This is a genomic window from Streptomyces sp. SID5643, from assembly GCF_009872555.1.
In the GTDB taxonomy this organism is placed as follows: domain Bacteria; phylum Actinomycetota; class Actinomycetes; order Streptomycetales; family Streptomycetaceae; genus Streptomyces; species Streptomyces iakyrus.
The window spans coordinates 1-57,112 of sequence record NZ_WWIC01000139.1 but is presented as its reverse complement, the minus strand read 5'-3'; the positions used below and the strand labels follow the sequence as shown (position 1 = coordinate 57,112).

Here is a 57,112-nt window from a genome sequence, read left to right as displayed (position 1 = left end):
CGCCACGTCGAGCCGGTCCCGGCGGCCGAGCGGACGCCAGCCGGTGCGCAGGGCCGCGCGGCCGTGCAGGGGGTTGAAGAAGCAGAGGGGAAGGCCGGGCGAGCCGGCCAGGGCGTCGCGGCCCTCCTGCGCCAGGGCCAGGGCGCCCGCCAGGTCCGGCAGGCCCCGGGCCTCGTCGAGGACCGTGCCGGCGGCGGCGTAGGCGTCGAGGGCCTGCTGGAGACCGGGGGTGGCTGCCACGTCGGCGGCCCGGGTCGCCTCGCCCAGCGCCAGCACCTCCGCCTCCGCACGGCGCCGCACCCGCGCCTCGTCGGCCGCGCGGGCCGTGGCGAACACGACGTGGGGGACGGCCGGGGAGGGCCTACGGGAGCGGAGCAGGGCCGCGCGGGTCGCGAGCGCGGTCAGGGCCAGGGCCGGTACGGCGATGAACAGCCACCAGCCGGTCATGCCGGAGCCGGAGCCGGAGCCGGCCGACCCGGAGCCGGACTGCGTGGGGCGGGCCGACCCGCCCAGGTCGCGCATCGCCTCGTCGTAGCGCTGTTCACCCTTGCCCTCCGCCACCAGGTCCACGGCCTTCGCCGTCAGGTCCGCCAGCCCCGCGTCCCGCATCTCGTCCAGGAACCCGGCGGCCGCCACCGCCCTGCGCGCCTGGTGGGTGTCGCCGGGCCACTCGTAGCCCTGGAGGGAGTCGGGGAAGTCGCCGTCCGACGTGATGAGGACGAGGTCGCGCCGTTCCGGGAGCCGGTCGCGGACCGTCCCGGCCAGGAGGTCGGAGTCGCCGTCGAAGGCGTCGCCCTTGGTGAGCGGAGTGAGTACGACCTTGATGGGCAGGCCCGTGCGGTGGATGCGGTCCGCCAGTTGCCGTTGCCGGGACGGCGGTACGGCATCGGCGTAGGCCTCGTCGACGTAGACGGGCGAGGTGCGCAGGGCGTTCGCGATGCGCTGCCCGGCGCTCGGGGTGCCGCCGTCCGCCGCGGCTGCGGTGCCCGTCGTGGTGAGCGCCGTCAGCAGCAGCGCCGCGAGGGCGGTGATCACGCGCTTCGCGGCGCCCTGGTCGACTTCAGTGGACACCTGCGGTCTCCCTCACCTTGTCGATGAGCCGGGCGATTCCTTGCGGTATGGCGGTCAGGGGGCCGTCGGTCACGTCGTAGTAGGGGAGGCGGGTGTTGCCGAGGGAGGGGTCGGGCAGCTTCAGCAACCGGCCCGGGATACCGCCCGGTTCGACGACGGCCGTGTCGCCGCAGAGCCCGCAGACGGGAAGCAGGCGGCGGCTGTTGCCCTCGGCCGAGACGCGGACGTGGTGACGGCGGGTGGCGGGGCCGTGCAGCGGGTTGACGCCGCAGCACAGGTCGGCCGGGTCCCCGGCGAGTGCGGCACGGCCGGCTCGGGCCAGCACGATGACGGCCACGAGGGTCTCGGCTCCCGTCCCCGATTGCCGGACGCGCCCGGGGTCGCCGTCGACCAGGAGCAGCGCGGCGTCGAGGTGGTCCCAGGCGCGGTCTCGGTCGTCCGGATCGCTGAACTCTTCTGCGAGAGCGGTGAGTTCGGCAAAGGCGGTGCGCCGGAGGTAGGAGACCGAGGGTTCGGTCGGGGCGGTGAGCGGCAGGCTGCCGGACGGCTCGGGCACGGGGGAGCGCCGCCGCCGCAGGCGCCGGACGAGCCAGGTCGCCCCGGCCACGAGGCTCGACAGCAGCAAGGCCGCGAACGCGCCCACGAACAGGCCCGGCCAGAAGTCCGTGGAGAACAGGGCGGGGAGGGCGGTCTCGCGGGTGGGGTTCGGGGCCGCGGGAGGCGCGGGCTCGGACCAGGGCCGGTCGGTGCGCGGGGTGTTGTCGAGGAACGTCATCAGCGCGTCGAGGCGCTCACCGAGGAGGTGGTCGCCGGCCTCGTCCGCCTTGCTGTCGCCCAGCGTGACGGAGTCCGGTACGTCGACGGTGAGGCGGTTGCCGTCCAGGCGCAGGCCGTGGTTGTAGACGCCGATCGTGCCGTCGGCCGGGTCGGCGACCACGTACACCCCGGGCCCGCCCACCTTGGCGTGCACCGCCGCGGCGAACAGCCCCGCGTCGCCGGCCGACTCGCTCTCCGGCGTCTGCGGCACGAGGGAGACGTACACCGGGCCGCCGCGGTCGGAACGCCGGAAGTCCCGGATCCGCTCGTGCAGCCGGTCCAGCTGCCGGGCGTCGAGGACGCGCGGGCTCTCCGGGTCGGCGTACACCGGGTCCTGCTTCAGCCCCGCCGCGACCCGCTCCACGCGGGCGGACAGGTCGGCGGGGGTGGGAGGCTCCGCCGCGCTCGACCGGGTCTCGTCGAAGACGACGGTGGCGGTGAGGGCGACAGCGGCGGCGGAGAGGACGGCCCCGCCCCAGACCAACCGGCGCAGGACGGGCTTCCTCGGGCGCCCCCGCCTCGCGTAGGCCGCCGACAGCAGGATCGACAGGGGGACGCCGGCGAGCAGGATGCCCGTGATGAACGACTGGTTCCGGCGGTCGGACGGGCCGATGTACATCTCGCCGGGTTCGTCGTCCGAGTACCTGTCGCGGGCGGACTCGGCGCGGGCGGCGGCCTTCTCACCGCCCTGCGCGATGACATCGGCGAACCGCTCGAAGGCGACCAACGGACCGGCGTCGTAGGGGAGTTCGTACTGCGTGACGGTGACGGCGGCGTCAGCGGGAGCGTCCACGCCGAAGGCCCTGGCCTCGGCGATGTCCGGCCCCTCGAACAGGACGTACAGCCCGTCGCGCCCGAGGCGGTCGTGCACCGCGCCGAGCAGTTGCCGGCCGTCCGCGCCGGTCTGAAGCGGCAGGACCAGGACGTAGGTCGGGACGCCGGTCTTCTTCGCGATCCGGGCGAAGGCGGGGGCGCTGGAGCGTGGGACCTCCCGGGGGAGCTGGTCGGAGACGTGGACCGGGTTCTCGCGGAGGCGGTCGGCGAGGTAGGCGGCCCGGGTGGGGGTGTCCACGGCGACGGCGGGTGTGGCGGTTGCGAAGAGTGCCGTCAGCGCGCACAAGGTCAAGAGCAGCCCGATGGCGCGGTTGCGGCTGTGGCCCGTTGCCCGTATCCCCGCTGTGCAGGCGTACTTGGCCGTGACTGCTCTCACCGGTGAATCCCCCGCGGTCCGTTCGATGCCCGCGCGGCACTCTACTCGTCCGTTCGCGACTGCTACAGGTCGCTCGATGACGAGCTCGCGGCTCTCACCCTCACGGGGCATGACCAGGCGACGCCCTCACCTCGACTTCGTGAGTGAATCGTGCAGGCCTGATGGCCGACAGGTGACGAACCAGACCGCCGACCAGGCCTTTTGGGGTCCATGGCGATTCGCTCGCGCACAGGTGCTGACGTCATGTGGGGCTGGTCCCGGCCGGGTTGGACGGGTGCGACGTTGCAGATGGATAACAGGCCGCACCCTGCGGCCCATGGGACCGGACGCGCCTTGAGGGGCTTATGTGCGGCTGATACGGTGCGATGGCTTGACACTCACCCCCAGTGCTGGCTATTCGCCCAGGTCGGGCGGGTGCGTCCGGCCCGTCCCGCGCTTCTCCGTGCGGGTCGACGCGGGTGAAGTGTCCGAATTTGAAGGCACATGACAGACATCTTCTTGGGTGTACGGGGAGCGGTTGCGTGAAGATCCAAGAGCGTACGGGGGCGGGCACAGGTCGTGCTGGCGCTCCGGCTCAGCCGTCGGTCGGCGACCGGCTTCCCACCCCGCCTCGCGAGCGCAAACCGGCACTGGCCGCGCTCGCGGTGCTGCTGATCCTGGTGGGTGCGCTGGGGGCGACCATGCTCGTGCTCCAGGCCGGTGACCGGATCGAGGTCGTCAAGGTGACGGCGCCGATCCCGGCGGGCGGCTCGGTCAACAAGTCGAACTCGACCCCTGTCATGGTCGCCAAGGACGACAGCATTCACTACGTCAAGTGGACCCAACTGCCCGAGCTGCAGAAGCAGAAGCTGAAGGCCGTCAACGCCATCCCCGCCGGAGTCGTCGCCGTCGGCGAGATGTTCGGCAGTGAAGCGGGTGTCGCCGCCGGCAAGGCGACCGTGGGCCTGTCCCTCAAGGCCGGCCAGTACCCGACCGGCATCAAGCAGGGCGACACCGTCGCGGCCTACCGCGTCAGCTCCGCCACCGGCTCGTCCAACGGCAACGGCAACGGCAACTCCTCGTCGTCGGCGTCCAGCAACTCCGTCATCGCCGACAACGCCCGCGTCGCTTACGTCCCGGACCCGAAGGACAGCGGCGACGAAATCGTCGGCAGCACCAACCTGGCGGTCACCCTGACCGTCGACAGCGACAAGGCCGCCGATCTGGCCCAGGCCGCCTCCAACGGCGAGGTCGCTCTCGTCAAGGTCCCCGGCAACTCCGGCAACTAGAAGGCGGCACTCGACCCATGGCGCTCATCGCTCTCGCCGCCGACAAGGGTTCCCCCGGCGTCACCACCGCGGCCGTCGCCCTCGCGGCGGTCTGGCCGCGGCGTGTCCTGCTCGCCGAGGCGGACCCGGCGGGCGGTGACCTCGTCTACCGCAGTGCCGCCGCGCACGGCGGGCCGCTCAACCCCAACACCGGCATGCTCTCCATCGCCGCCACCGCGCGCCGCGGCCTCGTGCCCGACCAGCTCTGGGACCACGTCCAGCCGCTGAGCGGCGGTCTCGAGGTCCTCGTCGGGCTCGGGATCGCCGAACAGGCCGCCGGGCTCGCGGGGTTGTGGCCGACCCTCGGGCACGCCTTCAACTCCCTGGCCGACTCCCCGCACGCCGCGGCCGACGTCATCGCCGACTGCGGACGCATCAGCGGCGACACCCCGGCCGTCGACCTGTTCCCGCACGCCGCGCTCGTGCTGCTCATCTCGCGCACCGAGCCGGAGGCCCTTGCTCGCGTCCGTGACCGGGCCGCCGCCCTCGCCGGCAAGCTGCACGGCGGGTCGCGTGGCGCCGCGAGCCTCGGCACCCCGATGATCGGCGTCGTCCTGATCGCCGACACCGGCACGGCCGGCAAGCTCGCCTCGCAGGTCAACGACATGCTCGTGCACGCCCAGACCGGCGCCCGTGTGGTCGGCACCATCGCCGACGACCCGGCCGGCGCCGACCAGCTGGCCGGCCGCAAGCGCGGCCGTCTCGACAAGTCGCTGCTGATCCGCTCGGCCCGCAAGGTCGCCGCCGACCTCTACCAGCAGTACGGCGCCGCCTGGGCCGCCTCCGCCCAGGCCAACCAGGCACCGCAGGCCCACCACGCCCCGCACGCTCCGGGCCGGATGCAGGGCCACGCGGGGGCCGGCGCATGACCGCTGTCGACCACCAGTTGGTCAAGCGGTTCCGCCAGGACGCCGGCGACCGCATCGCCGAGCAGCGCCGGCAGGACCAGGCCGCGGGCGTCACTCCGATGTCCACGGAGGACGAACGGCAGTACGCCCGGGCCGTCATAGCCCAGATCCTGGAGGAGTACGCCCGCGCCGAGATCAACGCGGGCCGTACGCCGCTGGACGCCGAGACCGAGGAGCAGTACGCGGCCGCCGTGCACGCCGCGCTGTTCGGCGTCGGCCGGCTCCAGCCGCTGCTGGACAACCCGGACGTCGAGAACATCGACATCAACGGCTGCGACCAGGTGTTCATCGGCTACGCCGACGGCCGTGAGGTGCAGGGCGACCCCGTCGCCGAGACCGACGAGGAGCTCATCGAGCTCATCCAGGTGCTCGGCGCGTACTCCGGTCTGTCCTCGCGTCCCTTCGACTCCGCCAACCCGCAGCTCGACCTGCGCCTGCCCGACGGTTCGCGACTGTCGGCCGTCATGGACGTCACCCGGCGGCCCGCCCTGTCCATCCGCCGCGCGCGCATGGGCAAGGTGTTCATCTCCGACCTCGTCGGCAACGGCACCCTGTCGCCCGAGGTCGCCCACTTCCTGGCCTGCGCGGTCCGCGCCCGCAAGAACATCATGATCGCGGGCGCCACCAACGCCGGCAAGACCACGCTCCTGCGGGCCCTCGCCAACGAGATTCCGCCGGGCGAGCGCCTCATCACCGTCGAACGGGCCCTGGAGCTCGGCCTCGACACCTTCCCCGACCTGCACCCCAACGTCGTCGCCTTCGAGGAGCGCCTGCCCAACTCCGAGGGCCAGGGCACCATTTCGATGGCGGAACTGGTGCGACGCTCGCTGCGTATGAACCCCTCCCGCGTCATCGTCGGTGAGGTCCTCGGCGACGAGATCGTCACCATGCTCAACGCGATGTCGCAGGGCAACGACGGCTCGCTGTCCACGATCCACGCCAACAGCTCGCACGAGGTCTTCAACCGCATCTCCACCTACGCGCTCCAGGCGACGGAGCGGCTGCCCATCGAGGCCAGCCAGATGCTGATCGCGGGCGCGGTCAACTTCGTCGTCTTCATCCAGCGGCGCAACAACTTCGGCAACGGCGGCCGCCTCCAGCGCATGGTGACCTCCGTCCGCGAGGTCAACGGCGTCGACGGACGGGTGCTGTCCAGCGAGGTGTTCGCGGAGGCCCCCGACGGCCGGATCGTGCCGCACGCCCCCATAGCCTGCCTGGAGGAACTGATGGCACACGGCTACCAGCCGTCCGGGACCTGGGGGTGAGCCGGGGATGACCACGAACCTCGCGGCAATCGGCTCGCTCGGCTCCATGGGCGGCCTGTTCTCCACCACCGTCCTGTACTCGATAGGGAGCGGCGTCGCCGTCGGCGGCGGCCTCGCCCTCCTCCTCATCGCCGTCCGCGGGCTGCCCGCCAAGCCCGACCACGAGAAGCAGAAGGCCGCCGAGCGGGCGAGTGAACTGCTCCGCTTCGCCGGACAGCGCGGCTCGCTCGCCGCCATCGTCGGCCTGGTCGTCCTCGTCCTCACCCGCTGGGCCGTCGCGGGCATCGCGGCCGGCGTCCTCGTCTTCTTCTGGGACCGGCTGTTCGGCGGCGCCAGTGAGGAGCGGGCGGCCATGCGCCGCGTGGAGGCGCTCGCCTCCTGGACGGAGTCCCTGCGCGACACCATCGCCGGCGCCGTGGGCCTGGAGCAGGCCATCCCGGCCTCCGCCCGCGCCGCGGCCCCTGTCCTGCGCCCCCACCTCGACGCCCTCGTCGACCGGCTGCGCGCCCGCACCCCGCTGCCCGAGGCGCTCCAGCAGCTCGCCGACGAGATCGACGACGCCTCCGCCGACATCATCGTCGCGGCCCTCATCCTCAACGCCCGGCTGCGCGGCCCGGGTCTGCGCCAAGTCCTCGGCGCCCTGGCCAAGTCGGCCCGTGAGGAGGTCGACATGCGTCAGCGGGTCATGGCCCAGCGCGCCTCGACCCGCAGGTCGGTGCAGATCGTCGTCGCGGTCTCCATCGCCTTCGTCCTCGGCCTGTCGATCTTCAACCGCGACTTCGTGGAGCCGTACGGAACGGCCGTCGGCCAGCTCGTCCTGGCCTGTGTCTGCGGCCTGTTCGCGCTCGGCTTCTGGTGGCTGCGCAAGCTGTCCACCATCGAGACGCCCGAGCGCTTCCTGGTCCGTGACGAGGCCTCCGTCCAGTTCGTCCGCCCGAGGACGCCGTCCGGAGCGCAGTCCCAGCAGCGGCTGCCGCAGGAAGAAGGGGCACGCTGATGGACCTCACGATGCCGCTCGTCGTCGGCGCCGTCATCGGCCTGGGCATCTATGCCCTCGTGCGCGCCCTCATGCCCAGCAAGCGCAGCGCGATCTCCCAGGTGGCGCGGATCGACGCGATGCGCGCCCGGGGCTCGGCCTACGAGTCGGCCCGCGTCGAGCGGGAGAAGGGCCGTCTGGGCGCGCTGCGGGCCGAAGTGGGCCTGCGCGTCTCGGAGTTCTACCTCCAGCAGGGCTGGGAGCAGCGCTCGCTGCGTGCGGACCTGGCGGTGCTGGACCGCAGCTGGGAGAAGTTCCTGGCGACGAAGGTGCTGCTGGGCGTGGCCGGCCTGTTCTTCGGCCCGTTCCTGTTCGCCATCGTCTACACGCTGGGCGTCGGCCGGAGCCCGATCATCCCGGTCTGGCTGGCCCTGCTCTTCGCGGTCGTCTTCTTCTTCCTGCCCGACCTGGAGGTACGGCGGGACGCCGCCGAGAAGCGGCGCGACCTGCGGCGCGTGATCGGCGCGTACCTCGACCTGGTGTCGATGAGCCTCGCCGGCGGACGCGGCCTGCCCGAGGCCCTGATGGCGGCTGCCGAGGTCTCCGACGGCTGGGCCAACCAGCGCATCCGCAACGCCCTGTCCGACGCCCGCATCACCGGCGTCAGCCAGTGGCAGGCGCTCGGCGCGCTCGGCGAGGAGATCGGCGTGGAGGAGCTCAAGGATCTCTCCGCCTCCCTGGCCCTGGTGGCGGACGACGGCGCCAAGGTCCGCGAGTCCCTCGCCTCCCGCGCCGAGACCATGCGGCACCGCGAACTCGCCGAGATCGAGGGCAGCGCGGGCGAGAAGTCCCAGTCGATGCTCGTGGCGCAGCTGCTGCTGTGCGCCGGGTTCCTGGTGTTCCTGATCTTTCCGGCGGCGATGCGGGTGTTCCAGGTGCAGTGAGCCGTGCATGAGCCTTGCGGTGAGCTCGCAGTGAGCGACCTTCACAACTCCAGAACTCCGTGACCTGATTTCGAAAGGACAAGACGTCATGAACGGACGCACCTTCCACACCGGCATCCCCGCGGTGGACTTCCTCGTCACCTTCCTCCAGGCCCGCACCGAGCGGGCCCGCTCCGGCGAACTGGACCGCGGTGCCTCCGCGGTCGAGTGGGTCATCATCTCCGCGGTCGTCGTGGCGATCGTCGGTGTCGTGGCCGCCATCATCAACGCCGCGCTGAGTGAGGGCGCCAACAAGGTCGGCGACTGCATCAAGGGCGCGGACGCGGGCAAGACCTGCTGATCGCCCTCGGGAGCGTCAAAAGCATCAGGAGCAACGGGGTTCACGGGATGCCGGCAGAGGTGGGCAGACGGGCACGCCGCTGGGTGCGGGTTGCACGGGAACGTGCGGCCGCCCGCGGCGACTCAGGCATGACCGCGATCGAGTTCGTGCTGCTCACCCCGGTCCTGTTCTTCATGATCTTCGCGACGGTGCAGTTCGCCCTGTACTTCTTCGCGGACCACGTCGCCCAGGCGGCGGCCCAGGCCGGAGCCCGCAAGGCCCGCGCCACGGCCGACGAACAGCCGGGTGCGTGGCGGGGCGAGGCACGGGACGTGGTGGACAGCTACATCCGCCAGCTCGGCCCCCAGCTCGTCCTGTCCCCGGACGTGACGATGGTGCAGCCGGAGCAGAACACGGTGGGCGTGGAGATCGCGGCGAGGGTCCCGACGGTGTTTCCCGGACTGGACCTGACGGTGCACGCGCAGTCGGTGGGGCCGGTCGAGCGGTTCGTACAGGAAGAGGGCAACTGAATGTCCTTCCCTTCCCTCCTCACGGGCCGCCGGCCCGCGGACGACCGTGGCCTGTCCACCGTCGAGGTCGTGATCCTCGCGCCGGTGATGATCCTGTTCATCCTGGTCCTGGTGGCCTTCGGCCAGCTGGTGGACGGCCGCGGGGCGCTCGACGGCGCGGCCCGGGACGCGGCCCGCGCGGGCTCGATCCAGAAGGACCACGCGACGGCCATGGCCGAGGCGAAGAAGGCGGCGGAGGCGAACCTCGCGGACGTCTGCTCGGGCCCGGTGTCCGTCACGCAGACCAGCCAGGGCTTCGAACCGGACACCATCTTCACCGTCGAGGTGAGCTGCCAGGTGCGGGGCCTCGCCATGCTCGGCCTCGACGTCCCGACGACGCTGTCGTCGAGCTTCAGCTCCCCCCTCGACCCGTTCCGGAGGTCGGCGTGAGACACCTCCGGCCCTCCTGGCCGTCCTGGTGGACGGCCCGTGGCGCACATCTGGACGACCGTGGCTCCGGCGCGGGAGCGGTCATCATCTTCACCCTCGTCTTCCTCTCCCTCTCCGCGTTCGTCATCGACGGCGGTCTGTCCATCTCCAAGCGGGAGCGCGCCGCCGACATCGCCGAACAGGCGGCCCGTTACGCCGCCCAGGACATCGACCGCGACGCCCTCTACGAGAACGAGGGCGGCCCCGCGCCGATCAACTTCGAGAACTGCAACGCCCGTGTGAAGGCCTTCGCCCGCGAGATGGACATGACGGGCGCGGACATCGGCGCGACCCACTGCGTGGCGGCGAACGCCGAGCAGGTCGAGGTCGAGGTGCAGCTCACGTACTCCCCGGTCTTCACGGGGATGTTCTACGGCGGTGACGTGGTGGTCCACGGGCAGGCGGTCGCGCAGAACGAGGTCGGCTGAGCCGATCCGGAACATTCGGCGAATCTGCACACCGTTCACCGTGAGGTCGTGGCGGAGTGGGACAGAAACCGAGGCCGGCTCGTTTCCCGCCCCGCGGAACGCATTTCCGTACCGCGACGTGGCAGGAATGTGAAGACGGCGAGGTCCCGGGTGACCAGATGGTCACACCCGTGAATGCGCGCCCGGAAAACCACTCCCGTCCATATCCACGGACTGGGCATTGACTGGCCGCCCCTTCTTCCGGCGTGCTTTGATCAGTCGCGCCCGAGCACTTCGCATTATTGAACGAAGGGAACCGCCTTCCATGGCCTTCACCCCGCAGATCCAGACCGCCCCCATGTCCGACGCCGAGCTGGACACCATCGCCGGCGGCCAGGCGGGCGGTGCTGCCGCGGGTGCCGGCGCCGCAGCCGGTCTCTACGTCGAGACCACGGCCGCCGGCCTCACCGCCGGCGTCGGCGGCGGCGTGGGCCTTGCCGTCTCGCCGCAGGGCATCGCGGCGGACCTGCACCTCAACGCGGCCGTTGCTCACTGACGATCGCATGAAGAGGGCCCCGGGGCTTGCACCCCGGGGCCTTTTTTCGCGTCCGTCTCTCGGAGAGGGGGGCTACTTTCCGCCGCCGTCTCCCTTACTGCCCTTACCGCCCCGCTTGTCCTCGGTCTTCATGGCGTCGTTGACCTTCTTGGCGAGTTCGTCGTCCAGCTTCTTGAACTCGCGCACGACGGCATCGGACATACTCGCCAACGCATCCAGTTGCTGCGTGATGTCCTCGCGCCCGTCCTCCCAGTTGGACTCGAAATCGTCGAGCGCGTCGTTGACGCTGCCGTCGCCGATGTCGTCCTTGTACGACTCGAAGAGCTTCTTGGTGTGATTCAGACGCGTCTTGATGGACCGCAGCCGGCGCCCGTAGCTCTCCAGCTCGGTCAGCGGGAGCGCGAGGTCGCTCTTGCCCTTGGCCATGTTGATTCCCCCAGCAGGTCGGACGGTCAGACGAAGCGGAAGGTACTCGTCACAGCGTCGAAGATGTCATGGAAGGCGTCGGCCAGGTCCAGGACGGGACTGGCCCCTGAGATGAGAACGACCTGGTCGGTGGCTCCCGGCAGGGGGACGTACGTCTGCGTCAGCACCATCCGCAGGGTTCGGGCGTCGCCCTCGGCGACGGGCAGGTCCTCCACGCCGTACGTGCGCGCGGCCGGCCCCACTTCCGGAATCTCGGCAGTCGTCACCTTGCGCCAGGCGTCGCCCTCGCGGCGGGGCGTGATGGAGCGCAGGGTGTCGGCGATGGCGCGGGGGTCTGTGGACAGTGCGACACCCTGCTTGTTCCTCGCTCCGAGGACGGAGACGGTCATGGTCGCGGAGAGGGGGATGCCGTCGAAGTTCTCGGCCATGCAACCCATGTACAGCGCACCGGACTCGTGCGCGTCCTTGGCCATCTTGCGGAGCATGGTGGTCACGTCGGCGCGATAGGGCGCCAGCTCGGGCGTCTCCCGCACCCGCTCGTCGACGAGAGCGCGGATGGTGGCCTCCCGGCCTTCCGGGCGGATGTCGAACTCCCACCAGGATTCCGGAACCGCCAATGAGAAACTGGGCATCAATTCAACCGATCTTTTCTGTTCTGAGTATCTGTCACATGTCGATCCCGAGGTCCTGGGTAGCGATATCGACCAGCCTGGATTCTGGTACCGACGGCGCTTTGTACTCCAAGGCCCTGATGTGTTGGATGAATTCGCCAGGAAGCGCCACGTGATACTTCGCGACGTAGTGGGGGAGATCCTCGCGCCAAATCCAAGTGCCGTCAGTGAAGAGCGATCCGATGCCTGTCAGGGCGGGCGCTTCAGGGTCCAGGATGTCTGGTCCCGCACTCATTTCACTCCAGATTCCCGTGCCGCTTCTGAGGTACTCGAGAATGCTGGTCTCGTCCGGCTCGCCTGAGGGCCTGACGGCATCTTTGATCGAGCCGGTCTCGGCCAGTCCCCAGCCGGGAGACAGTTCGGAGAAGAATCCTACGGGGCGGATCATCGAAACTCCTTGTCGTGCCGCCGACTTCAGGCCATGGGAAGGAAGGTGAGCCACACTCCGCCGTCCCTGATGTGTGGTGTGAAGGGGCCCTCGCCGAAGCTGGGCACACCGACTGCGTTGGTAGGAGCCTTGACGGGGACCCCCAGGGAGTTTGCCATCTCCTGGATTACTTGCGGCTGAGCAGCTCCGGAATGGCAGGTGAGCATCCTGATGGATTCGCCGTTGTAGCCTGGTATTCGGTTGATTGTATCAAGGACATGGTTCGGGTTAACGGTGTGACCACCTGCCCGCAGCCCCGCCCTGTTCGCCTCGCCGGCGAGCATGCGTCCGTCTCTCGTTCCGTGAATAATCACGTCCTGGTAGCCGGGAAGCCGTTCCGCGACATCGAAGTTCCTGAGGGTGGCCGGGTCGTACCCAATGGCAGTCGCACCTTCCCTGTGGTAGATGGGGATGTCCGAGGGCAGGGCATCGTCCGCTGCCCTGGTAGGGGGACTCACATGAGGCGATTCTGCTTTCCACCATCGGCTCTTTCCCATCATGCTGAACGTCAGGAAACGCACGTCCCGCAGCGCACGAACGCTGTTCCCGATATTCTTCAAGCCGCCGCCAATACCGCCAAGGAAACCGGCACCCAGGGCCTTGAGGCCTCCCGCCTTCCAGAGCTTTCCGAGCTTGGCGAGGCTGGTGAAGCCCTTTGCAGCGGGTATGCAGTCCAGGGCCGCCCATAGGAGATCACCCCAGCCCGCTTGGCCTTTGGCGACCTTTCTCATCGTGTCGGCGAGTACGACGAGGGCCGCGGCGAAGACGAGCCAGCCGAGCGGGCCGCCAATGATCATCACGATGATGCCGACGACGGTCACGACCCACTTGCAGACCGTGACGATCTCGTCCCAGTTGTCGGTGACCCAGTCGCCGATCTCCTCCCACCAGTGGCGGTTGGGAATGCCGGCGTCGGAAGCCTCCTGCAGTTTTGTGACGGTCCGGCGGGCCGCCTCCTCGCGCAGCCGCCGTGCCTGGCCGGCGAGCTTCTTGGCCGCGTCGAGGGCGCTCTGGGCGGCCTGCACGTCCTGCTCGGCCGCGTCCTGCCGGGCCTTGGCGTGCTGCGCGTTACGGGTGGCGCGGCGGACCTCGGACTCGTCCGGCTTCGGGACGTCCTTGCCGCCGTTCTTCGACGGGTCGTACGAGTCGGTCTTCTCGGTCGCCGTCCGGACCCAGTCGTTGGCACCGGACAGGGCGGTCTGCGCGGTGGTGAGTTCGGCGCGTGCCTTCCGGCCGTCCCGCAGGGCCTTGTCGGCCTTGTCCTGTGCGGTCTCCAGGTCCGGCCAGAAGGAGGCGAGGGCATCGCCGGCCAGGTCGTACGACTTCTTCAGCTTCCGCAGCTTCTTGGGTGCGTCCGCGAACTCCTCCGCGAACACATCCGCCGTCCTGCCCGCCCAGGAGAGGATCTCGTCCTCCTTGGCGATGCCCTTCAGGTCGCGCAGGGCATCGGCGACATCATCGGCGAAGTCGTGCAGGGTACCCGCGAGTTTGCGGATTCGCTGCGGGTCGCCCGGGGTCGGGTCGCCGTCCAGGTCGAGTATGTGCCAGTCCGTCGCCCTGTTCGACACGTGTTTCCCCCGTAACAGCTGCAACCTCTGCTTGACAGCGCGTGTCGAAGTTATCGCACATCACGAGGCCGGCGTGAGAAGGAGTCGGAGGAGAGCAACTGGAGAGGAACTCATCCTGGACGACTCCGACCTGCTCGACCCAGCAGAGCGACCATCCCCCGGGCACCGTGCGGCGAGCTCGTCAGCCTTACCCACGAGCCGTCCCGGAACGAGACCTTGAAGTCGGACTCGTCCATGCTGAACCGCTTGATCTCCGCGCCGGTGATCTCGCTTCGCGGCACCGACCACAGGATGGCCTCAGATGACGGGGCCTTCTCGCCACCACCCCAGGAAAGGTGCCGGCTGCCCCGCGCCGTGTCCTCGTACGACCAGATGCGCACCAGCCCGTCCGGCTCCGCCACTTCGATCTCGGTCATCGTGCGCCAGGACCGCCGGGAGGGGTCGAGCTGCCACGGCAGCGTACGGGCCGTCTCGCCTTCGCCCGCCCACATGACGGGGAAGTCGTCGACCTCGTTCGCACGATCCTCCAGCTTCCCCCGCTTCTCAGGCGAGACGGGGCTGCCGAGGGCGTCGGCGAGGATGTAGAGGGGCAGCAGCAGGAGGCGGGTGACGACGGTCAGCGTGTAACGGCCGAGCCTGCCGAGGAACCCTCGGACTTTGAAGGGCGGTCGGGCCGGCCAGCCGGGCAGGTCCCGCTCGATGTCGTTGCGTTCGAGGTCGCGGAAGGAGCGCCGCTTCTCCACGGAGGCGGCGGTGCCGCTCGCGAACTCGACCCGGTGACGCCGGGGTTCCTCGATCATGCCCTTCCTTCGCCGTCACGCGCCGCTGAGTTCGCTCAGCGGTTGATCGACTGGATCTCCTGGACGTTCATGTCCTGGGTGGTCTCGAAGGTGCCGTCGGGCAGGTCGCCGCGTGTGCCGTCGGAGCCTTCCCAGGTGATCTTCCAGGTGACGCCGGCCGAGAGCTGGTACGGGGTGCCGTCGGTGGCGCGGAGGTAGCGGATGCCGCACGGCGGGGCCTTGTCGGCGGCGCCCTTGGTGTAGGGGGTGCCGATGGAGCCGTCGTCGTTGATCGCGCAGTCGCCGGAGGCGGGGAAGACCTCGGCGTCCTCGGTGCCCGGGTCGAGGTGGAGGGCGACCGGCTTGGCGGTGGTCTCCGCCCACAGGCCCGTGTTCGGCAGTGCGGCGCGGACCGTGACGTCCTTGAAGGTGCCCTTGTCGAGCCAGACCCAGGTGGGCAGGTTGACCGTCGACTTGGCCTCCGGTTTCAGCTCGACCTCGGTCTCCGGGACCTTGACCTTGTTGTAGGCGTACTCGGCGAGGGTCTTCGGGGTGGGCGCGTTCGGATCGTCCGGGACCTCTCCGGCGTCGACCCAGAACATGATGCGGCCGCAGTCCCACGACTCCGAGGCGTCGGGGTCAGGGGCGACGCCGCGCCAGAAGTAGCCGTCCTTGCCGAGGTTGTAGTCCTTGTAGCCCTCGGCGGAGCTGTTCGTCGCGGCCTTCAGATCGAAGTTGTCGGCCGGTTTGCCGTCCCGGTAGTGGTCGGTCCACAGGCCTTTGCCGAACCACGACTCGTGGATTCCGACATCGCCGCCGCCGTCCGAGTCCACGAACTTCTTCAACTGCGCCGGGCTGAAGGCCGGCTCGTACCAGCAGGCCGGCGGCTTCCAGTTGGGATCTACCGTGCCGAGGTTGCCTTCCTTGCCGCCGCCGTCTCCACCACTCGGGTACGTGACTTGGATGTTGGAGACCGAGGCAGACAGACCTCCCTTGCCGTCGCTTCCGCCTTGCGGAGGCGGTGCCGCTTCGCCGCCGACCGGTTTGTCGGCGTGAGCCGTACCGGCGGTCCACAGGACGCAACCAGCCGCCAGCCCCACGACCAGCTTCGTCCGCCGGGACGCGGTCACCCACGGCATTCCGCTGCCTTCCCCTCGACGGTGACGCGCTGGGCTCGCCACACCGGGTTGTCCTTCACAGACGTCATGAGGAGGGTGAACTTCTGGTAGCTGGCCAGGCTTTCCTTCGTGCGGTGGACCTTCTCGCTCTTGACTTCCTTGCCGAAGACCTTGGACTGGTCCTCACAGAAGGTGACGCTGACGGTCTTGACCTTCTCGGACTCGTCGCCAGGGTTGATTGCGGCGTCGTAGTACCGGTCCCTGCCCGTCAGCGTCCAGCCGCCGTCCACGTACTCCTTGATCTGCGAGTGGGCGTACTGGGCCGCCTGGCCTGACGAATAGAACTGGAAGGCGGGATCGTTCGGGTCCTGTTTCGTGATGCCGTGGTTCAGCGCGCGGATGTAATTCGTGGCGTCCTCAAGGGCTGCCGCGCTGTTCTGGTCCGATGGCTTCTCGAAGTCGAAGACCAGATCCAGGTCCTTCGGAACACTCACGTCAGGCCGCTCAACATCGGTCGACGCCGGGCCGGAGGCCGAAGCGGAAGGACTGCCGGCCCCCTTGTCCGCTCCCTCGATGTCGTCCGACGCGTCGTTGCCGCCCCCGCCGCAGGCGGTGAGCAGCAGGGCCGCTGCCGCAGTGAGCGCGGCGGCTGTCGTCTTCAGAGCGCGGCGAGCCACTGGCGGATCTCCCCCGTTGTTTCGATCGTCGTTCCGCGTGTGCGGTAGAGAACGAAGCTATCAGGGGAGGGTGAAGGGGCCTTGATAAGCAGTGGTTGATTGCGTGGGGATAGTGAAAGCCCTGCGTGGCACATGCGAAGATGACGTGCCCGGTTGCCCGGTCCCGGAGTGAACTCCCGTGACGTCAGGGGCAAATCGGACTTCGGTGGGGATCCTGCGATCCGCCCTTCGACGCCCTCCGTAGGAGTCCATAAGATCTCTGTAGGCTCAGCACACCCCTCACCCACAGCTCGGCCTCACCCCACTCCACACACGACCCCAGGACACCCGCCATGCCGCGACGCCGCACCTCAAGCTCGTCAAGCTCGACGGGAAGTACGTCGGGAAGTACGGGGAACACGGCCGCCCCGCGGAACCGGACCCCGCAGCCCGTGCGGATCCGGCGGCGGTCGTTCGGGGACTTCGTCAAGGCGTTCTTGGCCTTCGTCGCCCTGGCCGTACTGCTCGTCGGCGTGCCGGGCGCGCTGGCCACGCAGATCGGGTGGCCGCTGCCGGACGGCGTGCCGAGTCTCGACTGGCTCCAGCAAGAGATCACCGTTCACACCTTCCTGAACATCCTCACCGTCATCGTGTGGCTGGCGTGGGCGCAGTTCACGGCGTGCGTGCTCGTGGAGATGAAGGCCGCGCTGTCGGGTGTCGGCGTGCCGGGGCGGGTGCCCGGCGCCGGGCCGAGCCAGTTGCTCGCGCGGCAGCTCGTCGCCGCGCTGCTCCTCGTCGGCGCCACCGCCGCCAGCTTCACGCCCGGGCTGTCGCAGCTCGGGAACAGCTACGACGCCAACCAGAAGCCGACCGTCGCGGCCGCCCAGGCCACCCCGGGCCTCTTCGCCCAGCAGCAGGAGCAGGCCTCCGGCGCCGCGGCCGCGCTCGCCGAACAGGCCTCGCACGCCGCCGCCCACGCCGACGCCGGCGGCAGCACCGCCCAGCAGGGCGACACGAAGTTCTACCGGATCCAGCCGCCCGAGGGGCGTCACCACGACTCCCTGTGGGAGATAGCCCAACGGCACCTCGGTGACGGGCGTCGTTACAAGGAGATCTTCGAGCTCAACAAGGACCGCGTGCAGCCGGACGGGTCCAAGCTCTCCGAGGCCAGTCTCATCCGGCCCGGCTGGATCATGGAGATGCCGGGCGACGCCCGCGGCGGCGACCTCGTCGAGCTGCCCGACGAGGCGCCCAACGTGTCGCCCGACGTACAGCAGCAGATCAGCGACTACGCCCGGACCGGCGACCACGCGCAGGGCGCAGGCGCCCAGGGAGGCAGCGGCCACGCCCGAGGCGGCGGCGCCACCCAGGTGTCCGTCCCCGAACAGCAGCGGCCCGCCCACGACACCGGGCACCAGCAGGTCACCGCAGTCGGCGCCGAGTCCGACAGCTCCTTCGGGCTGCCCGAAGCCCTCCTCGCCGCGCCCCTCCTCGCCGCCGGCCTCCTCGGCGCCCTGGGACGGCGGCGCCGGCAGGCGCTGTGGCAGTCGGCGTTCGGGTCCGTCGGCGGGCGGCGCGGCATGGAGCCGCCCACGCCGACCGGTGACGCGCAGGACGTCCAGGACGCGCTGCTCGTCGGCGCCGACCCCGAGGGCGTACGGCTGCTCGACCGGAGCCTGCGCGGGCTCGCGGCCGCCCTCGCCGAGGAGTCGCGCGCGCTGCCGGTCGTGTACGCGGCCTGGCTCAGCAACGGCGACCTGCACCTCCAGCTCGCCCAGCCCGCCGGGAAGCCCCCGGCCCCCTGGCAGCAGGGTCAGGACCAGACCTTCTGGATGCTCTCCCGCACCGACGCCGAGCGCTACGAGGACGTGGACACGGCCGCGCCCTACCCCGGCCTGGTCAGCCTCGGCACGATGGACGACTCGCGGCTGCTGCTCAACCTGGAGGCCGTGCCCGGCATCGTCTCGCTGAGCGGCCGGGAGGCCGACCGGGCCGCCGTGTTCGCCTCCGTCGCAGCCGAGTTGGCGACCAACGGCTGGTCCGACCGCATGACCATCACGCTCGTCGGCTTCGGCGAGGACCTCACCCCGCTCGCCCCGAACCGCATCCGGCACCTGGAGGACGTCGAGGCGCTCGTCGAGACCATGGAGGCCGAGACGCGGCAGCGGCGGGGGGCGCTCGGTGCCGCCGGGCACGACTCCGTCCTCACGGGCCGCACCGGGCCCGCGCAGCACACCCGTTGGGCTCCGCACCTGGTCCTGCTGGCCGCGCAGCCGTCCGCGGAGGACGCCGTCAAGCTCGCCGAACTCGCCGCCGACGCCGGCCGCCTGGGCATCGGCTACCTCGTCGGCACCGAGACCGGCGATCTGCCGGGCGCCGCCTGGGAGATGGAGATCACCGGCCAGGGCAAGCTGCTCGCGCCGCTCCTCGGGCTCGAACTCGACGCGCAGCTGCTGCCGGCCGCCCAGCAGCGGGCCGTGGTCGAGCTGTTCGTCGAGGCCGACCCCGAGCGCGAGAGCGACGGTCCCGCGACCGCTCCGCCCTTCCTCGTCGACATCAGCGAGCAGGGGCGTCCGGCCGTGTACGCCCGGCTGGTCGGGCCGTACGAGATCATCGGCCTGGACGACCCGGACGGGGAGCGCAGCGCGCTGCTGCACGAGGCCCTCGCCCTGCTGCTCCTGCACCGCGAGGGCGTGCACCCGCGCGTGCTGTCCTCCGCGCTGTGGCCGCGCGGCGTCACCGACGACGTGCGCGGCGCGCTGCTCGACCGGCTGCACGACTGGCTCGGCACCGACCCCGACGGCACCCCGCGCCTGGCCACCGACGGCTCCGGCCGGCTCACGCTCGCCAAGACGGTCGTCTCCGACCTGGACGTACTGCGGTCCCTGTACCACGAGGCCACGCAGGGCCGGGGCGTCGGCAGCCGGGCCGTGCGCGGGCGACTGCTCACCGACGCGCTGGTGCTGGTGCGCGGGCCGCTGCTCGCCGACCGGCCCGAGGGGCGTTACCAGTGGCTCTCCCACGAGATCGTCGACGCCCAACTGCCGCTCCTCGTCGCGGACACGGGGCTCGCGCTGTGCGCGTTCCACATGGAGAAGGACCGTGCGGAGAAGGCCATCGAGGCGCTCGACGCGGCCCTGCGCACCGCCCCGGCCGACGAGCGGCTGTGGCACGAGCTGCTGCGCGCCACCCACGCCACCGGCGACACGGACCGGCTGACCGCCCTCGCCACCGACCTCATCGGCCGCAGCGGCGCCCGGGGGCTGCCGCCGCGCACCGAGGCACTGCTCGACGAGCTGCTGCCGACGTGGCGTGACGCGATCGCCGCGGTGGGATGAGCACCGGGCTGCTCGTCCTCGCCGCCGCGCTGTGGGGTGCGGCGGCGGGAGCACTGCTGCCGCGGGCGGCCTACCGGTTCTCGGTGCCCTCGGGGGAGGCCTGGCGGGGGGAGTGCCCGGGCGGGCACGCCCTCGGGGGCTGGCTGGGGCGCGCTGCGTGCCGTGAGTGTGCGGAGTCCGGGTACGGACCGCGTACGACGCCGCTCGCTATCGCCACCGCCCTGGTCTGCGCCGTCCTCGCCGCCGCGACCGGCACCCGTCCCGAGCTCGGGGTCTGGCTGCTGCTCGCCCCGGCCGGCGTCCTGCTCACGGTCGTCGACTTCCGCGTACGGCGCCTGCCCGACCCGCTCACGCTGCCCTTCGCCGCGGCCGCCCTGGTCCTGCTGGGCCTCACCGCCCTCGTCCCCGAACACGCGGGCCAGTGGACCACCGCCCTGCTCGGTTCCCTCGCCCTGGGCGGCGGCTATTTCGTCCTGTTCCTCATCAACCCCGCGGGCATGGGGTTCGGCGACGTCAAGCTCGCCCTCGGCGCGGGCGCCGCCCTCGGCTGGTACGGCTGGCCGACGGTCATGCTCGGCACCTTCGCCGGTTTCCTCCTGGGCGCGCTGTACGGCGCGGCCCTCGTCATCACCCGCCGGGCCGACCGCAAGACCGCCATCCCGTTCGGCCCGTTCCTGATCACGGGGGCGTTGCTCGGGCTCCTGGTGGGCGCGTACACGGCCTGACACGAGGCCACGGGACGCGGGGACTCCTGTGATCCGCGCAACCGCCACTGCCATGATGCTGATCATGACAAATCCATCCCGGCACCCCACCGGCCCGACCCCATATCCCGCCGCCCTGACGCCGTACCCCACCGCCCCTCCGCCGTACCCCACCGCCCCTCCGCCCGACCCCACCGGTCAGCCCTACCACCGCCAGGACCGCACCACGGGGCGGCACCGCTGGTGGCGGGCGTGGGTCGGCACCCTGTTACTGACCCTCGCCTACTTCGTGTCGGTCCTCGTGCTGTTCGGCGTCAGCTACGGCCTCGGCACCGCGCTCGGCGCCCCGGAACTCCCCGACGGCGGTGCCGACCTGGGGCCGCTCGGGAACACGGCGATGGACCTCGTGTCCATCGCGATAGCCCTGCCCCTGGTGCTGCTGGCCACGCTGTGGCCGGCGAGACGGCCCGTCGGCACCGTCACGTCGGTCACCGGGAGACTGCGGATCGGCTGGCTCGGGTGGTGTCTGCTGGCCGGACTGCCGCCCATCCTCCTGCTCACGGCCGTCTCCTTCTTCCTGCCGGGCGGCTCGGACGAGTCCGCCGCCTGGGTGGGCCGGCGTTCCTTCCTCGTGGCCCTGGCCGTGCTGGTCCTCCTCGTCCCGCTCCAGGCCGCGGCCGAGGAGTACGTCTTCCGCGGCTGGCTGCTCCAGGCGGTCGGGGCGTTCGTGCGCTCCCCGTGGCTCGCCGTGATCCCGCAGGCCGTACTGTTCGCCGCGGCCCACGGCTGGGGCACCCGGTGGGGCTTCCTCGGGCTGCTGGTGAACGGTCTGGTGATGGGTCTGCTCACGATTCGCACCGGCGGGCTCGAAGCGGCCATCGTCCTGCACGTCCTGAACAACCTGCTGGCCTTCGGTGTCTCCGCCGCGATCGTCGGCGGGCTGTCGACGGACGAGACCGCGGCCGACGCGCCCTGGTCGTCGGCCCTCGCCGCCATCGTCACCGACCTGCTCTACGCCGCGATCGTGCTGTGGTTCGCCCGGCGCCACAAGCCGCAGCGCCTCTCGGCCCCGAGCACCCCGCCCGCCCCCTGCGCCCATCCCGCCCGCACGGCCTGACGTCCGGCCCGGTGAACCGCTGGCGTACGCTGGGCTGGTCCGTCCACAACCCTTACGAAAGGGACGCCCGGTGACCGAGAAGGCCGACCTTCAGCCCATCCTCGACCGTGCAGCCGCCGGTGGGCGGATCACCCCGGACGAGGCGCTCGTGCTGTACCGGGACGCCCCGCTGCACGCGCTGGGCGCCGCCGCAGACGCCGTACGCCGCCGCCGGTACGCCGGGACCGAGCACATCGCGACGTACATCATCGAGCGCAACATCAACTACACGAACGTGTGCGTCACGGCGTGCAAGTTCTGCGCGTTCTACGCCCCGCCGAAGGCCAAGGACAAGGGCTGGACGCGCGACCTGGACGACATCCTGCGCCGGTGCGCGGAGACCGTCGAGCTGGGCGGCACGCAGATCATGTTCCAGGGCGGGCACCACCCGGACTACGGCGTCGAGTACTACGAGAAGCACTTCGCCGCGATCAAGAAGGAGTTCCCGCAGCTGGTCATCCACAGCCTGGGGGCGTCCGAGGTCGAGCACATGGCCCGGATCTCCAAGGTGAGCGTGGAGGAGGCCATCCAGCGCATTCACGCCGCCGGCCTCGACTCCTTCGCCGGTGCCGGTGCCGAGCTGCTGCCCGAGCGGCCCCGCAAGGCCATCGCCCCGTTGAAGGAGTCCGGCGAGCGCTGGCTGGAGATCATGGAGATCGCGCACAACCTGGGCGTGGAGTCCACCTCCACGATGCTCATGGGCACCGGCGAGACCAACGCCGAGCGCATCGAGCACCTGCGGATGATCCGGGACGTCCAGGACCGCACGGGCGGCTTCCGCGCCTTCATCCCGTACACCTACCAGCCCGAGAACAACCACCTGAAGGGCCGTACGCAGGCGACGCTCTTCGAGTACCTGCGCATGATCGCCATCGCGCGGCTGTTCATGGACAACATCGCCCACATCCAGGGCTCCTGGCTGACCACGGGCAAGGAGGTCGGCCAGCTCTCCCTGCACTACGGCGCCGACGACCTCGGCTCGATCATGCTGGAGGAGAACGTGGTGTCGTCGGCCGGTGCCAAGCACCGCTCCAACCGGATGGAGATCATCGATCTGATCCGGAAGGCGGGCCGGGTGCCCGCCCAGCGCGCCACCACCTACGAGCACCTCGTCGTCCACGACGACCCGGCGAACGACCCGGTCGACGACCGCGTCGTCTCGCACATCTCCTCGACGGCCATCGCGGGCGGCACGGCTCACCCCGAGCTGAAGCTGCTCGCGTCCAACTGACCCCACCGTGCTGACGATCCACGCCGCCCCGCTGGTCCTCCCGGCGGGCGCGGCACCCGGCATGGACGCACCCGTCGCGGACGGTGCCGTCATGGTCGACGGCGACCGGGTCATCGCCGTGGGGCCCTACGACGAGGTCGCCGAAGACGCGCCCGGCGCGCGGGTGCGGCGCTGGCCCGGTGTCCTCACCCCGGGTCTGCGCCAGTGGCACCCGCTGTGGCTGCTGCGCCACTGCTACCACCCCGACCCCCGCGAAGCCGACGAGCTGGGCGAACAGCCCCTGTGGGGCGAGCGGCTGACCGCCCTGGGCGACCTCACCGAGACCCGCTGGTCGGGCAGTGTGCGGCGCGGAGTGCAGCGGATGCTGCGCAACGGCACGACCGCGGTCGCCTCGCCCGGCGCCCGCTTCCGCGACCCGCTCGTGGCCACGGCCGTCGCCCGCTCCGGGCTGACCGTCGTGGGGACCACGGGGGCTCCCGGCACGCTGCCGGGCGAGCGGCCCGACCTCGACCCGTTCGCGGGAGGGTACGACCTCCCCGGCACGGTCCACGGCCCGCTGACCGTCGGCGGCAGGGCCGACCTGGCCGTGTTCGACGTGCCCGACGAGGCGGCCCTGCGCGAGCGCGGCGCGGCGACCTGTGTGGCGACCGTGCTGGCCGGCCGGCTGGTGTACCGGGCCCGCTGACCCCGGGCGCTCGGATCAGCGCGAACCCCTGTCCGTCATCCCCGGGTCAGCCCGCGAAGACCTTCCCGAACGCTCCCGCCCCCTGCCTCACCCCGCTGCAATCCGTCGGCGCCCCGGCCGACTTCGAGCCGTCCGCGCACTGCCGGTCCCGGGCCGCCGACCACATCGACACCCAGGCGATGCCCTTCTCCTCGGCGAACGCCCGGACCTCGGCGGCGTCCGCGAGCGTGAACGTCTCGTTCGCGACGTCGTTGACGCCGATCATCGAGGTGAGCGCCATGCCCTGCCAGGCGGCCGGGTCCGAGGTCCCGAAGACCTTCTTCAGCTGGGCGTGCGCGGCGTTGGCGGCCGTGCGGGCGTAGTTGCCCATGTCACCGTCGTACGACGAGCCGTAGTTCATCGTCATGAGGTTGACCGTGGAGACCTGTACGCCCTTGTCGTTGGCCGAGGCGAGGAGTGCCAGGCCGTCCTCGTCGAGGCCCGAGGGCATCACCGGCAGGGTGAACGAGACGTCCAGGCCGGCCCGTTCCTCCTGCAACCGCGCGATCGCCTCCGAACGCAGCGCGACGGAGGCGGAGTCGGACAGCTCGTCGCCCTCGATGTCGAAGTCGGCCACGGCCGTGCCGGCCGCGTCGAGGGCCTTGCCGTACGCCGTCGCCAGAGCCGCGGCGCTGTCGCAGGTCACCGCGAGCTCCTTGCCGGAGGCGCCGCCGAAGGAGACCCGGACCCGGGCGCCGTCCGCCTTGAGCCCGGCGATGCGGGAGGCGACCTTCGCGTCGCCGATGGCGTGCGTGCCGTTCCAGCGCGGGGTGCAGTCGTCGCCGTCGGCTATGACGAACGCCAGGTTGTACGTCGTGGGGGAGCCGGCGGTGTCGGTGCCGGCGGCCTCGGTGGCACTGAGGTACGGGGCGTACGAGGTGCCGGCCGCGGCCGGCACCGTGGCGGACGTCGGGGCCTTCGTGGCCGGAGGGGCCGCGTCGCCCTGCCCGGAGCAGGCGGCGGTGGCGAGGGCGAACAGGCAGCCCAGCCCGGCCACCGCCGGTTTCCGGTGACTCCTCATGACGTGCGCTCCCGTTCTCGTGCGATCTGGGGGACGGACAGGAAGTACGTCTCCCGGCAGCGAACGTCTCACGGAGGCGGCGGCACGCGGGCGGCCGCGGCTCCTGCCCGAAGGGGGTGCTGCAAGAATGGGCCCGTGACCCGCGCATCCCTGGACAAGCAGCCGCACGAAGTCGCCTCGATGTTCGACGACGTGGCGGAACGGTACGACCTGACCAACGACGTGCTGTCCCTCGGCCAGGACCGGCGGTGGCGCAAGGAGGTCGCCAAGGCGGTCGACGCGCGCCCCGCGCAGAAGGTCCTCGACCTCGCGGCGGGCACCGGCACCTCCTCGCTGCCCTTCGCGCAGACCGGTGCCTACGTCGTCCCGTGCGACTTCTCCCAGGGCATGCTCCGGGTGGGCAAGCAGCGCCGGCCCTGGCTGCCGTACACCGCAGGCGACGCGACGCGGCTCCCGTTCCGGGACGACACCTTCGACGCCGTCACCATCTCCTTCGGGCTGCGCAACGTGCAGGACACGGACGCCGCCCTGCGCGAGATGCTCCGGGTGACCCGGCCGGGCGGGCGGATCGTGATCTGCGAGTTCTCACACCCGACGTGGACGCCGTTCCGCACGGTCTACACCGAGTACCTGATGCGCGCCCTGCCGCCGGTCGCCCGGGCCGTGTCCTCCAGCCCCGACGCCTACGTCTACCTCGCCGAGTCCATCCGCGCCTGGCCCGACCAGCCCGCGCTGGCCGAGCGGCTGGGCAAGGCCGGCTGGTCGCGGGTGGCCTGGCGCAACCTGAGCGGCGGGATCGTCGCCCTGCACCGGGGTTTCAAGGCCGAGTGAGGCCGGGGTCCGCCGGTCCTAGGGCGAGCTGAGGACCATGTAGGGGTCGCCCGGCTCGTCGAGCTCGCGCTGGAGACCGCCCCGGGGCGGCTGTGGGATCCGCGGTTCGTGCACGCCCCCGCCGCCCTCACCGGGGCCGAAGTCGAACCACACGTAGACCATCGAGTCCCGCGGCACCTCGGCCCCGGGCTGCGGGTACTGGCGTACGACGTAGTCGACGACGGCGAGAGCGAACTCGGGCCGGTCCGGTGCGGTGAGGAGGAGGCCCTGCGCCCGGGCCGTCTCCCGTGCGTCCACGGCCATCAGACCGACCAGACGCGGTACGCGCACTTCGGGTGTCTTGCGGGATATGTGCACAGATGTCACCCCCAGCGGTACAGGAAGGGTAACTCCCGCCCCGTACCGACCGGAAGCGACTGATGTCTTTCTGTGACAGTCGACTACGCTGCGTCAGTGCCTCGGAGGTCGAGCCGGTAGCAGTGCCCCGCCCGCTGCGAAGCCGGAGTCGTGAATGTCTCGGCGAGGCGCATCCCGAGGCGCCGGGTCACCGCGATGGACCGGCTGTTGCGGGCGTCGACCATCGCGACGACGCCCGGCACGCCGGCCGCCCGCATCCGCTCCAGCGTCTGCCGCGCGGCCGCGGTGACGTAGCCCCGGCCCCAGTGCTCCCGGCCCAGCCGCCAGCCGATCTCGATCTCCCCGGCCGGACCCCAGGAACGCTCCCACGGCTGGGCGCCGGTGAACCCGATGACCTGTCCCGAACCGTCCAGCACGGTCCACAGGCAGAAGCCCAGTTCGGCGTTGTGCCGGCGCTGGCGGGCGGTGAGCTCCTCGTAGACCGAGAGCTCCGCGGCCCTGCCGCCCTGGAACTCCATGACGTCCGGGTCGTCGAAGATCCGGTGCCAGACGATCGCGTCCTCGTGGGTGGGGACGCGCAGCCGCACAGCGGGGAGAACTCGATTCACGAAGGCAGCCCTTCAGCCGGGTGATGAATGCTGCTGCATAGACTGCCCATGTCCAGTGCCGGTCGGCACGCAAGATTGACGAACTTGGGGAGATCCCGCCGTGACCGTCGTGACCGAGCCCCTCTCCGAGAACACCGCCGATGTGATCGTCGTGGGCGCGGGGCCGGCCGGCTCCACCACCGCCTACCACCTCGCCAAGGCCGGACTCGACGTCCTCCTGCTGGAGAAGACCGAGTTCCCCCGCGAGAAGGTCTGCGGCGACGGCCTCACCCCCCGTGCCGTCAAGCAGCTCGTGGCGATGGGCATCGACATCTCGGAGGAGTCGGGCTGGCTCCGCAACAAGGGCCTGCGCATCATCGGCGGCGGCGTGCGGCTCCAGCTCGACTGGCCGGATCTCGCCTCCTTCCCCGACTACGGCCTCGTCCGCAAGCGCGACGACTTCGACGAGCAGCTCGCCCGGAATGCCCAGAAAGCCGGTGCCCGGCTCTTCGAGCGCTGCAACGTGGGCGCGCCGATCCTGGACGAGCGCACGGGCCGCATCACCGGGGTGCACGCCAAGCTCGGTGAGGAGAAGCGCGAGGTCACCTTCCGTGCGCCGCTCGTCGTGGCCGCCGACGGCAACTCCACGCGGCTGTCCCTGGCGATGGGCCTGCACCGCCGCGAGGACCGCCCGATGGGCGTGGCGGTGCGCACGTACTTCACCAGCCCGCGCCACGAGGACGACTACCTGGAGTCCTGGCTGGAGCTGTGGGACCGCCGCGGCGCCGAGGACCGCCTGCTGCCCGGCTACGGCTGGATCTTCGGCATGGGCGACGGCACGTCGAACGTCGGCCTGGGTGTGCTCAACACCTCCGACTCCTTCAAGGAGCTGGACTGGCGCGAGGTGCTGAAGGCCTGGTGTGCGTCCATGCCTCAGGACTGGGGCTACACCCCGGACAACATGACCGGCCCGATCCGCGGCGCCGCCCTGCCGATGGCGTTCAACCGCCAGCCGCACTACACCAAGGGCCTGCTGCTCGTCGGTGACGCCGGCGGCCTGGTGAACCCCTTCAACGGCGAGGGCATCGCCTACGCCATGGAGTCCGGCCAGATCGCCGCCGACGTCATCGTCCAGGCCCACGCCCGGCCGACCCCCGCGAGCCGCGAACTGGCCCTCCAGCGCTACCCGCGCGTCCTGAAGGACACCTACGGCGGCTACTACACGCTCGGTCGTGCTTTCGTGAAGCTCATCGGCAACCCGAAGGTCATGCAGATCGCCGCCCAGCGCGGTCTCACGCACCCGATGCTGATGAAGTTCACTCTGAAGCTCCTCGCGAACCTCACCGACCCGACGGGCGGCGACGCGATGGACCGCATCATCAACGGGCTGAGCAGGGTGGCGCCCAAGGCCTGAGCCGCCCTTGCGGTGCCGGCGGCCCGAGCGGGCAGAGACGGTGACGGGCCCCTCGCGGGAGCGGGGGGCCTTCCGCATGCCTCCGGGCCGTCGTGAACGAACACTCGCTGGATCGCCCCGGCCTGGTTCGCCTCGCCGTCAACGCCGCACCATTCCGGGAGAATTCGGGCGCAAGGTGGGGAAGTGGCGGACGTGCAGGGGCAGGCCACAGTGCCGGGTGGGCCGGGGAAGGGCTCTGAAGGCCCTTGGAGCGCCTCGCGGAGGGGGCGAGGGGATTCGGGGCCTGAACGGCCCCGGACAGGCCGGGAGGGCCGTTGCCTCGTGATGGCAGCGGCCCTCGCGCCCGTGTGAGCGGATGAGTCGGACGACGCGTGACGTCAGAGGACGCGGACCGCGCCCGACGCCGGGTAGCCCGACAGGTCCTGGATGACGACGCCCTTGGACGGGTTGGCCGCGTCGAGGTACTGGCCGTTCCCGATGTAGACACCCACGTGGTACGCGGAGCCCTTGCCGCCCCAGTACAGGATGTCGCCGACCTGGAGGTTGGAGAGCGAGACGTCCGTGCCGGCCATTGACTGGTCCTGCGAGACACGCGGCAGGTCCACACCAACCTGCTTGTACGCGGCCTGCACGAGGGAGGAGCAGTCCCAGGCGTTGGGACCGGTGGCGCCCATGACGTAGGCGTCGCCCACCTGGGCCTTGAGGAACGCGATGACCGTCGCGACGCTGCCGCTGGCGGGCGCCGACACCGACGTGGAGGCGGACGCGGAGGCGGAGGCGGACAGGGTGGCGCGCTCGGTGCTGCGGTTGGCGCGCTCGGCGGCGGCCTTGCGGGCGGCCTCGGCGGCCTTCTTCTTGGCCTCCGCCTTCTTCTTCGCCTCGGCGAGGTCCTTCTTGGCCTCCGTCGCGGCCTTGGCGGCGGCGGCGTCACGCTCGGCGCGCAGTTCGTAGTTCGCGGCGGCCTGCTGGGTGGCGGCCGCGGACTGGGCGACCTGAGCGGACAGGTCGGCCGTCAGGGTGGGCAGTTCGATGGTCTGCGTCACCGGCTCGGCGGCGCTCGCCGAGGCCGACGCACCAGCCGCTGCCATGCTGAGAACGCCACCGGCCACGCCGGCGCGCAGGGCGATCGAAGAGGTCGCGCTGCGGCGGGGTTTCCGGTGGCTGCGTATGTGAGCGGTGTGGGACATGGGAACAACCGGTACCAGGGGCTCCTTCATATCTTCAAGAAACGTGTGCTGCGCCACAGTTGTTCAATCGGGCCCCCAAAACCCCCGAACCCGGCCCCTTATTGACGCCGTAACGGACATTGCGGGCGCACTGTGACCGGCCTGTGATCACGGTGTTTGATCAATACGCCCGAATTGCCCCGCGCCTACCATCGGTTGGGTTGATTGGCCAAGCCCCGTTCTCATGGATCTCTCACTCATGTGACGGGGATCACGGAACGGTTGGCCCGGAGGTCGCGTCCCGGCGCGTGGATCACGGCCGGGTCACGGGCTCGCGGAGATCGTGAACGCGTGCACGCGTCCACACCTCGCCCCACACACCCTCTGATGTGTGAACGGGCCTCTATCAAGAGATCAAGTCCATCGCCAATTTGCATGCAAGAGAACCCTCTTGATATGGAGACGACCCCTCCGGCCTGCGCTGACGAGCCAAAATGTCACCTCTCGTGATCACACGGACGCTTCGCGTGTGAAGATCACCGCTCATCCGACTTCATGATCGATCGTCAGGTGGTGGAGATCACAAAGCTTGTGCAATACCCCGTGTCGCAGATCACAGAGCGTCGGGCATAAGATGCACGCGGTTGGGCTTGTGACCTGCTTCACATGTTCCCGATCTTCGCCGGGGCGGGCGGGGTTCGAGGGACCGGTGGGGCGGATGTGAGCCCGATGCAATCCGCCAGCAGTCAGTGCCGACTGAGAGGAGCGAGGAGCGGTGAACGCTTATGCGCCCATCCTCGTACTGGGAGCCCTCGGGGCAGGCTTTGCGATCTTCTCCGTGGTCATGGCCACGTTGATCGGGCCCAAGCGGTACAACCGGGCCAAGCTCGAGGCCTACGAGTGCGGCATCGAGCCGACCCCCACGCCGGCCGGCGGCGGGCGCTTCCCGATCAAGTACTACCTGACGGCGATGCTCTTCATCATTTTCGATATCGAGATCGTCTTCCTCTACCCCTGGGCCGTCACCTTCGACGCCCTGGGGATCTTCGGGCTCGTGGAGATGCTGCTCTTCGTGCTCACCGTCTTCGTCGCGTACGCGTACGTATGGCGGCGCGGCGGCCTGGAATGGGACTGAGGGGCCACACGTCATGGGACTCGAAGAAAAGCTGCCGAGCGGCTTCCTGCTGACCACCGTCGAGCAGGCCGCGGGCTGGGTGCGCAAGGCGTCGGTCTTCCCCGCCACGTTCGGCCTCGCCTGTTGTGCCATCGAGATGATGACCACCGGAGCCGGCCGCTACGACCTGGCGCGCTTCGGCATGGAGGTCTTCCGCGGCTCACCGCGCCAGGCGGACCTGATGATCGTCGCCGGCCGGGTGAGCCAGAAGATGGCGCCGGTGCTCCGGCAGGTCTACGACCAGATGCCGAACCCCAAGTGGGTGATCTCCATGGGGGTCTGCGCCTCCTCGGGCGGCATGTTCAACAACTACGCCATCGTCCAGGGCGTCGACCACATCGTGCCGGTCGACATCTACCTCCCCGGCTGCCCGCCCCGGCCGGAGATGCTGATGGACGCGATCCTCAAGCTCCACCAGAAGATCCAGTCCTCCAAGCTCGGCGTGAACGCCGAGGAAGCGGCCCGCGAGGCGGAGGAAGCGGCGCTCAAGGCCCTGCCCACGATCGAGATGAAGGGGCTGCTGCGGTGAGCGACGCGAACGGCACCAACGGTACGAACGGGTCGAACGGGGTCAACCCCGAGAAGGACCTCTCCGCGGAGAACCTCCCCGGCCAGCGCGGCCAGGGCGGCGAGGAGATCCGCGTCCAGCGCGGCATGTTCGGCGCGAACAACGGCGGCGACACCTCCGGTTACGGCGGCCTGGTCCGCTCGGTCCGGCTCCCGGGACCGGCGGCCCGCCCCTACGGCGGCTGGTTCGACGAGGTCGCCGACGAACTCGAAGGCGCACTCGAGGAGCAGGGCCTGCTCCCGGACAACGCCATCGAGAAGACGGTCGTCGACCGCGACGAGCTGACCTTCCACATCGAGCGCGAGCACCTCGTCCGCGTCGCCCGCACCCTGCGCGACGACCCGGCCCTGCGCTTCGAGCTGTGCACCGGCGTCAGCGGCGTGCACTACCCGAACGACAAGGGGCGCGAGCTGCACGCCGTCTACCACCTGCGCTCGATCACCCACAACCGGGTGATCCGCCTGGAGGTCAGCGCCCCCGACAGCGACCCGCACATCCCGTCGCTGTTCGCGGTCTATCCGACGAACGACTGGCACGAGCGTGAGACGTACGACTTCTTCGGAATCGTCTTCGACGGCCACCCCGCCCTGACGCGGATCATGATGCCGGACGACTGGCAGGGCTTCCCGCAGCGCAAGGACTACCCCCTCGGCGGCATCCCCGTCGAGTACAAGGGCGCCCAGATCCCGGCTCCGGACCAGCGGAGGTCGTACTCATGAGCACGTCGCACGCCTCTCCTCGCGAGACCACCGAAGGCACCGTCTACACCGTCACCGGCGGTGACTGGGACGAGGTCGTCGAGTCGGCGGCCCGCGCCGACGACGAGCGCATCGTCGTCAACATGGGCCCGCAGCACCCGTCCACCCACGGCGTGCTCCGCCTGATCCTGGAGATCGAGGGCGAGACCGTCACCGAAGCCCGCTGCGGAATCGGTTACCTGCACACCGGCATCGAGAAGAACCTCGAATACCGGACGTGGACGCAGGGCACCACGTTCGTGACGCGCATGGACTACCTCACGCCGTTCTTCAACGAGACGGCGTACTGCCTCGGCGTCGAGAAGCTCCTCGGCATCGAGGACCAGATCCCGGACCGCGCCTCGGTCATCCGCGTGCTCCTGATGGAGCTGAACCGGCTCTCCTCCCACCTGGTGTGCATCGCCACCGGCGGCATGGAGCTGGGCGCGACCACGATCATGATCTACGGCTTCCGTGATCGTGAACTCATTCTCGATATCTACGAGCTGATCACCGGCCTGCGGATGAACCACGCGTACATCCGCCCCGGCGGACTCGCCCAGGACCTGCCGCCCGGCGCGGTGGACCAGATCCGCGAGTTCGTGAAGAAGATGAAGAAGAACCTCCCGGAGTACGACAAGCTCGCCACCGGGAACCCCATCTTCAAGGCGCGGATGCAGGACGTCGGCTACCTCGACCTGGCCGGCTGCATGGCCCTCGGCGCGACGGGCCCGATCCTGCGCTCCACCGGCCTGCCGCACGACCTGCGCAAGGCCCAGCCGTACTGCGGTTACGAGACCTACGACTTCGAGATCCCGACCGCGGACACCTGCGACTCCTACGGCCGCTTCCTCATCCGGCTGGAGGAGATGCGCCAGTCCCTGAGGATCGTCGAGCAGTGCCTGGACCGGCTCCAGCCCGGCCCGGTCATGGTCGCCGACAAGAAGATCGCCTGGCCCGCGCAGCTCGCCCTGGGCCCCGACGGGCTCGGCAACTCCCTCGACCACATCAAGAAGATCATGGGCACCTCCATGGAGGCCCTGATCCACCACTTCAAGCTGGTCACCGAGGGCTTCCGCGTCCCGCCGGGACAGGCGTACGCGGCGGTCGAGTCGCCCAAGGGCGAACTCGGGGTGCACGTCGTCTCCGACGGTGGCACCCGCCCCTACCGGGTCCACTTCCGGGACCCGTCCTTCACCAACCTTCAGGCCATGGCGGCGATGTGCGAGGGCGGCCAGGTCGCCGACGTCATCGTCGCCGTCGCGTCCATCGACCCCGTGATGGGAGGCGTCGACCGGTGACCACATCGTCTTCCGAGCGGGGCGTCAGCCTGGGCATGCCCGAACTGCCCGCACCCGCCTACCCGGACGACGTCCGGGCCCGTCTGGAGACGGACGCGCGCGAGGTCATCGCCCGCTACCCGGACTCCCGGTCCGCCCTCCTGCCGCTGCTGCACCTCGTGCAGGCGGAGGAAGGGCATGTGACCCGCACCGGCATGCAGTTCTGCGCGGACGTGCTCGGCCTGACCACGGCCGAGGTCACCGCCGTCGCCACCTTCTACACCATGTACCGCCGCCGCCCGAGCGGTGACTACCAGGTGGGGGTGTGCACCAACACCCTGTGCGCCGTCATGGGCGGGGACGCGATCTTCGAGGAGCTCCAGGAGCACCTCGGCGTCGGCAACGGCGAGACCACCGGCGACGGCAAGGTCACCCTGGAGCACATCGAGTGCAACGCGGCCTGCGACTTCGCGCCGGTCGTGATGGTCAACTGGGAGTTCTTCGACAACCAGACCCCCGACAGCGCCAAGAGCCTCGTCGACGACCTGCGCGCGGGCCGGCCGGTGACGCCCACCCGCGGGGCTCGCATGTGCACCTTCAAGGAGACCGCCCGGGTCCTGGCCGGTTTCCCCGACGAGCGGGAGGGCGCCGTGGAGTCCGGAGGAAGCGCCGGACCCGCCTCCCTGGTCGGCCTGAAGCTCGCCAAGGGCGAGTCGGCCTCCGCGCGCGTGGTGCACCCGCGCGGTGAGGCGGCCCGCACCGGGGCGCCGCACGAGCCGTCACCCACGGAGCACCTGAGCTCGCACGACGCGCCGCAGGACACATCGGCCTCCGACCCGGCCCACCCGGCCGGGCCCACCGCCGAGGAGGGGGAGTGATGACCTTGGCACCCGAGCTGAAAGACACGAGCCCCGAGAAGCTGCTCGCACCGGTGCTGTCGGCCTTCTGGGACGAGGACAAGTCCTGGACGCTGGACGTGTACCGGCGGCACGACGGCTACGAAGGGCTGCGCAAGGCGCTCGCCATGACGCCGGACGACCTGATCGCCTACGTCAAGGACTCCGGTCTGCGCGGGCGCGGCGGCGCGGGCTTCCCCACCGGGATGAAGTGGCAGTTCATTCCCCAGGGGGACGGAAAGCCGCACTATCTTGTTGTCAACGCCGACGAGTCGGAGCCCGGGACGTGCAAGGACATCCCGCTCCTCTTCGCGAACCCGCACAGCCTCATCGAGGGCATGATCATCGCGTGTTACGCCATCAGGTCGTCGCACGCCTTCATCTACCTGCGGGGTGAAGTCGTCCCCGTACTGCGGCGGTTGCACTCCGCCGTGCGCGAGGCCTACGACGCCGGCTTCCTCGGCGAGAACATCCTGGACAGCGGACTCGACCTCGACATCACCGTGCACGCGGGCGCGGGCGCGTACATCTGCGGTGAGGAGACCGCACTGCTCGACTCGCTCGAAGGCCGCCGGGGCCAGCCGCGGCTCCGTCCCCCCTTCCCTGCCGTCGCGGGCCTCTATGCGTGCCCGACTGTGGTGAACAACGTCGAATCGATCGCGTCGGTTCCCGCGATCCTCCAGCGGGGCAAGGAATGGTTCCGGTCGATGGGGAGTGAGAAGTCGCCCGGCTTCACGCTCTACTCCCTCTCCGGCCATGTCGCCAGCCCCGGCCAGTACGAGGCGCCGCTCGGGATCACGCTCCGCCAGCTCCTCGACATGAGCGGCGGGATGCGCCCCGGGCACCGCCTCAAGTTCTGGACGCCGGGCGGCTCCTCGACCCCGATGTTCACCGACGAGCACCTCGACGTCCCTCTTGATTACGAAGGAGTGGGCGCCGCGGGTTCCATGCTCGGCACCAAAGCCCTCCAGTGCTTCGACGAGACGACCTGCGTGGTCCGTGCCGTCACGCGCTGGACGGAGTTCTACGCCCACGAGTCCTGCGGCAAGTGCACGCCCTGCCGCGAAGGGACCTACTGGCTCGTGCAGCTGCTGCGCGACATCGAGGCCGGCAAGGGACAGATGTCCGACCTCGACAAGCTGAACGACATCGCCGACAACATCAACGGCAAGTCCTTCTGCGCCCTCGGTGACGGCGCCGCCTCGCCGATCTTCTCCTCGCTGAAGTACTTCCGCGAGGAGTACGAGCAGCACATCACGGGCCGGGGCTGTCCCTTCGACCCGGCCAAGTCGACGGCCTGGGCCGACCGCACGGAGGTGAACGCATGACCGTGACCACCAGCTCTCCCTCCGGCGGGGGAGAGGCGGCGGTCCCGCCGGAGGACCTCGTGTCGCTGACGATCGACGGCGCCGAGATCAGCGTGCCCAAGGGCACCCTGGTCATCCGGGCCGCCGAACAGCTCGGCATCGAGATCCCCCGGTTCTGCGACCACCCCCTCCTGGACCCGGCCGGCGCCTGCCGCCAGTGCATCGTCGAGGTCGAGGGCCAGCGCAAGCCGATGGCGTCCTGCACCATCACCTGCACCGACGGGATGGTGGTGAAGACCCACCTCACCTCCCCGGTCGCGGAGAAGGCCCAGAAGGGTGTGATGGAGCTCCTGCTCATCAACCACCCCCTAGACTGCCCGGTCTGCGACAAGGGCGGCGAGTGCCCCCTGCAGAACCAGGCCATGTCGCACGGCGACGCCGACTCCCGCTTCGAGGGCCGCAAGCGGACCTACGAGAAGCCCGTCCCGATCTCCACGCAGGTGCTGCTGGACCGCGAGCGGTGCGTGCTGTGCGCCCGCTGCACCCGGTTCTCCAACCAGGTCGCGGGCGACCCGATGATCGAGCTGATCGAGCGGGGCGCGCTCCAGCAGGTCGGCACCGGCGAGGGCGACCCGTTCGAGTCGTACTTCTCCGGCAACACCATCCAGATCTGCCCCGTGGGAGCGCTGACCTCGGCGGCGTACCGATTCCGCTCCCGCCCCTTCGACCTGGTCTCCTCCCCGTCGGTGTGCGAGCACTGCTCGGGCGGCTGCGCCACCCGCACCGACCACCGGCGCGGCAAGGTCATGCGGCGCCTCGCGGCCGACGACCCCGAGGTCAACGAGGAGTGGATCTGCGACAAGGGGCGGTTCGGGTTCCGGTACGCCCAGCAGCGCGACCGGCTCGACACGCCGCTGGTGCGCAACGCCGAGGGAGAGCTGGAGCCGGCCTCCTGGCCGGAGGCGCTCCAGATCGCGGCCCAGGGGCTGCTGGCCTCCCGGGGCCGCACCGGCGTCCTGACCGGCGGCCGCCTCACCGTCGAGGACGCCTACGCGTACAGCAAGTTCGCGCGCGTGGCGCTCGACACCAATGACGTCGACTTCCGCGCGCGGGTGCACAGCAGCGAGGAGGCCGACTTCCTCGCCGCCCAGGTCGCCGGGCGCGGCCGGGACCTCGACGGCACCGGCGTCACGTACACCGCGCTGGAGAAGGCACCGGCCGTCCTGCTGGTCGGCTTCGAGGCGGAGGAGGAGGCGCCCGGCGTCTTCCTGCGGCTGCGCAAGGCCTGGCGTCGGCACGGGCAGAAGACCTTCTCCCTCGCCACACACGCCACCCGCGGTCTGGAGAAGGCCGGTGGCACGCTGCTGCCGGCCGCTCCCGGCACCGAGACGGAGTGGCTGGACGCGCTCGCGAGCGGCGCCGGCCTGGAGGACGACGGTGCGCTCGCCGCGGAGGCACTGCGCGCCGAGGGCGCGGTGATCGTCGTCGGCGAGCGGCTGGCCGCCGTGGCCGGCGGGCTCACCGCCGCGGCACGCACGGCCTCCGCGACCGGCGCCCGGCTGGTGTGGATCCCGCGCCGGGCCGGGGAACGCGGTGCGATCGAGGCGGGCGCGCTGCCGTCGCTGCTGCCGGGCGGGCGCCCGGCCACCGACCCGCGCGCGCGGGACGAGGTCGCCGCCGTCTGGGGCGTCGCCGGTCTCCCGCACCGCTACGGCCGTGACACCGGCCAGATCGTGGAAGCAGCCGCGACCGGCGAACTCCAGGCCCTGCTGGTGGCGGGCGTGGAGATCGCCGACCTGCCCGACCCGGCACGGGCGCGTGCCGCGCTGGACGAGGTGGGTTTCCTGGTCTCGCTGGAGCTGCGGCCGAGCGAGGTCAGCCGCAAGGCCGATGTCGTCCTGCCCGTGGCCGCGGTCGCCGAGAAGGCCGGCACCTTCCTCAACTGGGAAGGCCGCATCCGCTTCTTCGAGGCCGCGCTCAAGCCCGACCAGATGACCCGCCGCTCCGCGCCCACCGACGCGCGCGTGCTGCAGATGCTGGCCGACGCCATGGACGTCCACCTCGGGCTGCCGGACCTGCGCACCGTGCGCGGCGAGATCGACCGGCTCGGCGCCTGGGACGGCCCGCGGGCCGGTGAGCCCCTGGAGACCGCGGCCGCGCTGCCGAGGCCCGCCGCCGGAGAAGCGGTCCTCGCGGGGCACCGGCTGCTGCTCGACCAGGGCGTCCTCCAGCAGGGCGACGAGGCACTCGCCGGAACCCGGCACGCGGCACGCGCGCGTGTGTCGGCCCCGACGGCCGCCGAGGCGGGCGTCAAGGACGGCGACCTGCTCGCGGTGAGCGGCCCCCGGGGGATCGTGGAACTCCCGCTCCAGATCAGTGAGATGCCCGACCGGGTGGTGTGGCTGCCGCTCAACTCCACCGGCGGCGGCGTCGCCTCCGACACCGGGGCGCGGCCCGGCTCCCTCGTCCGCATCGGCCCGGCGACGCTCGCCGGCGAGGCCCCCAAGGAGGTGGAGGCATGAGCCCCCAAGGAGGCGGCGGCATGAGCCCTTACCTCGCCGCTGAAGACCTCTCGATGTTCGGCACCGACCCCTGGTGGCTGGTCGTCATCAAGGCGGTGTTCTGCTTCGCCTTCCTGATGGTGACCGTGCTGGTCTCCATCGTCATGGAGCGCAAGGTCGTGGCCTGGATGCAGCTGCGCATCGGCCCCAACCGGCACGGCCCGTGGGGCATGCTCCAGTCGCTCGCCGACGGCATCAAGCTGATGCTGAAGGAAGACGTCATCGTCAAGCGCGCGGACAAGGTGGTGTACGTCCTCGCACCGGTCATCGCGGCGATCCCGGCCTTCATGGCGATCGCGGTGATCCCCTTCGGCCCGGCCGGCAACGAGATCTCGATCTTCGGCCAGCGCACCACGATGCAGCTCACCGACCTGCCGATCGCGATGCTCTACATCCTCGCGGTCGCCTCGGTCGGCATCTACGGCATCGTCCTGGCGGGCTGGAGCTCCGGCTCGACCTACCCGCTGCTGGGCGGCCTGCGTTCGTGCGCGCAGATGATCTCCTACGAGATCGCGATGGGCGCCGCCTTCGCCTCCGTCTTCCTCTACTCGGGGTCGATGTCGACGTCGACGATCGTCGAGCAGCAGGCCGACCGCTGGTACATCGTGCTGCTGCCGGTCTCCTTCATCATCTACATCGTCACGATGGTCGGCGAGACCAACCGCGCCCCCTTCGACATGCCGGAGTCCGAGGGCGACCTGGTCGGCGGCTTCAACACCGAGTACTCGTCGATCAAGTTCGCGATGTTCATGCTCGCCGAGTACGTCAACATGGTGACCGTCTCGGCCGTCGCCACCACACTGTTCCTCGGCGGCTGGCGGGCCCCCTGGCCCATCAGCACCTTCTGGGAGGGCGCCAACCACGGCTGGTGGCCGCTGCTGTGGTTCACGGTCAAGGTCCAGCTGCTGCTGTTCATGTTCATCTGGATCCGCGGCACCCTCCCGCGCGTCCGCTACGACCAGCTGATGAAGCTCGGCTGGAAGGTCCTCATCCCGGTCTCGCTGGTGTGGCTGATGCTCGTCGCGAGCGTGCGGGCCTTCCGGAACGAGGGCTACGACTTCGCCGACATCGCCCTCTACGTGGGTGGCGGCGTCCTCGCCCTGCTCCTGCTCTCCTTCGTCGCCGACCTGTTCCGCGAGAAGGCCAAGAAGGCCGAACAGCCGGCCGAGGCCCCGGCCGCCTTCGACCCCATGGCGGGCGGGTTCCCCGTGCCGCCGCTGCCCGGCCAGGAACTACCGCCGGTCCCGCGCCGCCGCTCGCGCCGTGAGCGGGAACTGATTGTCAGTGGCGGGCCCGATACTCAGAGTGACGGATCTCTGGGCGGATCTACGGATGGAAAGGAGGCGTCCGATGGCTGAGGAACTCGAGCGTTCGAAGGCTGAGGAACCCAAGGACACCAAGCCCGGTTTCCAGAACCCCGTGGCCGGCTTCGGCGTGACCTTCAAGGCCATGTTCAAGAAGCGGCTGACCGAGCAGTACCCGGAGCAGCAGAAGACCACGGCTCCGCGCTTCCACGGACGGCACCAGCTCAACCGCCATCCGGACGGCCTGGAGAAGTGCGTCGGCTGTGAACTGTGCGCCTGGGCCTGCCCCGCCGACGCGATCTACGTGGAGGGCGCGGACAACACCGACGAGGAGCGCTACTCGCCGGGCGAGCGGTACGGCCGCGTCTACCAGATCAACTACGCCCGCTGCATCCTGTGCGGCCTGTGCATCGAGGCCTGCCCCACCCGGGCGCTCACGATGACCAACGAGTTCGAGCTGGCCGACTCCAGCCGGGCCAACCTCATCTACACCAAGGAGCAGCTGCTCGCCGGTCTGGAGGAGGGGATGGTCGACTCGCCCCACGCCATCTACCCCGGCACGGACGAACAGGACTACTACCGGGGCCTGGTGACGGAGGCCGCGCCCGGCACCGAACGGCAGGTCGCCCACTCCAAGGGCGAGGTCGTCCAGGAGGCCGACTCGACCTTCGGCGGGACGGAACCGGCCTCGGGGAAGGTGGCCGGCCGATGACCACCCAGCTCGCCGCCTACTCCACCTCCACCGCAGAGGCCGTCCAGTTCTGGATCCTCGGCACCGTCGCGGTGATCGGCGCCCTGTGCACCATCCTCATGAAGCGGGCCGTGCACAGCGCGCTCTGCCTCGCCGGGACCATGATCATCCTGGCGGTGTTCTACCTCGCCAACGGCGCCTACTTCCTGGGCGTCGTCCAGATCATCGTCTACACCGGCGCGATCATGATGCTGTTCCTGTTCGTGGTGATGCTCGTCGGCGTCACCGCGGCGGACTCCCTGAAGGAGACCATCAAGGGCCAGCGCTGGCTGGCCGCCCTGTGCGGGCTCGGCTTCGGCGTCCTGCTGGTCGCCGGGATCGGCAACGCGTCCCTGACGGAGTTCAACGGCATCGGCCAGGCGAACGCCGGGGGCAACGTGGAAGGCCTCGCCGCCCTCCTCTTCACCAGGTACGTCTTCGCGTTCGAGATCACCGGCGCCCTGCTCATCACGGCCGCCGTCGGCGCCATGGTGCTCACCCACCGCGAGCGCACCGAGCGGGCCAGGACGCAGCGGGAGCTCGCCGAGGAGCGCGTGCGCGACGGCAAGCAGCTGCCGCCCCTGCCGGCACCCGGTGTCTACGCCCGGCACAACGCGGTCGACATCGCGGGCCTGCTGCCCGACGGCACCCCGTCCGACCTCACCGTCAGCAAGACCCTGCGCGATCGCGGCCAGATCCGCGACGTGTCGCGGGAGGCGCTCAACGACCTCAAGGCCCTGGAGCAGCGGTCCGAGGAGCGTCTCGAGCGCAGGGCGGTCGGGCCGGCGAAGTTCCAGCGGTCCGAGGAGGCGTCGAAGTGAACCCGGTCAACTACCTCTATCTCGCGGCCCTGTTGTTCACGATCGGTGCCACCGGTGTGCTGATCAGGCGCAACGCGATCGTCGTGTTCATGTGCATCGAGCTCATGCTCAACGCCTGCAACCTCGCGTTCGTCGCCTTCTCCCGGATGCACGGCAACCTCGACGGGCAGATCATCGCCTTCTTCACGATGGTCGTCGCCGCCGCCGAGGTCGTGGTCGGGCTCGCGATCATCGTGTCCCTGTTCCGTGCCCGCCACTCGGCCTCGGTCGACGACGCCAGCCTGATGAAGCTGTAAGGGGTCGGAAGAATCGTGGAGAACCTCATTGCGCTGCTGGTGGCGGCGCCCCTGCTCGGAGCGGCGGTCCTGCTGTGCGGCGGGCGGCGGCTGGACGCCGTCGGCCACTGGCTCGGCACCCTGCTCGCGGCCGTCTCCTTCGTGCTCGGCCTGGTGCTGTTCACCGACATGCTGGGCCGGGACGCCGAGAACCGCGTCCTGAGCCAGCACCTGTTCAGCTGGATCCCGGTCGAGGGATTCCAGGCGGACGTCGCCTTCCAGCTCGACCAGCTGTCCATGACGTTCGTGCTGCTGATCACGGGCGTCGGCTCGCTGATCCACCTGTACTCGATCGGGTACATGGAGCACGACGAGCGGCGCCGCCGCTTCTTCGGCTATCTGAACCTGTTCCTCGCGGCGATGCTGATCCTCGTCCTCGCCGACAACTACCTGCTGCTGTACGTGGGCTGGGAGGGCGTCGGTCTCGCCTCCTACCTGCTGATCGGCTTCTGGCAGCACAAGCCCAGCGCCGCCACGGCCGCGAAGAAGGCCTTCCTGGTCAACCGCGTCGGCGACATGGGCCTGTCCATCGCGATCATGCTGATGTTCCTGTGGTTCGGCACCTTCGCCTTCGGGTCGGTGCTCGGCGACCACGGTGAGGCCGGGCTCGCCGGTGCCGCCGGTGAGGACAAGCTCACCGCGATCGCGCTGATGCTGCTCCTCGCCGCCTGCGGCAAGTCCGCCCAGGTGCCGCTGCAGTCCTGGCTCGGGGACGCGATGGAGGGCCCGACCCCGGTCTCGGCCCTCATCCACGCCGCGACGATGGTGACGGCGGGCGTCTACCTGATCGTCCGCTCCGCGGCCGTCTTCAACGGCGCCCCGGACGCGCAGCTGGTCGTCACCATCGTCGGCGCGGTCACGCTGCTGTTCGGTGCGATCGTCGGTTGCGCGAAGGACGACATCAAGAAGGCCCTGGCCGGCTCGACCATGTCGCAGATCGGCTACATGATCCTCGCCGCCGGCCTCGGCCCCATCGGCTATGTCTTCGCGATCATGCACCTGGTGACGCACGGCTTCTTCAAGGCCGGTCTCTTCCTCGGCGCCGGTTCGGTCATGCACGGCATGAACGACGAGGTCGACATGCGCAGGTACGGCGGACTGCGGAAGTACATGCCGGTCACCTTCGTCACCTTCGGCCTCGGCTATCTGGCGATCATCGGCTTCCCGGGCCTGTCCGGGTTCTTCTCCAAGGACAAGATCATCGAGGCCGCGTTCGCCAAGGGCGGCACGGAGGGCTGGATCCTCGGTGCCTGCGCCCTGCTCGGCGCGGCCATCACCGCGTTCTACATGACGCGCGTGATGCTGATGACGTTCTTCGGCGAGGAGCGCTGGCGCCACGCCCCGACGCCGTCCCCGGCCGAGCCGGACGTGGAGCCCGCGGCCGAGACGCGCGGCGAGTACACCCCGCCGCATCCGCACGAGTCGCCGAAGGTCATGACGGTCCCGATGATCGTGCTGGCCGTCGGATCGGTGGCCGGTGGTGCGTTCTTCAGCATCGGCGACCGGTTCATGCACTGGCTGGAGCCGGTCACCGGGCACAGCCACGGCAACCCGCCGATCAGCGCGGGCGTGGTCACCGGCGCGACGGTCGCCTGCATGATCATCGGCGTCGCCCTCGCCTGGGCCCAGTACGGTCGCCGCCCGGTCCCGGCCGTCGCCCCGCGCGGCTCGCTGCTCACCCGGGCCGCCCGGCGCGACCTGCTCCAGGACGACTTCAACCACGTCGTCCTGGTGCGCGGCGGCGAACACCTCACGCGCTCCCTGGTCTACGTCGACCACACCCTGGTCGACGGCGTCGTCAACGGCACGGCGGCCTCGGTCGGCGGCCTCTCCGGGCGGATGCGCAAGCTGCAGAACGGCTTCGCCCGCTCCTACGCGGTCTCGATGTTCGGGGGTGCGGCGGTCATCGTCGCCGCGACCCTGCTGATGAGGGCGGTCTGATACCGATGTCCTTTCCTCTGCTGACAGTGACAGCGGCGCTCCCGGCCGTCGGGGCGATCGCCACCGCCGCGGTACCGGCCGCGAAGCGCACCGCGGCCAAGTGGCTGGCGCTGCTCTTCTCGCTCGCCACGCTCGCCCTGGCGATCGTCGTCCTGGTGCGCTTCGACCCGGGCGGCGACCGCTACCAGCTCACCGAGTCCCACGCCTGGATCGCCGACTTCGGCGTCCGCTACGAACTGGGCGTGGACGGCATCGGCGTGGCGCTCATCGCGCTCACGGCGCTGCTGATCCCCTTCATCATCCTGGCGGGCTGGCACGACGCCGACCCCCTGGAGACCGGCAGCAGCCGGTGGCGGCCGACGCAGGGCTTCTTCGCCCTGATCCTCGCCGTCGAGGCGATGGTGATCCTCTCCTTCGAGGCCACCGACGTCTTCCTCTTCTACATCTTCTTCGAAGCCATGCTGATCCCGATGTACTTCCTCATCGGCGGCTTTGGGGACCGTGCCCACGAGCACGGCGAGAAGGCGGCGGCGACCCAACGCTCGTACGCGGCCGTCAAGTTCCTCCTCTACAACCTGGTCGGCGGCCTGATCATGCTGGCCGCGGTGATCGGCCTTTACGTGGTCGCCGGGAACTTCTCGCTCCAGGAGATCGCCGAGGCCCGCGCCAACGGCACGCTCGACATGGCGACCAACACCGAACGCTGGCTGTTCCTCGGCTTCTTCTTCGCGTTCGCGGTGAAGGCGCCGCTGTGGCCGCTGCACACCTGGCTGCCCAACGCCATGCAGGAGTCCACCGCCCCGGTCGCCGTGCTCATCACGGCGGTCGTCGACAAGGTGGGCACCTTCGCGATGCTCCGCTTCTGCCTCCAGCTCTTCCCGGAGGCCAGCAAGTGGGCCACACCCGCGATCCTCGTCCTGGCCCTGATCAGCATCATCTACGGGGCGCTGCTCGCGGTGGGCCAGCGCGACATCAAGCGGCTGGTGGCGTACGCGTCGATCTCCCACTTCGGCTTCATCATCATGGGCATCTTCGCGATGACCAGCCAGGGCCAGTCCGGGGCGACGCTCTACATGATCAACCACGGCATCTCGACGGCCGCGCTGATGCTGGTGGCGGGCTTCCTGATCTCCCGGCGCGGCTCGCGGCTCATCGCCGACTACGGCGGCGTGCAGAAGGTCGCCCCGGTGCTCGCCGGCACCTTCCTGATCGGCAGCCTCGCGACCCTCTCCCTGCCGGGTCTTGCGCCGTTCGTCAGTGAGTTCCTGGTCCTGGTCGGCACGTTCACGCGCTACCCGGTGATCGGCATCATCGCCACCTTCGGCATCGTCCTCGCCGCGCTCTACACCCTCGTCCTCTACCAGCGGACGATGACGGGCCCGGTGAAGCCGGAGGTCTCCACGATGCCGGACCTCCGGGTCCGTGAGCTCGTGGTCGTCGCCCCGCTGGTCGTCCTGCTGATCTTCCTGGGCGTCTACCCGAAGCCCGTGACGGAGATCATCGACCCGGCGGTCAGACAGACCATGTCCGACGTTCAGAAAAAGGACCCCCAGCCCGAGGTGGAGGCGGCCAAGTGAGCGCAACAGCCGTCCACAGCCTGTGGACAAACGCGGCCGATCCGATCACCAAGATCGACGCACCGAAGTTCGAGTACGGCCAGCTGTCGCCGACCCTGATCGTCGTCGGCGCGGCGATCATCGGGATCCTCATCGAGGCGTTCGTCCCGCGGAAATCGCGCTACTACGCCCAGATGTTCGTGTCCGTCGTCGCCCTCGTGGCCGCCTTCGCCGCGGTCGTGGCGCTCGCGGCCGACGGGTACGGCACGACCAAGGCGCGCATCGCGGCCATGGGCGCGATCGCCGTCGACGGACCCGCCCTGTTCCTCCAGGGCACGATCCTGCTGGCGGCCCTGGTGGGCCTGTTCACCTTCGCCGAGCGGCGCCTCGACCCGGTGGTGCAGGGCAACCGCGTCGACTCCTTCGCCGCGCAGGCCGCGTCCGTTCCGGGCAGTGAGAGCGAGAAGGCCGCGGTCAAGGCCGGGTTCACCACCACCGAGGTGTTCCCGCTGCTGATGTTCGCCGTCGCCGGCATGCTGATCTTCCCGGCGGCCAACGACCTGCTGACGCTGTTCGTCGCGCTGGAGGTCCTCTCCCTGCCGCTGTACCTGCTGTGCGCGCTGGCCCGCCGCAAGCGGCTCATGTCGCAGGAGGCGGCGGTCAAGTACTTCCTGCTCGGCGCCTTCGCCTCCGCGTTCACCCTGTTCGGCATCGCCCTGCTCTACGGCTACGCGGGTTCGATGTCGTACGCGACGATCGCGCAGGTCGTCGACGGCACCGTGCAGGACGTCAACCCGGCGCTCGCCGACACCATGGGCAACGACGCGCTGCTGCTGATCGGCGCCGCCCTGCTGGTGATGGGCCTGCTGTTCAAGGTGGGCGCCGTGCCGTTCCACATGTGGACGCCGGACGTCTACCAGGGCGCTCCGACGCCGGTGACCGGGTTCATGGCGGCGGCGACGAAGGTGGCGGCGTTCGGCGCGCTGCTGCGGCTGCTCTACGTCGTGCTGCCGGGCCTGCGCTGGGACTGGCGGCCGGTCATGTGGGCCGTGGCCATCGTCACCATGCTGGGCGGGGCGATCGTCGCCATCACGCAGACCGACATCAAGAGGCTGCTGGCGTACTCGTCGATCGCGCACGCCGGGTTCATCCTCGCGGGTGTCATCGCGACCACGCCCGACGGTGTCTCGTCGGTGCTGTTCTACCTGGCGGCGTACTCGTTCGTGACGATCGGCGCCTTCGCGGTGGTGACCCTCGTCCGTGACGCGGGCGGCGAGGCGACGCACCTGTCCAAGTGGGCCGGCCTCGGGCGCAGGTCCCCGCTGGTGGCGGCGGTCTTCGCGGTCTTCCTGCTGGCCTTCGCGGGCATTCCGCTGACGTCCGGCTTCGCCGGAAAGTTCGCCGTGTTCAAGGCGGCGGCGGAGGGCGGGGCCGCCCCGCTCGTCGTCATCGGTGTGATCTCGTCGGCGATCGCGGCGTTCTTCTACATCCGCGTCATCGTGCTGATGTTCTTCAGCGAGCCGCGGCCGGAGGGCCCGACGGTGGCGGTGCCCTCGCCGCTGACGATGACGGCGATCGGGGTGGGCGTGGCGGTCACGCTGGTGCTCGGTGTGGCGCCGCAGTACTTCCTGGACCTGGCGGGGTCGGCGGGGGTGTTCGTGCGCTGACGTACGCGCAGGGCCGTATGGGGTCCGGTCTCCTTCGGGAGCCGGGCCCCACGGCGTTTCCTTGCCGGAGGCTGCACGGCCGAGCCGTATCGAAGGTACGTTCGCGTACCGCCTTCACCAGCCGGGACCTGTGGATAACTCCGGGGCTGTCGGTGCGGGCGCCTATGGTGGACGCAGTGGTCGAGGCGCGACGCACGGGGGACGCAACGATGGGCGCGACGGGCGGGACGGGTGTGATGACGGAACTGGACGCGGTGACCGGGACGGAGGCGATCGGGACCGGGGCGACGGGGACCGGGGCGGCCGGGACCGGGCCCGGGACCGGCGCGGTCGGCGGCCCCGCAGGGCCCCTCGGCGCCGACGCGAGCGAGGCGCTGGCCGCGCTGCACCGGGTCTTCGGCTACGACGCCTTCCGCGGCGAGCAGGAAGCCGTCATCGAGCATGTGGTGGCGGGCGGTGACGCCGTCGTGCTCATGCCGACCGGCGGCGGCAAGTCGCTGTGCTACCAGATCCCGTCCCTGGTCCGGCCGGGCACGGGCGTGGTGGTCTCCCCGCTGATCGCCCTGATGCAGGACCAGGTGGACGCCCTGCGGGCGCTGGGTGTGCGGGCCGGGTTCATGAACTCCACGCAGGACTTCGACGAGCGGCGGATGGTGGAGGCCGAATTCCTCGCCGGCGAGCTGGACCTGCTGTACCTGGCGCCGGAGCGGCTGCGGCTGGAGAGCACGCTCGACCTGCTCTCCCGCGGCAAGATCTCCCTGTTCGCGATCGACGAGGCGCACTGCGTCTCCCAGTGGGGCCACGACTTCCGCCCCGACTACCTGGCGCTGTCCCTCCTCGGAGAGCGCTGGCCGGACGTGCCGCGCCTCGCGCTGACGGCGACGGCCACGCACGCGACGCACCAGGAGATCACCCAGCGGCTCAACATGCCGACGGCCCGCCATTTCGTGGCGAGCTTCGACCGGCCCAACATCCAGTACCGGATCGTGCCCAAGGCCGACCCGAAGAAGCAGCTGCTGAGCTTCCTGCGCGAGGAGCACGCGGGCGACGCGGGCATCGTCTACTGCCTGTCACGCAACTCGGTGGAGAAGACCGCCGAGTTCCTCAGCCGCAACGGCATCGAGGCGGTGCCGTACCACGCGGGCCTGGACGCGGGCACGCGCGCGGCCCACCAGTCCCGCTTCCTGCGGGAGGACGGCCTGGTCGTGGTGGCGACCATCGCCTTCGGCATGGGCATCGACAAGCCGGACGTCCGTTTCGTCGCCCACCTCGACCTGCCCAAGTCGGTCGAGGGCTACTACCAGGAGACGGGCCGGGCCGGCCGTGACGGACTGCCCTCGACGGCCTGGATGGCCTACGGGCTGAACGACGTCATCCAGCAGCGCAAGCTGATCCAGTCCGGCGAGGGCGACGAGGCCTTCCGGCGCCGGGCCCAGGCCCACCTGGACTCGATGCTGGCGCTGTGCGAGACGGCCCAGTGCCGGCGGGGCCAGCTGCTCGCCTACTTCGGCCAGGAGCCGTCCGCGTCCGGCTGCGGCAACTGCGACACGTGCCTGACCCCGCCGGAGACCTGGGACGGCACGATCGCGGCTCAGAAGGCGCTGTCGACGGTCGTCCGGTTGCAGCGGGAGCGCGGACAGAAGTTCGGCGCGGTGCAGATCGTCGACATCCTGCTGGGGAAGCGCACGGGCAAGGTCATCCAGTTCGACCACGACCAGCTGTCCGTCTTCGGTATCGGCGAGGAGCTGACCGAGGCCGAATGGCGGGGCGTCATCAGGCAGTTGCTCGCCCAGGGGCTGCTCGCGGTGGAGGGCGAGTACGGCACGCTCGTGCTGACCGAGGCGAGCGGGGCGGTGCTGCGGCGGGAGCGGGACGTGCCGCTGCGCAAGGAACCGAAGAAGCCGGCGACCTCCCGGTCGGGGTCCTCGTCCTCCGGCTCCGGGCGGGGCGAGCGCAAGGGCAAGGCTGTCGCCGCCGAGCTGCCCGAGGAACTGCTGCCGGCCTTCGAGGCACTGCGCGCCTGGCGCGCCGAGCAGGCCCGTGAGCAGGGCGTCCCGGCGTATGTGATCTTCCACGACGCCACGCTGCGGGAGATCGCCACGGTGTGGCCGGCGTCGGTGCGGGAGCTCGGCGGGATCAGCGGGGTCGGTGAAAAGAAGCTGGCGACGTACGGCGAGGGTGTGCTGGAGGTGCTCGCCTCGCTGGGCGGGCCGGCAGGCTCCGCTGTCGCGGGTGACTCTCCGTCGGCCCGGACGGCGTCCGGCCAGGAGGCGGCTCACCCCGCCGGTCAGGACGCGGGCGAGCCGGACCACTGGCCGGAGATGGACGAGGAGCCGGAGCCCGACGACTGGATATAGGGAGCCGGAGCCCGACGACCGGACAGAGGGCCGGGCTCCCGGCCGGCCAGACCTGGGTCGGACCGGGCCTCCTGCCGGGCCTCCTGCCGGGTCGGACCTGGCCTCCGGCCGGGCCGGTCACAGCGCCCGTGCCGCATACGCCCTGACATCCGCGTCGGAGTCGGTCGTCGCCGTGGCGAGAGCCGCGCGGGCCTCCTCGGTGGCGCGGTGCCGGGCCAGTGCCAGGACGGCGGCCTTGCGGACGTCCGCATGGGAGTCCGCCAGAGCCTTGGCGAGGGACGGCACGGCCACGTCGGGGTCGGCGACGGACAGAGCCGTGGCGGCTCCGGCCCGGACCTGCCAGGCCGGTTCGGCCAGAGCCGCCACCGCGCGTGCGGTGAGAGGCGCCGGGCAGCCGGTGGTGCCCAGCGCTCCGTAGGCCGCTGCCCGCACCAGGGCGTCGGGGTCGTCGAGAAGGCCGGTGAGGGCCGCTTCGACGGCGTCGGCAGCGGGATCGGCGGCGGCCGGGGTGTCACGCGCCGGCCGCTCGGCACTGACCGTGGCGAGGCCCTTGGCGATCGCCACGCGGACCTCGCGGGACGGATCGCCGACCGCCGCCCGGGCCAGTTCGCCGGCGGCGTCGACGGACACCAGGGCGCGGACGGCCTCGATGCGGACGCCGAGGTCGGAGTCGGCCAGGGAGTCCGCGAACAGAGCGGCGTCGCCCAGGCGCAGGGCGCGCAGGACGTCCAGGGCCGCGGCGCGGACCACCGGGTCCGGCTCGGCCAGGGCGGCGGCGAGGCCGTCGCGCAGATCCGGCTCGGCCGGGAGCGTCTCGACGAGCTCACGCAGTGACGCGGCAGCGGCGGCACGCACCTCGGCGTGGACGTCGCGCAGGGCGGTGGCCAGGGCGGTGCCCGTTCCCGGCGGCAGCGTCTCGGTGAGCACGGCGACGGCCTCGCGGCGGACGGCGGGCACCGGGTCCGTCAGATAGGGGAGAACGGCGTCGAGTCCGGGCTCTTCCTCGGCGAGGGCCACGAGTTCGAGGAGGCGGGCGGCGGACCGCTCGCCGGACGGCGTGGTGGGCGAGGCGGGCGGGGTCGCAGCAGGCAGGGGCTCCGCCGTCCCCGCCCGGGCCGCGACCGGTGCTACATCCCGCAAGCCCGCCGTGGCCACATCCTCGGCGTGGACCTCGCCGAGAGCACGGGACGGACCGCCGACGGGATCGAAGCCGTCGACCGGAACGAGATAGGGAGCCACGGGCCGGGCCGTGAACTCCATAGCACCAGAGGGGGACTTGTGCAGATCGAGATGGTGGAACCAGGAGGCGTCGTCCCGCTGGGGGTGGTCGAGCCGGTCGTGGTAGAGGCCCCAGCGGGACTCCGTCCGGGCCAGGGAGGAGCGCGCGGCCATTTCCGCGCAGTCGCGGATGAAGGTGACCTCGGCGCAGCGCATCAGCTCATGCGCGGTGCGGGCGCCCATCCCGGCGATGTCGGTGTGCATCCGCTCGAAGGCCTCCAGGGCCAGCGACAGCCGGGCGCCGGACTTGGGCGGGGCGACGTAGTCGTTCACGAAGCGCCGCAGCTTGTACTCGACCTGGGGCTGCGGCGGGCCGTCGGGGTTGCGCAGCGGGCGGTAGATCAGCTCGTGCGCCTCACGCAGCTGGTCACCCGGCAACTCCCCTTCGTACGCCGTGTACCGGGAGGCGTCCGCGCCCGCGAGGTCGCCGAAGACGAACGCGCCGATCATGTAGTTGTGCGGCACACAGGCCAGGTCGCCGGCCGCGTACAGCCGGGGCACGGTCGTGCGGGCGTGGTCGTCCACGCGGACGCCGGAGGCGGAGTGGCCGCCGCACAGGCCGATCTCGGAGATGTGCATCTCGATGTCGTGAGTGCGGTAGTCGTGACCGCGGCCGGAGTGGAAGGTGCCGCGGGTGGGGCGCTCGGTGGAGTGCAGGATCGTCTCCAGGGCCGAGACCGACTCCTCGGGGAGATGGCTCAGCTTCAGGTAGACGGGGCCCCGGTCGGAGGCGACCTCCGCCGCGAACTCGGCCATCATCTGGCCCGACCAGTAGTCGGAGTCGACGAAGCGCTCGCCGTGCCGGTTGACCTGGTAGCCGCCGAAGGGGTTGGCGACGTAGGCGCAGGCCGGGCCGTTGTAGTCCTTGATCAGCGGGTTGATCTGGAAGCACTCGATGCCGGTGAGCTCGGCGCCCGCGTGGTAGGCCATGGCGTAACCGTCGCCGGCGTTGGTGGGGTTCTCGTAGGTGCCGTAGAGGTAGCCGGAGGCGGGCAGGCCGAGGCGGCCGCAGGCGCCCGTCGCGAGGATCACCGCGCCCGCGCGGACCTGGACGAACTGCCCGGTGCGGGTGTTGAAGCCGGCCGCCCCCACGGCCCGCCCCCCGGCGGTGAGGACCCGCACCGGCATCACGCGGTTCTCGATGCGGATCCGCTCCCGCATCTCGCGCCGCCGCAGCTGCCGGTAGAGGACCTTCTTGACGTCCTTGCCCTCCGGCATGGGAAGGACGTACGAGCCGGAGCGGTGCACCTGGCGGACCGCGTAGTCGCCGTGTTCGTCCTTCTCGAACTTCACGCCGTAGGACTCCAGCCGCTGCACCATGCCGAAGCCGCGGGTGGCGGTCTGGCGGACGGTGGACTGGTCGACGATGCCGTCGTTGGCGCGGGTGATCTCGGCGACGTAGTCGTCGGGTTCGGCCCGGCCCGGGACGACCGCGTTGTTGACGCCGTCCATGCCCATGGCGAGCGCGCCGGAGTGACGGACGTGCGCCTTCTCCAGCAGCAGCACGTTCGCGCCGTGCTCGGCGGCGGTCAGGGCGGCCATGGTGCCGGCGGTGCCGCCGCCGATGACCAGGACGTCGCAGGTCAGTTCCTCGGCGTCGGCGAGAGGCGGGACGGCGAGGGACGGGACGGCCGGGGGGATGTCCGCAGGGGGGTTCACGGAGGTGGTCACCGGGGTGCCTTTCACGTACCGAGCGAGGTGAGGACGTCGCGCCGCAGGGCCGCGCGCGCCGGGTCGTCGTGTGCGCCGCGCTCACGCGGGCGGGGGATGTCCCGGACGGCGACGAGGCCGCCCGCGCCGAGCAGGGCCACGCGGTCACCCAGGAACAGCGCCTCGTCCACGTCATGGGTGACGAAGACGACGGTGGCGCCCGTGCCGTGCAGCACCTCCACCAGCAGGTCCTGCATCCCCGCGCGGGTCTGTGCGTCGAGGGCACCGAACGGCTCGTCCATCAGGACGGCGCGCGGGCGTCCGGCCAGGGCGCGGGCCAGCTGGACGCGCTGGCGCTGCCCGCCGGAGACCCGGTGCGGCAACTGCCGCGCCTGCGAGCCGAGCCCGACCCGCTCCAGCCAGGCCCGGGCCTGCCTCCGGCGCTCGGCGCGGGGCACGCCGCGGATGGCGAGGGGAAGTTCGACGTTGGCACGCAGGGTGCGCCAGGGGAGCAGGGCGTCCTCCTGGAAGACCAGGGCGCGTTCGGCCGAGGGGCCGGTCAGCGGGTGTCCGTCCTGGGTGATCTCGCCGGCGAGCGGCGGCAGCAGGCCGGCCAGGGTGCGCAGCAGGGTCGACTTGCCGCAGCCGGAGGGGCCGACGACGGTGAGGATCTCGCCGGGGGCGATGTCCAGGCCGACCTCCTCCAGGGCGGTCGCGCCGGGGCGGCCGAGGGAGGCACCGGCGAGCGTGAGCCGGGTCCCGCGCACGGGGGCGGCGGGGGCGGCGGCCTCGGCCGAGACCTTCGGGCCGGTGCCGGACGAGGCCTCCGGGGCAGCCGTGGACGGGCTGTTCGAGACGGTCTCAGACGAGGTGCTCATCGCGTGCCTCCTCGGATCGGGCCCCTTCGGGGACCTCGGCGGGGGCGGCCGGTGCCGGTGCCGGTGCCGCCGCCGGGGTCACGGACCGGCCGGGCCGGGGCGGCCGGGTGCCGGGCGCGTACGCGGTGCGCGGCAGCCAGCGGGTGAGACGGCGGCCCAGCAGCTCCACGGCCGTCGAGGTGAGCCAGCCGAGGACGCCGATGGTCGCCATGCCGACGAACACGCCGGGGTAGTCGACGACGGTGTAGTCCTGCCAGGTGCGGTAGCCGACGCCGTACTGGCCGGAGATCATCTCGGCGGAGATCACACAGATCCACGAGACGCCGATGCCGACGGACAGACCGCCGAACACGCCGGGCAGCGCGCCCGGCAGGACGACCGAGCCGAGGATCCGCCACCGGCCGCCGCCCATGGTGCGCACGGCCTCCTCCCACACGGGCGTGAGGGCGCGCACGGCGTGCCGGGTGGAGACCAGCACCGGGAAGAAGGCGGCGGTGCAGGTGATGAAGACGATGCCCTGCTCGTTGGAGGGGAAGAGCAGGATCGCGACGGGGACCAGGGCGATGGCGGGAACCGGCCGGATCACCTCCAGCACCGGACCGAGCAGATCCTCGGCGAGGCGCGAGCGCGCCACGAGCACGCCCGTGGCCACTCCGAGGACGGCGGCCAGCAGGAAACCGGTGAGGATCCGGGTGAGGCTGTCGGTGAGGTCCGTCCAGTAGTCCGGCCCGGACACCCGGGCGGCGAAGGTCCGGGCCACGTCGGTGACGGTGGGGAACTGCGAGAAGCGCAGCCACAGGTCGATGTTCCAGCTGGTCAGCGCCTGCCACAGGCCGAGGGCGGCGGACAGCGACACCAGGCGGAGCGCGTACCGCTTCACGAGGCCCGCTCCAGAGCATCGGAGTACGGGACGACCCGCGCTCCGCCGTGCGCGGCGATGTACGCCCGCGCGGTGTCGGGGGCGACGAAGGGCAGCAGCTGGTCGCCGTCGGCCACCCACACGGCCTTGTCGGCGAACCAGGGGGTGCCGGTGGTGGTGTCGGGGACGTAGGCGGCGCGGAGGTCGTCGCGGTGCTCGGCGACGTAACGCAGCAGTTTGGAGGGGGAGTTGAACGAGACCGTCTTCGAGGCGCCCTTGGGCCAGGCCTCGCTCGCGGCCGGTGCGGGCTTGGTGGCGAGATGCTTCGCGTACGCCGCCGGCCCGAGGGCCTTCTTCACGTACCGGTCGTCGACGAAGGAGTCGACGTCCACGTCGCCGGTGAGCTTCGCCGACTTGAGGACCGACACGTCCTGCTTCAGCGCGGAGACGAGCTGGGGCCTGATGGCCGGATCGAAGGTGGCGATGCCGTGATCGCCGTTGTAGAGGTAGACGACCTCGGCGGGCAGGCCCGTCGCCTTCGCGACCTTCTCGGCGGCGTCCACCGGGTGGTCGTCGAGGTAGTCGGTCGCCTCCGCCTGGGCCTTCAGGAAGGCCTCCAGTACGGCAGGGTGCTGCTTCGCGAAGCCCTCGCGGGCGGTGACGCCGTGGAAGGTGGGCAGGTTCAGCCGGGCGCCGTCGTAGACCGCCTTCGCCTTGCCCTGGAAGACGAGCAGGCCCGGCCAGGCGACGAACTGGGAGAGCGCGTCCGTGCTGCCCGCGGTGAGGGCGGAGGCGCCGACGGACGGTTGCTGGTTGAGCTTCTCGACGCCGCTGACCGGATCGATGCCCGCGCGCTGCAAGGCCCGTACGAGCGTGCCGTCGGCGGCCGAGCCGACACTCGTGGAGACCTTCTTGCCCTTCAGGTCCGTCAGGGAGGTCAGCTTGGAGTCCGGCGCTGTGACGATGGTGTTGAGGCCGCCGCGCAGGTTGTAGCCGGTGACCGAGACCAGGCGGGTGGGGCTGTTCAGCTGTGTGCCGCGGGCCGCGTTGATGAGGAGGGGAAAGTCGCCCATCGAGCCGATGTCGATCTTCCCGGCGGTCATCTGTGCGGTGATGGGGGCCCCGGTGGCGTAGTCCTGCCAGTTCACCTTGTAGTGGACGCCGTCGTGCAGGGAATCGAGCTGCTTCTCGAAGGAGTGGAGGGAGCGGAGCAGGGTGCCCGCCGTGACGGTGTTGATCGTCCTGGACTGGTAGCCGACGGTGACGGTGACCGTGGAGCCGTTTCCGGCCTCGGTGTCACCGCCGCAGGCGCTGAGCGGGAGCAGGAGGACGACGGCGGAGAGCGCGGCTGCTGTGCGTTGCACGGTGGTTCGGGACATGACGGTTTCGGCCTCTCACCGGAGCAGATAGGGCATGTTGACCGTGACGGCTCCGGTGGGGCAGCGGGCCGCGCACGGGCCGCAGTACCAGCACTCGTCGACATGCATGTAGGCCTTGCCGTTGCGCTCGTCGATGGCGAGGGAGTCCAGCGGGCACATGTCCACACAGAGCGTGCAGCCCTCGATGCACTTCGACTCGTCGATGGTCACGGGCACGTCGGCCCGCTGGGGCACCAAAGGCATGGCTGTCTCCAGGGATGTGCGCGAGCGGGTTGGTTACCGGTTCCGGTGCAGCAGGCCGCTCATGGTGATGCGGTCGCCGCGGAAACGGATGAACTCCAGGTCGACCGGGCGGCCGTCCGCGAGGTGGGTGAGGCGTTCCAGCATGAGGACGGCGGCACCGCGCGGGGCTTCGAGCACGGCGGCCGAGTGGGTGTCCGCGCTGACCGCTTCCAGGGTGATCTCGGCATGGCCGAGGCGCCGGCCGGTGACGGCTTCCAGGAGGCGGAAGACGTCGGTGTTCTCCAGGTCGGCGCCGAGCAGTTCGGTGCCGATGTCCAGGGGGATGTAGGTGAGGTCGAGGGACAGGGGCAGCCCGCCGAGCCTGCGCAGGCGTTCGATGTAGAGGACGTCGGTGCCGGGCGCGAGTCCGAGCCGGTCGGCGACGGGCGCTGGTGCCGGGGCGGGGCCCATGGTGCGGACCTCGTTGGTGACCTGCCCGTGTTCGCGGAGGGTTTCCGCGAGGCCCATCAGGCGGTCGAGGCCGTGGGGGTACTTGTGGGCCACGACCACGGTGCCGACGCCGGGCTGGCGCTCCACGAGGCCCTCGGCCCGCAGCAGGTCGAGCGCCTCGCGGACCGTGTTGCGGCTGGCGCCGTACTCGGCGGCGAGGGCCGACTCGTGGGGGAGCACACCGTCGGGGAAGGCACCGGTGAGCAGCGACCGGCGGAGCGGGTCGGCCAGTTGCCGGGCCCGGTCGGCGCGCAGCCGTCGCCGCGCGCGGTGGGCGGCGACGGTGGTCGCGGCTCCCTGTCCGGCGTGGTCTCGGAAGCGGTCACTGGGCATGGCTCGGACCATACCTATCCGATAGGAAAAGTGGTGTTGCGGGAATGTTGCGCCACCGGGAAGGTGACCTGTTCGACTGTTGAGCTGCGGTTTCGGCGGGCCCGCGGGGAGATCCGCCACCACGGCACGGGCCCGCCCGGCTACGACAGCGCCGTCAGCCCCGGGGCGAACGCGATCAGCAGGGGCAGCAACGGCACGAGTGCCGCCGTCGTGGTGGTCAGGGCCCGGTGCCGGCGGCCCAGCCGGGGCGGCGGTTCCAGGAGCCGGTCGACCCGCTCGCCCAGCAGGCGGTGGCTTGAGGCGCAGGACAGGACGCCTCGGTGCTGGTTGAGCTCGATCAGGGCCAGGGCCGTGGTGAGGTGGCCGCAGCGGCGGGAGGCGGTGTCGTCGGCGGCCAGTTCGACCAGGCGGTGGGTCTGGTCGCAGAGGTGGGCGAACAGCGGGATGCGCGGGAAGCCGGTGGCCAGGGCCGTGGACAGGTGCAGCAGCCAGTCGTGGCGGGCCCGTGCGTGGCCGCGCTCGTGGGTGAGGACGGCGTCGATCTGGTGGCCGGTGAGGCGGTGCAGGGCGCCCGTGGTGACGATCAGCTGGGGCGGGCTGCCGGGCATCCACCAGGCGTCCGGGTACTCGTCCTCCAGGACCAGCAGCGGCCCCCGCGCCGCGGGCAGGCCGGCCGGCAGGTCGGGGGCGCGCTCGCGCAGGTGGGCGCGGGCCTGGGCGCGGCGCCGGCGGGCTTCGACGAGTTCCCGTGCGAGCATCGCCGTCGTCCAGGCGGCACCGCAGGCCAGCAGCAGGGTGAGGGCGGCGGCCCACGGCGGGGCGGTGGACAGGTCGTACGCCGCGGTCACCGCGGGGGGCGCCGGGGCGAAGAGCTGGGCGCGGACGGTGCCGAAGACGGCCGCGGCGCCCAGGGAGAGTGCCGTCACGCAGCACAGCAGCACCGTGGCCACCAGGCACTGCCAGACCCACAGCGCGACCACCGGTTCCCGCTCGGGCCACTCGGCCCGGGTCAGCGCACGGGGAACGGGGACGGCGGCCGTCACGGCGACGACGCTCAGCAGGAGCAGGCAGACGGTCATGGCCACGGGCTCCGGTTCCTCGTCGGAAGAGGGGCGGCTACGGGTCGTGCGGGGGAGGGCGGTCGCCGTGCGCACCGGTGACCACGCCGAGCGTGGCGTACGTGCGGGCACACCGCCCCGCGCCCAGTATGACGGGCCGGGCGGTGTGCGTCAGGGGCTGAACGACAACGGAAGAGACAGCGGAGAAGACGGGAGGGGCGACCGCCGGACGCCCCGGGAGCCGGCTCCCGGCCGGTCCGTGTCAGCCCTGGACCACCCGCCCCGTCACCTCGCCCAGCCCGACTCGTACGCCGTTCGGTCCCGGGGCCCAGGCCGAGAGGGTCACCTCGTCGCCGTCCTCCAGGAACGTGCGCTTGCCGCCGGGGAGTTCGAGCGGCTCGCGGCCGTTCCAGGTCAGCTCCAGCAGGGAGCCGCGCTCCCCCTCCGCCGGACCGCTGACCGTGCCGGAGCCGTACAGGTCGCCGGTGCGCAGGGAGGCGCCGTTGACGGTCATGTGGGCCAGCTGCTGGGCGGCCGTCCAGTACATGGTGGAGAAGGGGGGCTCGGAGATGACGTGGCCGTTGACGGCGACGCTGATCCGCAGGTCGTAGCCGCCGGGTTCCTCGTCGCTGTCGTCCAGGTACGGCAGCAGCCCGTGCGTCCGGGCCGGAGGCGCCACGAGCGCCTCCTCCAGGGCGTCCAGCGGGGTGATCCAGGCCGACACCGACGTGGCGAAGGACTTGCCGAGGAACGGGCCGAG

General features: G+C 70.9%; 53 protein-coding genes (1 of these 53 cut by a window edge). 32 read left to right on the top strand and 21 right to left on the bottom strand.

What is annotated here, in order from left to right; translation table 11 throughout:
• On the bottom strand, window positions 1-1,071 hold the 5' portion of the coding sequence (locus tag GTY56_RS17475) for a PIN domain-containing protein (protein ID WP_161366304.1). 180 nt of this gene lie to the left of the window's left edge; 1,071 of the gene's 1,251 nt are visible here — the first part of the coding sequence; its start codon is at window positions 1,069-1,071; its stop codon lies off the left edge, out of view.
• A complete protein-coding gene (locus tag GTY56_RS17470; protein ID WP_346345507.1) occupies window positions 1,061-3,097 on the bottom strand; it encodes a hypothetical protein in 2,037 nt (678 codons plus the stop codon). The genes GTY56_RS17475 and GTY56_RS17470 overlap by 11 nt, the downstream gene beginning before the upstream one ends.
• A gap of 521 nt (window positions 3,098-3,618) precedes the next feature.
• Between GTY56_RS17470 and GTY56_RS17465 the strand changes: the two genes are divergently transcribed.
• The 10 genes from GTY56_RS17465 to GTY56_RS17420 all read left to right on the top strand — a co-directional run bounded on the left by GTY56_RS17465 (window position 3,619) and on the right by GTY56_RS17420 (window position 10,777).
• Entirely contained in the window at window positions 3,619-4,365 is a 747-nt protein-coding gene (locus GTY56_RS17465; RefSeq protein WP_161366303.1) for a hypothetical protein, read from the top strand.
• 17 nt (window positions 4,366-4,382) lie between these two features.
• Window positions 4,383-5,273, top strand: a complete 891-nt coding sequence (locus GTY56_RS17460) for a hypothetical protein (protein WP_161366302.1) — start codon at window positions 4,383-4,385, stop codon at window positions 5,271-5,273.
• Window positions 5,270-6,577 (top strand): TadA family conjugal transfer-associated ATPase, encoded by a 1,308-nt coding sequence (locus tag GTY56_RS17455; RefSeq protein WP_033309077.1) that lies wholly within the window; start codon window positions 5,270-5,272, stop codon window positions 6,575-6,577. Before GTY56_RS17460 ends, GTY56_RS17455 begins: the two co-directional genes overlap by 4 nt.
• A gap of 46 nt (window positions 6,578-6,623) precedes the next feature.
• Window positions 6,624-7,574, top strand: coding sequence for a type II secretion system F family protein (locus tag GTY56_RS17450; RefSeq protein ID WP_161366326.1), 951 nt, complete (start codon window positions 6,624-6,626; stop codon window positions 7,572-7,574).
• Window positions 7,574-8,497, top strand: a complete 924-nt coding sequence (locus GTY56_RS17445; RefSeq protein WP_161366301.1) for a type II secretion system F family protein — start codon at window positions 7,574-7,576, stop codon at window positions 8,495-8,497. Before GTY56_RS17450 ends, GTY56_RS17445 begins: the two co-directional genes overlap by 1 nt.
• Before the next feature lie 88 nt (window positions 8,498-8,585).
• Window positions 8,586-8,837: a hypothetical protein gene (locus tag GTY56_RS17440; protein WP_031107180.1), complete on the top strand. Its 252-nt coding sequence runs from the start codon at window positions 8,586-8,588 to the stop codon at window positions 8,835-8,837.
• 47 nt (window positions 8,838-8,884) lie between these two features.
• Complete coding sequence (locus GTY56_RS17435; RefSeq protein WP_161366300.1) at window positions 8,885-9,346, top strand: TadE family protein; 462 nt, start codon at window positions 8,885-8,887, stop codon at window positions 9,344-9,346.
• Window positions 9,347-9,775 (top strand): TadE/TadG family type IV pilus assembly protein, encoded by a 429-nt coding sequence (locus GTY56_RS17430; protein ID WP_161366299.1) that lies wholly within the window; start codon window positions 9,347-9,349, stop codon window positions 9,773-9,775. It abuts the gene before it with no gap.
• Window positions 9,772-10,242: a pilus assembly protein TadG-related protein gene (locus GTY56_RS17425; protein ID WP_161366298.1), complete on the top strand. Its 471-nt coding sequence runs from the start codon at window positions 9,772-9,774 to the stop codon at window positions 10,240-10,242. The genes GTY56_RS17430 and GTY56_RS17425 overlap by 4 nt, the downstream gene beginning before the upstream one ends.
• A gap of 304 nt (window positions 10,243-10,546) precedes the next feature.
• A complete protein-coding gene (locus GTY56_RS17420) occupies window positions 10,547-10,777 on the top strand; it encodes a hypothetical protein (protein WP_161366297.1) in 231 nt (76 codons plus the stop codon).
• A gap of 72 nt (window positions 10,778-10,849) precedes the next feature.
• On the opposite strand, the gene GTY56_RS17415 is transcribed toward GTY56_RS17420, so the two are convergent.
• The 7 genes from GTY56_RS17415 to GTY56_RS17385 all read right to left on the bottom strand — a co-directional run bounded on the left by GTY56_RS17415 (window position 10,850) and on the right by GTY56_RS17385 (window position 16,443).
• The gene (locus GTY56_RS17415) at window positions 10,850-11,203 is read right to left on the bottom strand and encodes a hypothetical protein (protein WP_161366296.1); all 354 of its coding nucleotides are present in this window, start codon (window positions 11,201-11,203) and stop codon (window positions 10,850-10,852) included.
• A gap of 26 nt (window positions 11,204-11,229) precedes the next feature.
• The gene (locus GTY56_RS17410) at window positions 11,230-11,835 is read right to left on the bottom strand and encodes a hypothetical protein (RefSeq protein ID WP_161366295.1); all 606 of its coding nucleotides are present in this window, start codon (window positions 11,833-11,835) and stop codon (window positions 11,230-11,232) included.
• Between the two features lie 34 nt (window positions 11,836-11,869).
• Complete coding sequence (locus GTY56_RS40600; RefSeq protein WP_237524898.1) at window positions 11,870-12,262, bottom strand: hypothetical protein; 393 nt, start codon at window positions 12,260-12,262, stop codon at window positions 11,870-11,872.
• A gap of 26 nt (window positions 12,263-12,288) precedes the next feature.
• On the bottom strand, window positions 12,289-13,869 hold the full coding sequence (locus GTY56_RS17400; protein WP_161366294.1) for a DUF8616 domain-containing protein: 1,581 nt from the start codon (window positions 13,867-13,869) through the stop codon (window positions 12,289-12,291).
• A gap of 110 nt (window positions 13,870-13,979) precedes the next feature.
• Window positions 13,980-14,669, bottom strand: a complete 690-nt coding sequence (locus GTY56_RS17395; RefSeq protein ID WP_161366293.1) for a hypothetical protein — start codon at window positions 14,667-14,669, stop codon at window positions 13,980-13,982.
• A 35-nt stretch (window positions 14,670-14,704) separates the two neighbouring features.
• Window positions 14,705-15,787, bottom strand: a complete 1,083-nt coding sequence (locus GTY56_RS17390) for a hypothetical protein (RefSeq protein ID WP_161366292.1) — start codon at window positions 15,785-15,787, stop codon at window positions 14,705-14,707.
• Window positions 15,775-16,443 (bottom strand): hypothetical protein, encoded by a 669-nt coding sequence (locus tag GTY56_RS17385; RefSeq protein ID WP_161366291.1) that lies wholly within the window; start codon window positions 16,441-16,443, stop codon window positions 15,775-15,777. Before GTY56_RS17385 ends, GTY56_RS17390 begins: the two co-directional genes overlap by 13 nt.
• A gap of 332 nt (window positions 16,444-16,775) precedes the next feature.
• Here GTY56_RS17385 and GTY56_RS17380 point away from each other — a divergent pair, with 332 nt between their 5' ends.
• The 5 genes from GTY56_RS17380 to GTY56_RS17360 all read left to right on the top strand — a co-directional run bounded on the left by GTY56_RS17380 (window position 16,776) and on the right by GTY56_RS17360 (window position 23,536).
• Window positions 16,776-19,760 (top strand): BTAD domain-containing putative transcriptional regulator, encoded by a 2,985-nt coding sequence (locus GTY56_RS17380; RefSeq protein ID WP_161366290.1) that lies wholly within the window; start codon window positions 16,776-16,778, stop codon window positions 19,758-19,760.
• The gene (locus GTY56_RS17375) at window positions 19,757-20,485 is read left to right on the top strand and encodes a prepilin peptidase (RefSeq protein ID WP_161366289.1); all 729 of its coding nucleotides are present in this window, start codon (window positions 19,757-19,759) and stop codon (window positions 20,483-20,485) included. The genes GTY56_RS17380 and GTY56_RS17375 overlap by 4 nt, the downstream gene beginning before the upstream one ends.
• A gap of 64 nt (window positions 20,486-20,549) precedes the next feature.
• Window positions 20,550-21,581: a CPBP family intramembrane glutamic endopeptidase gene (locus GTY56_RS17370; RefSeq protein ID WP_161366288.1), complete on the top strand. Its 1,032-nt coding sequence runs from the start codon at window positions 20,550-20,552 to the stop codon at window positions 21,579-21,581.
• A gap of 70 nt (window positions 21,582-21,651) precedes the next feature.
• Window positions 21,652-22,851, top strand: a complete 1,200-nt coding sequence (gene mqnC / locus GTY56_RS17365; RefSeq protein WP_161366287.1) for a cyclic dehypoxanthinyl futalosine synthase — start codon at window positions 21,652-21,654, stop codon at window positions 22,849-22,851.
• A gap of 7 nt (window positions 22,852-22,858) precedes the next feature.
• Window positions 22,859-23,536 carry a hypothetical protein gene (locus GTY56_RS17360; protein ID WP_161366286.1) on the top strand — a complete coding sequence of 226 codons (678 nt, stop codon included), beginning with the start codon at window positions 22,859-22,861 and terminating at the stop codon, window positions 23,534-23,536.
• A gap of 46 nt (window positions 23,537-23,582) precedes the next feature.
• On the opposite strand, the gene GTY56_RS17355 is transcribed toward GTY56_RS17360, so the two are convergent.
• On the bottom strand, window positions 23,583-24,596 hold the full coding sequence (locus GTY56_RS17355) for a chitinase (RefSeq protein WP_161366285.1): 1,014 nt from the start codon (window positions 24,594-24,596) through the stop codon (window positions 23,583-23,585).
• 135 nt (window positions 24,597-24,731) lie between these two features.
• Between GTY56_RS17355 and GTY56_RS17350 the strand changes: the two genes are divergently transcribed.
• On the top strand, window positions 24,732-25,427 hold the full coding sequence (locus tag GTY56_RS17350; RefSeq protein WP_161366284.1) for a demethylmenaquinone methyltransferase: 696 nt from the start codon (window positions 24,732-24,734) through the stop codon (window positions 25,425-25,427).
• 18 nt (window positions 25,428-25,445) lie between these two features.
• On the opposite strand, the gene GTY56_RS17345 is transcribed toward GTY56_RS17350, so the two are convergent.
• Window positions 25,446-25,757 (bottom strand): PASTA domain-containing protein, encoded by a 312-nt coding sequence (locus tag GTY56_RS17345; RefSeq protein ID WP_161366283.1) that lies wholly within the window; start codon window positions 25,755-25,757, stop codon window positions 25,446-25,448.
• Between the two features lie 110 nt (window positions 25,758-25,867).
• A complete protein-coding gene (locus tag GTY56_RS17340; protein ID WP_161366282.1) occupies window positions 25,868-26,392 on the bottom strand; it encodes a GNAT family N-acetyltransferase in 525 nt (174 codons plus the stop codon).
• Window positions 26,393-26,492: 100 nt separating this feature from the next.
• Between GTY56_RS17340 and GTY56_RS17335 the strand changes: the two genes are divergently transcribed.
• Window positions 26,493-27,785 (top strand): geranylgeranyl reductase family protein, encoded by a 1,293-nt coding sequence (locus GTY56_RS17335; RefSeq protein ID WP_161366281.1) that lies wholly within the window; start codon window positions 26,493-26,495, stop codon window positions 27,783-27,785.
• 377 nt (window positions 27,786-28,162) lie between these two features.
• On the opposite strand, the gene GTY56_RS17330 is transcribed toward GTY56_RS17335, so the two are convergent.
• Window positions 28,163-29,002: a C40 family peptidase gene (locus GTY56_RS17330; protein WP_161366280.1), complete on the bottom strand. Its 840-nt coding sequence runs from the start codon at window positions 29,000-29,002 to the stop codon at window positions 28,163-28,165.
• 724 nt (window positions 29,003-29,726) lie between these two features.
• Between GTY56_RS17330 and GTY56_RS17325 the strand changes: the two genes are divergently transcribed.
• From GTY56_RS17325 to recQ, 15 genes are all read left to right on the top strand, one after another.
• On the top strand, window positions 29,727-30,086 hold the full coding sequence (locus GTY56_RS17325; RefSeq protein WP_003974383.1) for an NADH-quinone oxidoreductase subunit A: 360 nt from the start codon (window positions 29,727-29,729) through the stop codon (window positions 30,084-30,086).
• Between the two features lie 13 nt (window positions 30,087-30,099).
• A complete protein-coding gene (locus GTY56_RS17320; protein ID WP_007383964.1) occupies window positions 30,100-30,654 on the top strand; it encodes a NuoB/complex I 20 kDa subunit family protein in 555 nt (184 codons plus the stop codon).
• Entirely contained in the window at window positions 30,651-31,412 is a 762-nt protein-coding gene (locus GTY56_RS17315; protein ID WP_161366279.1) for an NADH-quinone oxidoreductase subunit C, read from the top strand. Before GTY56_RS17320 ends, GTY56_RS17315 begins: the two co-directional genes overlap by 4 nt.
• On the top strand, window positions 31,409-32,731 hold the full coding sequence (locus tag GTY56_RS17310; RefSeq protein WP_161366278.1) for an NADH-quinone oxidoreductase subunit D: 1,323 nt from the start codon (window positions 31,409-31,411) through the stop codon (window positions 32,729-32,731). Before GTY56_RS17315 ends, GTY56_RS17310 begins: the two co-directional genes overlap by 4 nt.
• Window positions 32,728-33,588 carry an NADH-quinone oxidoreductase subunit NuoE gene (gene nuoE, locus GTY56_RS17305; protein WP_161366277.1) on the top strand — a complete coding sequence of 287 codons (861 nt, stop codon included), beginning with the start codon at window positions 32,728-32,730 and terminating at the stop codon, window positions 33,586-33,588. The genes GTY56_RS17310 and nuoE overlap by 4 nt, the downstream gene beginning before the upstream one ends.
• On the top strand, window positions 33,588-34,934 hold the full coding sequence (nuoF, locus tag GTY56_RS17300) for an NADH-quinone oxidoreductase subunit NuoF (protein ID WP_161366276.1): 1,347 nt from the start codon (window positions 33,588-33,590) through the stop codon (window positions 34,932-34,934). Before nuoE ends, nuoF begins: the two co-directional genes overlap by 1 nt.
• Window positions 34,931-37,435 (top strand): NADH-quinone oxidoreductase subunit G, encoded by a 2,505-nt coding sequence (locus GTY56_RS17295; protein ID WP_161366275.1) that lies wholly within the window; start codon window positions 34,931-34,933, stop codon window positions 37,433-37,435. Before nuoF ends, GTY56_RS17295 begins: the two co-directional genes overlap by 4 nt.
• A 20-nt stretch (window positions 37,436-37,455) precedes the next feature.
• Window positions 37,456-38,832: an NADH-quinone oxidoreductase subunit NuoH gene (gene nuoH, locus GTY56_RS17290; RefSeq protein ID WP_161366324.1), complete on the top strand. Its 1,377-nt coding sequence runs from the start codon at window positions 37,456-37,458 to the stop codon at window positions 38,830-38,832.
• Window positions 38,825-39,490, top strand: a complete 666-nt coding sequence (gene nuoI / locus GTY56_RS17285; protein ID WP_033309053.1) for an NADH-quinone oxidoreductase subunit NuoI — start codon at window positions 38,825-38,827, stop codon at window positions 39,488-39,490. Before nuoH ends, nuoI begins: the two co-directional genes overlap by 8 nt.
• Window positions 39,487-40,329: an NADH-quinone oxidoreductase subunit J gene (locus GTY56_RS17280; RefSeq protein ID WP_161366274.1), complete on the top strand. Its 843-nt coding sequence runs from the start codon at window positions 39,487-39,489 to the stop codon at window positions 40,327-40,329. The genes nuoI and GTY56_RS17280 overlap by 4 nt, the downstream gene beginning before the upstream one ends.
• On the top strand, window positions 40,326-40,625 hold the full coding sequence (gene nuoK / locus GTY56_RS17275; protein ID WP_003992252.1) for an NADH-quinone oxidoreductase subunit NuoK: 300 nt from the start codon (window positions 40,326-40,328) through the stop codon (window positions 40,623-40,625). Before GTY56_RS17280 ends, nuoK begins: the two co-directional genes overlap by 4 nt.
• Window positions 40,626-40,640: 15 nt before the next feature.
• Window positions 40,641-42,605 (top strand): NADH-quinone oxidoreductase subunit L, encoded by a 1,965-nt coding sequence (nuoL, locus tag GTY56_RS17270; RefSeq protein ID WP_161366273.1) that lies wholly within the window; start codon window positions 40,641-40,643, stop codon window positions 42,603-42,605.
• Window positions 42,606-42,610: 5 nt separating this feature from the next.
• Window positions 42,611-44,182, top strand: a complete 1,572-nt coding sequence (locus tag GTY56_RS17265) for an NADH-quinone oxidoreductase subunit M (RefSeq protein WP_161366272.1) — start codon at window positions 42,611-42,613, stop codon at window positions 44,180-44,182.
• Window positions 44,179-45,828 carry an NADH-quinone oxidoreductase subunit NuoN gene (gene nuoN, locus GTY56_RS17260; RefSeq protein WP_161366271.1) on the top strand — a complete coding sequence of 550 codons (1,650 nt, stop codon included), beginning with the start codon at window positions 44,179-44,181 and terminating at the stop codon, window positions 45,826-45,828. Before GTY56_RS17265 ends, nuoN begins: the two co-directional genes overlap by 4 nt.
• Window positions 45,829-46,064: 236 nt before the next feature.
• Window positions 46,065-48,185, top strand: a complete 2,121-nt coding sequence (recQ, locus tag GTY56_RS17255; protein WP_524540114.1) for a DNA helicase RecQ — start codon at window positions 46,065-46,067, stop codon at window positions 48,183-48,185.
• 117 nt (window positions 48,186-48,302) lie between these two features.
• On the opposite strand, the gene GTY56_RS17250 is transcribed toward recQ, so the two are convergent.
• The 8 genes from GTY56_RS17250 to GTY56_RS17215 all read right to left on the bottom strand — a co-directional run.
• The gene (locus GTY56_RS17250) at window positions 48,303-51,134 is read right to left on the bottom strand and encodes a fumarate reductase/succinate dehydrogenase flavoprotein subunit (RefSeq protein ID WP_346345505.1); all 2,832 of its coding nucleotides are present in this window, start codon (window positions 51,132-51,134) and stop codon (window positions 48,303-48,305) included.
• An 11-nt stretch (window positions 51,135-51,145) separates the two neighbouring features.
• Window positions 51,146-51,991, bottom strand: coding sequence for an ABC transporter ATP-binding protein (locus GTY56_RS17245; RefSeq protein WP_202510328.1), 846 nt, complete (start codon window positions 51,989-51,991; stop codon window positions 51,146-51,148).
• On the bottom strand, window positions 51,975-52,871 hold the full coding sequence (locus tag GTY56_RS17240) for an ABC transporter permease subunit (protein ID WP_161366270.1): 897 nt from the start codon (window positions 52,869-52,871) through the stop codon (window positions 51,975-51,977). Before GTY56_RS17240 ends, GTY56_RS17245 begins: the two co-directional genes overlap by 17 nt.
• A complete protein-coding gene (locus GTY56_RS17235; protein ID WP_161366269.1) occupies window positions 52,868-54,214 on the bottom strand; it encodes an ABC transporter substrate-binding protein in 1,347 nt (448 codons plus the stop codon). The genes GTY56_RS17240 and GTY56_RS17235 overlap by 4 nt, the downstream gene beginning before the upstream one ends.
• Window positions 54,215-54,244: 30 nt before the next feature.
• Entirely contained in the window at window positions 54,245-54,472 is a 228-nt protein-coding gene (locus GTY56_RS17230) for a 4Fe-4S dicluster domain-containing protein (protein WP_161366268.1), read from the bottom strand.
• A gap of 33 nt (window positions 54,473-54,505) precedes the next feature.
• Window positions 54,506-55,294: a GntR family transcriptional regulator gene (locus tag GTY56_RS17225; protein ID WP_202510326.1), complete on the bottom strand. Its 789-nt coding sequence runs from the start codon at window positions 55,292-55,294 to the stop codon at window positions 54,506-54,508.
• A gap of 140 nt (window positions 55,295-55,434) precedes the next feature.
• Window positions 55,435-56,373, bottom strand: a complete 939-nt coding sequence (locus tag GTY56_RS17220; RefSeq protein ID WP_161366320.1) for a M56 family metallopeptidase — start codon at window positions 56,371-56,373, stop codon at window positions 55,435-55,437.
• Between the two features lie 241 nt (window positions 56,374-56,614).
• Window positions 56,615-57,112: fumarylacetoacetate hydrolase family protein (locus GTY56_RS17215; RefSeq protein ID WP_202510325.1), on the bottom strand; the 498-nt coding region annotated here is incomplete at its 5' end.

Excerpts from the sequence above, each read along its gene's own strand:
- GTY56_RS17460 (WP_161366302.1), top strand. The coding sequence starts at position 4,383 with ATGGCGCTCATCGCTCTCGCCGCCGACAAGGGTTCCCCCGGCGTCACC.
- GTY56_RS17455 (WP_033309077.1), top strand. The coding sequence starts at position 5,270 with ATGACCGCTGTCGACCACCAGTTGGTCAAGCGGTTCCGCCAGGACGCC.
- GTY56_RS17450 (WP_161366326.1), top strand. The coding sequence starts at position 6,624 with ATGGGCGGCCTGTTCTCCACCACCGTCCTGTACTCGATAGGGAGCGGC.
- GTY56_RS17445 (WP_161366301.1), top strand. The coding sequence starts at position 7,574 with ATGGACCTCACGATGCCGCTCGTCGTCGGCGCCGTCATCGGCCTGGGC.
- GTY56_RS17440 (WP_031107180.1), top strand. The coding sequence starts at position 8,586 with ATGAACGGACGCACCTTCCACACCGGCATCCCCGCGGTGGACTTCCTC.
- GTY56_RS17435 (WP_161366300.1), top strand. The coding sequence starts at position 8,885 with ATGCCGGCAGAGGTGGGCAGACGGGCACGCCGCTGGGTGCGGGTTGCA.
- GTY56_RS17430 (WP_161366299.1), top strand. The coding sequence starts at position 9,347 with ATGTCCTTCCCTTCCCTCCTCACGGGCCGCCGGCCCGCGGACGACCGT.
- GTY56_RS17420 (WP_161366297.1), top strand. The coding sequence starts at position 10,547 with ATGGCCTTCACCCCGCAGATCCAGACCGCCCCCATGTCCGACGCCGAG.
- GTY56_RS17415 (WP_161366296.1), bottom strand. The coding sequence starts at position 11,203 with ATGGCCAAGGGCAAGAGCGACCTCGCGCTCCCGCTGACCGAGCTGGAG.
- GTY56_RS17410 (WP_161366295.1), bottom strand. The coding sequence starts at position 11,835 with ATGCCCAGTTTCTCATTGGCGGTTCCGGAATCCTGGTGGGAGTTCGAC.
- GTY56_RS40600 (WP_237524898.1), bottom strand. The coding sequence starts at position 12,262 with ATGATCCGCCCCGTAGGATTCTTCTCCGAACTGTCTCCCGGCTGGGGA.
- GTY56_RS17395 (WP_161366293.1), bottom strand. The coding sequence starts at position 14,669 with ATGATCGAGGAACCCCGGCGTCACCGGGTCGAGTTCGCGAGCGGCACC.
- GTY56_RS17390 (WP_161366292.1), bottom strand. The coding sequence starts at position 15,787 with ATGCCGTGGGTGACCGCGTCCCGGCGGACGAAGCTGGTCGTGGGGCTG.
- GTY56_RS17380 (WP_161366290.1), top strand. The coding sequence starts at position 16,776 with ATGCCGCGACGCCGCACCTCAAGCTCGTCAAGCTCGACGGGAAGTACG.
- GTY56_RS17375 (WP_161366289.1), top strand. The coding sequence starts at position 19,757 with ATGAGCACCGGGCTGCTCGTCCTCGCCGCCGCGCTGTGGGGTGCGGCG.
- GTY56_RS17370 (WP_161366288.1), top strand. The coding sequence starts at position 20,550 with ATGACAAATCCATCCCGGCACCCCACCGGCCCGACCCCATATCCCGCC.
- GTY56_RS17355 (WP_161366285.1), bottom strand. The coding sequence starts at position 24,596 with ATGAGGAGTCACCGGAAACCGGCGGTGGCCGGGCTGGGCTGCCTGTTC.
- GTY56_RS17330 (WP_161366280.1), bottom strand. The coding sequence starts at position 29,002 with ATGAAGGAGCCCCTGGTACCGGTTGTTCCCATGTCCCACACCGCTCAC.
- GTY56_RS17320 (WP_007383964.1), top strand. The coding sequence starts at position 30,100 with ATGGGACTCGAAGAAAAGCTGCCGAGCGGCTTCCTGCTGACCACCGTC.
- GTY56_RS17310 (WP_161366278.1), top strand. The coding sequence starts at position 31,409 with ATGAGCACGTCGCACGCCTCTCCTCGCGAGACCACCGAAGGCACCGTC.
- nuoF (WP_161366276.1), top strand. The coding sequence starts at position 33,588 with ATGACCTTGGCACCCGAGCTGAAAGACACGAGCCCCGAGAAGCTGCTC.
- GTY56_RS17295 (WP_161366275.1), top strand. The coding sequence starts at position 34,931 with ATGACCGTGACCACCAGCTCTCCCTCCGGCGGGGGAGAGGCGGCGGTC.
- nuoH (WP_161366324.1), top strand. The coding sequence starts at position 37,456 with ATGAGCCCTTACCTCGCCGCTGAAGACCTCTCGATGTTCGGCACCGAC.
- nuoI (WP_033309053.1), top strand. The coding sequence starts at position 38,825 with ATGGCTGAGGAACTCGAGCGTTCGAAGGCTGAGGAACCCAAGGACACC.
- GTY56_RS17280 (WP_161366274.1), top strand. The coding sequence starts at position 39,487 with ATGACCACCCAGCTCGCCGCCTACTCCACCTCCACCGCAGAGGCCGTC.
- GTY56_RS17265 (WP_161366272.1), top strand. The coding sequence starts at position 42,611 with ATGTCCTTTCCTCTGCTGACAGTGACAGCGGCGCTCCCGGCCGTCGGG.
- recQ (WP_524540114.1), top strand. The coding sequence starts at position 46,065 with ATGACGGAACTGGACGCGGTGACCGGGACGGAGGCGATCGGGACCGGG.
- GTY56_RS17245 (WP_202510328.1), bottom strand. The coding sequence starts at position 51,991 with ATGAGCACCTCGTCTGAGACCGTCTCGAACAGCCCGTCCACGGCTGCC.
- GTY56_RS17230 (WP_161366268.1), bottom strand. The coding sequence starts at position 54,472 with ATGCCTTTGGTGCCCCAGCGGGCCGACGTGCCCGTGACCATCGACGAG.
- GTY56_RS17225 (WP_202510326.1), bottom strand. The coding sequence starts at position 55,294 with ATGCCCAGTGACCGCTTCCGAGACCACGCCGGACAGGGAGCCGCGACC.
- GTY56_RS17220 (WP_161366320.1), bottom strand. The coding sequence starts at position 56,373 with ATGACCGTCTGCCTGCTCCTGCTGAGCGTCGTCGCCGTGACGGCCGCC.